The sequence below is a fragment of the Caballeronia eucalypticola genome, assembly GCF_047608185.1.
Taxonomy (GTDB): Bacteria; Pseudomonadota; Gammaproteobacteria; order Burkholderiales; family Burkholderiaceae; genus Caballeronia.
In genome coordinates, this window is the sequence record NZ_JBLKRU010000058.1 from 1 (window position 1) to 46834 (window position 46834).

Here is a 46834-nt window from a genome sequence, read left to right on the forward strand (position 1 = left end):
CAAAGCCAAAGTCACTATGAGAAAAGCCTATGGATATCGCACCTTCAAAATGACGGAACTCTCGCTATATCACGTACTTGGCAAACTTCCTGAGCCAGAACTCGCCCATAGATTTTACTGACGGACCTTATTTTTAGACGGTATCTTGGCGGGGTTCTAATCGCTAGCGCGGGAGAGACTGTCACGGCAACATGGTGACGGCGCCGACGGAGCAACCGCCCCGGAAACTCTCAGGCCAAAGGACCGCGCAGCAGGAACATCTGGAGAGCGACGCTTTAATGCGTCCACCGACGGGGATGTCGTGCGTGCAACGCCACGACTGAAACTCTCAGGTACACGGACAGATGGGGCATAGACGCCGGCAGCGCCGGCGATGCCCAACTTTCATCTGGACTTTGTCATGTCACGAATCGCCATCATTGGCGCCGGTATTACCGGCGTCACGACTGCTTACGCCCTTTCCGAACGCGGCCACGACGTCACCGTTTTCGAGCGTCACCGATACGCCGCGATGGAAACATCGTTCGCCAACGGCGGCCAGCTTTCCGCCAGCAACGCCGAGGTCTGGAACAGCGTGGCCACCGTGCTCAAGGGCCTGCGCTGGATGTTCACGCGCGACGCACCGCTGTTGCTCAACCCCGCGCCGAGTTGGCACAAGTATTCGTGGATGGGCGAATTCCTGCGGCAGATCCCGAACTACCGGGCCAATACTGTTGAGACAGTGCGGCTTGCCATTGCCGCGCGCGAGCATCTGTTTGGGATTGCTAAACGTGAAGGGATCGACTTCGATCTCGAGCAACGCGGCATCCTGCATATGTACCAGCACAAGAAGGACTTCGATACCGCCGCGAAGGTGAACCAGCTTTTGCAGACTGGCGGGCTTGATCGGCACGCGGTCACGAACGACGAAATGCGCGCGATCGAGTGTACGTTGCAAGGCGATTTTCACGGTGGATTTTTCACGCCGTCCGACTCGACGGGCGACATCCACAAGTTCACGCGCGGTCTGGCCGAAGCCTGCGAGCGGCGTGGCGTGCGCTTTCATTACGACGCGCAGATCGCGGATATCGTGCAACGTGGCGATAGTCCGTCCGCATTGCGGGTGCTGGAGGGCGGCATCGCGGGTGATAAGCAGCGGTATGAATTCGATCGCGTCGTGGTGTGCGCCGGCGTGGCAAGCCGGCAGATTGCATCGATGCTTGGCGACCACGTGAATATCTATCCGGTGAAGGGTTATTCGATCACCGTGTGCCTGGATGACGCAGCGAGTCGCGAGGGTGCGCCGTGGGTCAGCCTGCTCGACGAGAGCGCGAAGATTGTCACTAGCCGGCTTGGCGCTGACCGTTTTCGCGTTGCAGGTACGGCTGAAATGGCTTTAATCGCGATATTCGATCGGACCGGGTTGCACCGCTCGTGGATTGGACGCGGCGTTATTTCCCCGGCGTGGCGACATCGCGGGTGATTCCTTGGGCGGGGTTAAGGCCCATGCTGCCGAGCATGTTGCCGAAGGTCGGACGCGGTAAGCGGCGGGGGGTGTTCTACAACACCGGGCATGGGCACTTGGGATGGACACTGTCGGCGGCGACTGCGTATAGCATTGCTGAGCAGATATAGGGCGTGGGGGGTTTTCGCTCGCGCCGGTGGACGGGGGTGGGGTTGCTAGGTTCTGGTGTTGGCGGTCGGAGTCTATGCCGGGTTGCTGCTTTTCAGGTCTTCGCGCGTTTTATGTTGGATGTTTTCTTTATCACTATTAGCCACTGCGCGTGGCGGCGCGTCATTTCTTTGTCCAAAGCGACAAAGAAACGAAGCAAAGAAAACGCTTTTAACAGCTCTACCCTAAGTGTCCACAGCGTGCAGTTCCATTTCATGGGTGCCCCAAAAGCACGGTGCTCGCAAGAGCGGAGGATGTGTGAACCCCTCTTTCTCGCGAATCCTGACATTAAAACGCTTCGCCCCGTACGCTCTCGGGCAAGCACCCTTGCCATAGAAACCCGCACCGCCCCACCCGTATTTGCCGCTGTGGTGCTTCGCGGGTTAGCTATCAGTTTGCATTGTTATTTGCCGGGTTAGGCCTTATGTAGATTCATTTCTTGGTGGTTTAAAAAATGGTTCGGCATGCGTACAAATTCGGTGGAAGGTTTTCCGCGGATAGCGCGGGGTGTCCCTTGGGCAGGTTCAGTCGCTAGTGCTAGCCCGAGAGCGTACGGGGCGAAGCGTTTTACTGTCAGGATTCGCGAGAAAGAGGGTTTCACACATCCGTGGCTCTGGCGAGCACCGTGCTTTTGGGGCACCCATGAAATGGAACTGCACGCTGTGGACACTTAGGGTAGAGCGGTGAAAGCGTTTTCTTTGCTTCGTTTCTTTGTCGCTTTGGACAAAGAAATGACGCGCCGCCACGCGCAGTGGCTAATAGTGATAAAGAAATCAGCTAACACAAAACGCGCGAAGACCTGGAAAGCAGCAACCCGGCATTGACTCAGACCGCTAACGCAGAACCCGTGCAACCCGGCATTGACCCAGAACCGCTAACGCAGAACCCGCGCAACCCAACTAACCCCGACCGCTAACCCTGAACCCGCCAAACCCGACCCCCTCCCCGTGCCCCCCTTTCATGCAAACTGCTCCGCACTCGCCCGTAACGGCCGCTCGACCGGCGCATCGAGCACCAGCCTGCCAAACTCCTGCGCGGCGAGCGTCGGCTCCCCCTTCCCCCACAGCAACCTAAACTCCGCCTCCGGCAACGCCGGCAACCCAAACTGCCCATCGACCGCCACAATCCCCGGCTCCAGGTCATCGCGAGTCAACGGCGTAATCCCAAGCCCCGCCATCACAGCAGCACGTATCCCCGACTGACTCGACGATGTAAACGCAACATGCCAATCCACCGGCAAGCCATCAAGCGCCTCGAGCGCCACTCGCCGATTCACACACGGCGCCGGAAAAAACGCGAGCGGCAGCGACGCCCCCGCACGCACTTCAAACGACTCAGCCGCCGCCCAGACAAACCGCGTGCGCCGCAACACCATTCCTTCAGTGCCCTGACCCGCGTCTCCTTGCTCGCACAGCACCACGGCCAAATCCAGCTCTTCCGCGGCAACCATCGCCTGCGAATCAAGACTCATGCCCACGCTCACATCCAGCCGCACATTCGGAAACGCCCGGGAAAACTGCGTCAGCAAAACAGGTAACCGCTCACCCATGAAGATATCCGGCGCTCCAAAACGCACAACACCCGAAGCCGGTGACGATTGAAAACGCTGCGTCACCGCATCCATCGCATTCAGGATTTGCATTGCGTAACGCAGGAAATCGTCGCCATCTTCAGTCAGGGTCAAACTGCGCGTGGTTCGATATAAAAGCGGCCGTCCCACTTCGTCTTCCAGGCGCCGTATTTGGTGACTGATCGCAGATTGCGTCAGGTTCAGCCGTCGCGCTGCCTTGGTAAAACCGCCGGCTTCGGTGACAGCAACAAACGCGCGCAGGAGGGCAAGATCGAGGTTCATGGTCAGACTCAATGATGACGAAGCTTAATCAATGATAGTAAATTAAATCATTTCCATCATAAAGCAAGGACGCCGAGAATAAATCCAACGACTTCTCTCGGTATCCCGCCATGGATGTTTCGCCTCGCGTTTCGCCTGACTTCGCCAATCAACTGGCCGTCACGCTGCTGCTGACCGGCGTGATCGCTGCCACTTACGGGTTCGGCGTATACCTCTTTCCCGTCGTCCTGCCGCAGATGAAGCAGGACATCGGCTTTAACTATGCACAGGCCGGGTACATCACGGCCGCACGGCAAATGGCTAATGTCGCAATGGCTCTGTTATCAGGCATCGCGGCCGCCCGTTTTGGCGCGGCCCGGGTCGTGCTCGTCGCAACCGCGCTGTCAGCGCTCGACCTCACCGGCCTCGCATTCGCCCACAACACATGGATGATGGGCTTCGCCCTGGTCACGCTCAATGCCTGCGCCGCCGCGACTTGGGTCCCGATGATGGCGCTGATCGCGCCGTTGATCGATGAGCGCCATCGGGCGAAAGCCATCGGCGTCATCGGCAGCGGCACGAACTTCGGGGTCTTGCTGAACGGGCTGATGGTGCCGGCGTTGCTTGCATCGTGGGGCTGGCGGTCTGTCTGGCTCGTGACCGCCATGTTGACCACCGTATTGAGCGCGGTGATGGTCCTCATGTTTAAACGGTTTCGCCGGGCATCGGCAACGCCGCCGCGCCAATTCAAAAGCCCGGGACTGCGGCCCATGCTCGCTAAAAAATTCCTGCTGGTGTACGGAATCGCAGTGTTATGCGGTTTTGCCGGTGTCCCGTTCATCACCTACTTCTCTGCTTATTCCCACGACGACCTGCATCTGGGTCTCGATGTAACCGCGCACGCGTGGGCGCTCGTCGGGCTGGTAGGCGTGGTGAGCGGCCTGGTGCTCGGCATGATCGGCGATATGCACGGCAGTCCTGATCGAAATGGCCGCGCGCAGCGAGATGGCATGCGTGCCGCACTGGTCAGTGCGGGAGTGCTGCTCTTGTGCGCGTCGCTGATCGCGGCGTCGCGTCCGGGCGGTTACGCCCTGATGGTCGCGGCAGTCGCATTCGGATTCTCTTTCTTCCCGATCTTCGGTCTGCTGCATGCGTATGTCGGTAAGACGAGCGCCCCAGCGCTGGCAGCGTTGGTGTGCGGAATCTGCGAGGCGGCGTTCGGCGTGGGCGGCGCGTTGGGCAACGTCATGGGAGGACTATGCAAGGCGCTGTTCGGTTCGTTTCAGCCGGTGTACGGGCTGGCATCGGGGGCGTCGGTCATCCTCATCGGATTGTCATTCCTCGTGCCGAGCACACGAAGGGATACGCCGGTTTGCAGAAGCGGTCTCGCCAACTCGCAGTGATGGCTTAGCACGCTCACCGCTGTTCTTCCACCGCGCGGCGCAATGACAATGCAATACCTAGCGCCGCTCGCTTCACTTCATCGAGTGAGGGAAAGGTCGGTGCAACGCGCAGATGCCGGTCGCGTGGATCGAGACCATGAGGGAACGCAGCGCCTGCCGGCGTCATTGCAATACCGGCGTCGGCAGCCAGCGCGACCGTGCGTTTCGCGAGGCCATCGGGGCTATAGAGGCTGATGAAATAGCCTCCTTGCGGCACGGTCCAGGACACGTCCGGCAGATCGGCAAGGATCTCGGCGAACGTCGTTGTCATCGCGTCGAACTTGGGTCGCAACAGTGCCCGATGCCGCTCCATCAAACTCTCCAAAGTCTGCCGGTCCCGCAAAAATCGTACGTGCCGAAGCTGATTGAGCTTGTCCGGACCAATGGTCCTGATAGACGAACAACGCTGCCACCAGTCGATGTTACGTCGCGACGATGCAACGAACGCCAACGCAGCGCCCGCGATCGTGATCTTGGACAGTGACGCGAACACCAGCGCACGATCCGGATGCCCCGCCGCCGCGCAGGCATCGATCATGTTCACCGTGGTGTGCTTCTGCTCAGTCAGATGATGGAAGCGATACGCGTCGTCCCAGAACAGGCGAAAATCGGGCGCGGCTGTTGGCATCGAAGCGAGACGGCGAATGGTTTCGGCTGAGTAGATTTCGCCGGTTGGATTGCTATAGAGCGGTACGCACCAGATGCCCTTGATGGACGGATCGGCGGCGACCTGTGCTTCGACAAAATCCATATCGGGGCCATTGCCGGTCAGCGGCACGGGGATCATGCGCACGCCAAGCGCCGCGCAGATCGCGAAATGGCGGTCGTATCCCGGCACGGGGCAAAGGAACGCGATATCGCTCTCATTGCGCCACGGCTTGCCGTCAGTCATGCCATGCAGGATGGCAAACGCGATGGCATCGTGCATCAACTCAAGACTTGAATTGCCCGCAGCCACCACCTGCTCCACAGCAGTCCCAAGCAGATCGGCGCCGAGTTCACGTGCTTCGGGCAAACCCAGCGCATGACCATAGTTGCGGCAATCGATGCCATCGCGCGACATGAACTCACCCGCTTTCAGGGCGTTGGCCAGGGCATCCGATGAGAGATCAAGTTGTTCCGAAGACGGCTTTCCGCGCGTCATATCGATCTTTATTCCGAGCTTCCTGAAGTCATCGTAGGTCATCGACATCGTTTCTTTTCCGGCGTTTTCACGTTGAGGGACGCCAGTATGCAAGGCCTGCCGGATTCAGGAAAGCGAGTTATATTGAAGACTTGGTTCAGTTTTTCTGATGACTTCACACCCCTTCAACACCCATGAAAACATTCGATCTCGACGCGCTCTCCATGTTCGTTGCCGTTGCCGACACAGGCAGCTTCCTGCGCGGCGCAGCACTCGTGCATCGTTCGCAATCCGCCGTCAGCATGCAGATCAAGGCGCTGGAGGCGTCGCTGGGGAAATCCTTGCTCTTGCGCAAACCGCGCAACCTCACGCTGACGCAAGACGGCCATGTGCTGCTCGCCTATGCGCGCCGGTTGCTTGCCTTGCGCGATGAAGCCTGGGCCTCCATCGTCCGCCCGGACGTCAGGGGGCGAGTGGCCATTGGAGTGCCGGACGACTACGCGTCGTCTCTCCTGCCCTCGGTGCTGAGAAAATTTTCCGCGACTTACCCCAAGGTCGAGATCCAGGTAATCGGCATGCCGAGCAATGCGCTGGCGCCGCTCATCAAGGAGGGCAAGATCGATCTTGCCTGCATGACGCGGATGAAGGGATTGAGCGGTGATTTCATCCGTCTAGAACCCATGGTCTGGGCCGGTTGCGCGGTCGGCAACGAAGTATGGAAAGAACGGCCGTTGCCTATCGCCGTCTTCGCACCGGGCAGCGTTGCGCGGTCCAAGGCGATCCACGCGCTGGAACGGGCGAAGATCAGCTATCGCACGTCTTATGAAAGCCCCAGTTTGATGGGCCTTTTCAGCATGGTCGAAGCGGGGCTGGCGATTGCCCCGTTGTCCCGATGCAGCATTCCGGAACGATTTCTCCAACTCGGCAGCGCTGACGGCTTGCCCGCCCTGCCCGACCTGGAAATCGTGCTCGCGCGCAGCGCGGGATCGAACCGGCCGCCCTGTGATTTTTTAGCGGAACAGATCCTGACCGACTTGCGAATCTGAATTCACGCCGCCGGGTTAAGCCGAGTTATGCACGCACCGCTTTCGGCTTCGTCCATCCCCTGCACGCAAACTCTTCAAATCCTTCAACGGGCAGGGGCCGGCAAAAATAGAACCCTTGGTAAGCATGACAGCCGGCGCCGGCCAGGAAGTCGCGTTGCTCTTCGGTCTCCACGCCTTCGGCGATAACCCCCAAGCCCAGGCTTTGCGCCAGCGCGACAATCGTCCTGGCAATCGCCGCATCGTTTGGATCGATAAGCACGTCGCGCACGAATGACTGATCGATCTTCAATTGATCCAGCGGCAAGCGCTTCAAATACGAAAGCGACGAATAGCCGATGCCGAAATCATCGAGTGAAAAAACCACGCCCCGGGCCTTGAGTGCGTGCATCTTTTCGATGATGTCCTGCACGTTGTCCACCAGCACGCTCTCGGTCAGTTCCAGCTTCAGCCGGTTTGGGTTGGCGCCCGTCCGGCGGATGACGTTCAACACCTTGGCCACGAAATCAGGCTCGCGGAACTGCTGCGCGCTGACATTGACAGCAATCGTCAAGTGGGACATGTCGGGCCGCATGGCCCACAACGCCAGTTGCGTACACGCGGTTTCGAGCACCCAGTTGCCCAACGCCAGGATCATCCCGGTCTCTTCGGCGAGGTGAATGAAATTGGCTGGCGGCACCATGCCGCGTTCGGGATGCTGCCAGCGCACGAGGGCCTCGGCTCCAACAACCCCTTCGCCATCGAGCACCTGCGCCTGGTAATGCAGCACGAACTGATTGCCCTCTATGGCCTTGCGCAAACCCGCCTCGAGCGCTGCCCGTTCCACTACCACGGTCTGCATGGCCGGGTCGAAGAAACACAGCGCGTTGCGCCCCAGTTCCTTCGACTTGTACATGGCGAGGTCCGCCTGCTTCAGAAGCTCGTCGATCGATGTCTGGTGGCCGCGGAACACGGTTGCACCGATGCTGGCCGTACTGCGGTAATCGACATCATCAAGCTGGTACGACTTGCCCAGGACATCAAGGATGATTTCGCCCATGCCCTCTGTCTGGCTGGCCGCTTCCTGCCAGGTTTCATGGAGGCTTCCGAGCACCACCACGAATTCATCGCCGCCTACTCGCGCGACGGTATCGCCCTCGCGTACGCTAGCGGCCAGGCGCTGCGCCACTTGTTGCAACAGCAGGTCACCTTTGTCGTGGCCCAGGGTGTCGTTGAGCGTCTTGAAGTGATCCAGGTCGATGAACAGCAACGCCCCGCACGCCCCACTTCGTGCGCTCAGCGTGATGGCTTGCGTCAGGCGATCCAGCAGTAATGTGCGGTTGGGCAAACGCGTGAGTGCATCGAAGAAAGCCAACTCCTTGATGCGCTCTTCCGCGATCTTGCGTTCGGTAATATCGTGATGCGTGCCCACGTAGTGACTGACGACGCCGCCCTCGCCCGTCACCGCCGAAATCGTCAGCCATTTCGGATAGACCTCACCATTCTTGCGACGCCCCCAGATCTCGCCCTGCCAGCCCCCGATGTGGTGAATCGTCTCCCACATCTCCCTGAAAAAAGCAGCGTCGTGATGATGCGAGCGAAGCAGTCGAGGTGTCTGACCCACCGCCTCGTCAGTCGTGTAACCGGTGCATTCGGTGAACGCCGAATTGACCCGCAAGATGGTGTTGTTGGCATCGGTGACCATCATGGCTTCGAGCGAGTCGAAGGCAACTGCCGCAATGCGCAATTCGGCTTCGACTTGCTTGCGGTCGGTGATGTCGCGTCCGCTGGTCCGGAACCCCGTCAAGACACCTCTGGCGTCGGTGATTGGAACCCAGGAAACGGACAGCCAGACCAGCGTTCCATCCTTGCGAACGCAGCGGAATTCGAGGTCGTCGCCGCGAGAGCCCTGGAGTCCCCTCAGGAATTCGGGGGCGACGCGGGGCATGTCGTCGGGATGGATCAGCGTGCCGGCGAGATCGGGCATGGCCATGCATTCTTCGACGGTATAGCCGGTGTAGTCCTTAACCGATGGATTGATCCAGCGCGGCTTGCCATCCGTTCCCCACCAGACTTCCCAGTTCACCGTGCAATCCGCGATGGCCCGGAACTTCTCTTCGCTCTCGCGCAACTCGCGGGTCATCTTGGAGGCCAACCGCATCGCACGGCCGCGGCCGGTGGCCATCAACCACGCGAGGAGCGCGAGCAGCAGGCTCAGACCCGTGCCGGCGACGGCGATCAGTACTTCGGCATTACGTCCGAAGCGGCCCTTGAAGTCGTCGAGGGTCCGCATCGAGAGCGTCCAGTTATGCCCGCCCACCACCAGGTATTCGCTGGCTGAAATGAGCGGCGGCTGATGCTGCTCTTCGGCGGAACGGGAGCGATACAGCAAGGCCCCGGTGGACGGCTCGACGCCGTCGTAGATGGCTAACGCGAGGCCGGGCATGGTATCGCCGTACAAGCTTGCGATGACGTCGTGCATGCGAAACGATGCATACACCCAGCCGGCCAGATGCGCCCGACGCTCGGCGACGCTGTCGTGCGGCTGGCCCCGGGTGTAGATCGGCAAGTACAGGATGAAAGCGGGTTTTGCATCCGGTCCGACGTCCACGCCCAGGCGGACTTTCCCGGAAGCCGCCACCATGCCGGAATCGCGGGCCCGCTCCATGGCCTCCCGCCGCACAGGATCGGCCCAGGAATCCACGCCGAGCGGGGCGCGGACGCTGGACGCAGACGGTTCGCGCTGGATGATCGGCGCGTAGTTCTCACGCGGTCCCCGCGGCTGGATGGTATAGCCGGCAAAACCCAGCTGGCGCATCGCGGCAACATGAGCGTCCTTGCGCGCCCCCGGCACCCAGTCGATCACCCCAATAGTCTGGATGCCGGAAAAATTGGCATCGAGATTGAGCGCGCTGACGTAGTCGCGGAATTTGTCGCGGTCCATCGTGCCGGTGGCGGCGAACAGGCCCTGCACACCGCGCAGCATCTGCTCGTAAGTCGACATACGCTGTTCGACGCGGCTGACCACGTCGCCCAGTGAAAAATCGAACTGGGAGAGTAACTCGTGTTGGGAAGCTTGCCGCTCGTGATCCCACACGATCCATGTGACGCCGAGCGCGGCGGACAAGATCAGCAGGGGCAGCAACACCAGGCGAGCCCAGGTCACGGGGGTGCCTGGAAATCGACCATGGATTTAGCCAGATCGGGTTTGAAATACTTCTCGAAAATTCGCAGCACGGTTCCGTCCGCGCGCATCTCGTTCACCAGCGCGCGCCACTTGTCCTGCTCGGCGGGCGACAGCGCTTTCTTCGACATGATCAGGCCATGCGGAATGGCGGGATCGTTGAATTCGATGATCGTGGTGACATCGCGGATCTTTTTTTCGTCCAGCGCGGGGTAATCGAAGGGCTCCATGATCATGCCCTGGATACGCTGGTGGATCAGCGCCTCGTAGAGCGGCGCCAGCCCGCCGGCCTGGCTGACACGGTTCTGGGCCGCGAGGGTGTCGACCAGCTTGTTGGCGGAATCGCTGTAGCGGAAGCTGCGGATTACGCCCAGTTGAAACTGGTCGCTGCGCTCGAAATCGGCCAGCTGATGCATGCCTGCGTCCTTGCGCACCAGCAAATAGTATTTGTCGCTGAAGTACCAGGCGAACGACGCAAAGCGATCGCGCTCGGCGTTGGTGATGCCGGACAAGCTGAAATCGAGCGCACCGGATTCGATCAATTGCCAGATGCGCGCACGCGACATGAGGCTGACCTTAATCTGGCAGCCGCTGCGGCGGATCAGTTCATCGGCGAAGTCTTTATCGATACCAGTGTCGGTATCGGCCGAATAAAGCAGGCCGTGATCGTGCAGCGCAAGCGTCAAGGGCCGTGTGCAAGCGGGACCTGCCGCGACCGCACGGCCGAGGCACAAGATCACCAGTAGCAAGCCGCCCAGGGTGTGTCGGATCACAGCGTCGCCATGGTGGAAGTGACTAAGATACAGCCCTCTTTTTATTAACACCGGTCTCGACGGCCTGTTTAGTGATTTTGGCCCTTCGACAACGGGTTATGCAGGGAGACTTTTGCGCGGCGCCTTTGCTTGCCCTATCCGTCACTTAAAAAAACGACAGAAAATTGCTTATCCAGGCAGTCCCGGCAGGGAACCGGTTTAGTAAAAAATCAGTTCCACCGGCGAATTAATGTTACCGGACGCTTATTAAAACTGCAACTGAAGGGAATCGTTTGCGAACCGCGACCTACCCGTTGATTTGTATCAGACCGACAATTCTGGCAGCGGATTCCGGATTAGCGGAGTCCGGCTCTGACCGCTGGCCGTTGCTGCTCCAAGGCCGCACTGAGCGGCCCAGCGCGTATCTTACTTCGTGTAAGTGACAGGTTTGTGTGTGCTGTCCCCGCCAATGAATTTACTTTGCGCCCGTCAATCCGCTGATTCGGAATCGGCCGTCTTGACGGAAAACATATAGGACGCGTATAGCACGCTTATAGGGTGCGTATAGCAGTATGCAGGGAGGGTTTTCCATTGGAGTGAGATTAAGCGCTCGCTTCATCCATGGATCTATTTGACGGCATTACACGGATGTTACGCAGCCGTGCTATTGCGAAAAAGCAAAAGATATCGCAATAGCACGGGGTACGCGGGTTCGCCTGATTGCATTGAAGCGAATGCGCGTCGTACAGGCTTTAGTTGCCGATTTTCAACAACTCGACTTCAAACGTCAGCGTGCTGTTCGGTGGGATCGGGCCTACGCCGCGTTCGCCGTAGGCTGTTGCCGGCGGGCAGACGAGCTTGGCCTTGCCGCCCACTTTCATTTTCTGAAGGCCTTGCGTCCAGCACGGGACGACCTGACCGAGGGGGAACGATGCCGGCTGCCCACGTTTATACGAGGAGTCGAATTCGGTGCCGTTCGCGAGGGTGCCGCGATAGTTGACGGTCACGGTGTCGGCGGCGGTAGGCTGAGCGCCGGTACCTTCCTTGATCTGCGTTACGGTGACGCCGGAGGGTAGCGTTTCGGTCGCACCCGTGGCGGCATAAACCGATGACGAAGCAATAACAGCAAGAGTAAGCAGCAGCGATACTTTTTTCATAAGCGTCCAGAGCGTCCCGAAAGGGCGTGGTGAGTAAAGTACAAAATCAACGAAGCCAAGCCAAATACAGTAGCACGGACGAGCCACGGCATGGCAGAACCTCGCTTCGAAGCGGTTCTTTACGGGTAAGCTCGGGTGGACTTGGGCGTCTGCCGCTTGCGGGCGTCAAGCCGCTCAGACCTCCGCTATTTCCCTGCTTTTCGCAGTCAACGCCTCTCGCACGGCGCGGGCCGCCAGGATCATGTTGGTCAATGCCGCTTCTGTCTCCGGCCAAGCGCGCGTTTTCAAGCCGCAGTCAGGGTTGACCCACAGATGCTCCGCAGGAACGACCTCGCATGCACGCTCAAGCAGGCGCTGCATTGTTTCCACGCTCGGCACCCGCGCTGCGTGTGAGTTATACACGCCTGGCCCGATTCCGTTCGGATAAGCGAACGCACCGAAGCCGTCCAGCAGTTCCATTGATGAGCGCGATGTCTCGATCGTGATCACGTCGGCATCCAGCGCTGCGATGGAAGGCAGGATGTCATTGAACTCGGAATAGCACATGTGGGTGTGAATCTGCGTTGCATCGGAGACGCCGCTAGCGGCGATCTTGAAAGCGCGGGTTGCCCAGTCAAGGTAAGCGGGCCACTCGGCCTGACGTAATGGCAAGCCTTCGCGGAACGCCGGTTCATCGATCTGGATGATGCGGATACCCGCCTTTTCAAGGTCCATTACCTCGTCGCGGATAGCCAACGCAAGCTGCAGCGCCGTTGTTTCGCGGGGTTGATCGTCACGGACAAAAGACCACTGGAGCATGGTCACCGGGCCCGTAAGAATGCCCTTCATCACGCGGTCGGTCAGCGATTGCGCATGGCACATGTTGTCCACCGTCATGGGCTCCGGACGATAGATATCGCCGTAGATAATCGGCGGCTTGACGCAGCGCGAGCCGTAGTTCTGAACCCAGCCGTGCTCCGTCAGCGCACATCCCCATAGCTTCTCCGCGAAAAACTCGACCATGTCGCTGCGTTCCGCTTCGCCATGCACGAGGACGTCGAGCCCGAGTTCTTCCTGCTTGCGCACGGCGGTCGTTATCTCCGCGCGCATGCGTTCCAGGTAATCCAGTGCGCCCAGTTCTCCGCGCCGGTACGCTGCGCGAGCTTGCCGGATCGCGGTTGTCTGGGGGAACGAACCAATGGTCGTGGTCGGCAGGAGCGGAAGCCTGAGCGTATGCCGCTGCACTCGCTTGCGGATGGCATAAGGACTTTTACGGCTCGCCATCGCTTGAGTGATGGCAGCAGTTCTTCGCTGCACAAGGGTATTGATGACCGCGTCCGAATTGCGTCGCGTATCGAGCGCTGTGTTCGACGCGGCGAGTGCAGATTCGGCCTCCGTTGGATTTTTTAACGCGAGCGCAATAGCAGCAACTTCATCAAGCTTCTCAGTCGCGAAGGCAAGCCACGACGTCAAACGGTTATCGAGCTTCTTCTCAGAGGCAAGCGTGACCGGTACATGCAGCAACGAACAGGACGGTGAAATCCATAAGTTATCCGAACGTTCCACACTTAAACTCCGAAGCGAGTCGACAATTTTACTCAGGTCCGCCCGCCAGATATTCCGGCCATCGATCACACCCACCGAGAGCACTTTGTCCTCTGGCAGTGCCGCGCGCCATGCGTCCAGTTGTTCAGGCGCCCTGATCAGGTCGATATGAACACCCTGCACAGGAAGTGTCGCGACAAGCGGCGCGTGCTGAGCGGTTGTGTCGAAATACGTGCCCAGCATGACCTTGCTGCCTGACGCGCCAAGCACATCGTAGGCCGCATGAAACGCCTCGAGCCATTCATCATCCAGATCCAGGCACAGTGCCGGTTCGTCCAGTTGACACCATTCAATCCCGCGTTCTTTCAACTGGTCGAGAATGCGCATATAGCGAATCACGAGCTTCGGCAGAAGTGAAAGCCGGTCAAAGGCGGGAACGGGACTCTTGGATAGCCATAGGTACGTAATCGGGCCGATAAGCACCGGCTTGATCGAGTGATCCAGTGCTAGTGCTTCATCGATTTCATCGAAGAACCAATCCACGCCGCCATTAAATGTGGTGTCCGGGCTCAGCTCCGGCACAAGGTAATGATAGTTGGTGTCGAACCACTTGGTCATCTCCATGGCGGGCTGCGCCTGGTTGCCTCGCGCCAGTTCATAATATTGGGCGAGCGAGAGCGCCGACGGGCCAAATTTGAACCGCTCCGGCAATGCGCCCAGTAACGCAGTCACGTTCAGCATCTGGTCGTAGTAGGCGAAATCGCCAACTGCTACAAAATCCAGCTTGGCCGAGCGTTGCAACGCCCAATGGCGCGCACGCAAAACCGCTGCGACGTTACGCACATGAGCTTCGTCGCACTCCCCGCGCCAGAAAGCCTCTTGCGCGAACTTGAGTTCGCGTTGCGCGCCGATGCGCGGAAAACCGTGTAGATGAGTGCGAGCCATAATGCGTCCTTAACCGAGTGGCCCACAGTCTGAATGCCGCCGTGTTATTCAACAAGGGACATGTTTTCATCGTCCTATTAGTTTCATTCATGTGTGGACAACTTGCGCATCTTCGCGACAACGCCGGCTAGCGTATGGGTCTAGCGGCTAACCTCCAGCTCATCAAAACGCTTGGCGCGATAGATCACGACCGACACGATCCAGCTAAAGACGAAAATGCCGATGATGACAAAGCCCAGCGTGCCGAAATTATCGTTCAGGGTCCCTATTGCATCCCATACCGGACCTTGCAGCTTCAACTGATCTGCAAGCAGCCCAAGCGCTTCTATTCCGCCAATCACAATAGCCACGATCACGGACACCAGCGTGATGGTCATGTTGTAGTAGATCTTCCGGATCGGCTTAAGGTAGGCCCATCCGTAGGCACCGAGCATCAGGTGACCGTCCAGCGTGTCGATCAAAGACATGCCGGCGCTGAACAGTACCGGGAACACCATGATCGCCCAGGGAGACAGCCCTTGCGACGCCTGGGTGGCCGCTATGCCGAGCAAGCCAATTTCGGTCGCGGTATCGAATCCAAGACCGAACAGGAAACCTAGCGGATACATTTGCCAGCTTCGCGTGATCATGCGAAACAGCGGGCGAAAGAGGCGGGCCAGAAATCCGCGATCAGCCAGAAGCAGATCGAAATCGTCATCGACATACGCGCCGCCATTCCGGATGTTGCGCCACGCTTTATAGATCGACCTGAGGATAATCAGGTTCATCAGCGCGATCGCAAACAGGAATAACGCCGACACCAACGTGCCGACCACTCCGCCAATTTCCTTGTAGTGATCGAATCGCCCTTGCATGGCCGACGTTGCAACAGCCACCCCGACAGACGCGAGCACGACGACGGTCGAGTGCCCAAGGGAAAAGAAGAAGCCGACCGTAACCGGCCGTTTTTTCTCCTGCATGAGCTTGCGGGTGACATTGTCAATAGCTGCAATGTGGTCGGCATCCACCGCATGACGCAGTCCGAATCCGTAGGCCAGCAAGGCAGTTCCAAGGAGCACCGGATGATGGCGGAACGCCACGAGCGCCCAAACCCAGGCGAGGACATTGATCGCAATCAGTAAGCCGTAAATGCCGAAAAGCTTGCTCCGTACCTTGGCGCCCGAGTCGTTGAAGATCTGTACCAGTCGAGTAATCAATGGAAACCCTTTGGGAATGCGCGTCCCGCTTGAAGTAGTTTTTAACTTCATACACAAGAGTTGTGCCAATGGCAAGGATGCCTTGGCCGTTGGGTGACGAAAGGTCTTTAGCCGCGATTGGCGGGGCGACCGGCGGCGCAGGGACGCCCTACGGGATGCCCTAAAGTGGCGCTGAGCGAGCGGTGATTGGGCGGGTTCGCACCGGTAGCAGGCTAAGCCACAAGTCGCCGAGTATTACCCCAGCCGATCAGCACCATAACCAATACCGATTGTTGTTGATCTGCAATTTTCTCGTTCCTAAGATGAATCAGCCGAAAAAAGAGCGATAACACGGAGACTGAATATGGATGCGCAAGCGAAGCCCGAACGGGCAATCAAGACGGTGGAAGATGCGATTCGTCTGGTGGAGGCAAGCAGGCTGACGCATATCAAAGTGGGCCTGTCCGATATCGACGGCATCTTGCGCGGAAAATATCTGCGCAAGGACAAATTCCTCGGGGCGCTGCGTTCGGGATTCGCCTTCTGCAATGTCGTACTGGGCTGGGACGCCGACGACCAAATGTACGACAACACGAAATACACCGGCTGGCACACGGCCTATCCGGACGCCATGGTGCGCATCGTGCCGGAGAGCTGCCGCCGGTTGCCGCTGGAACAGGGCGACGGCGAAGACATGCTGTTCTTCCTCGCTGAATTTGTTGGGGATGCCGAAGCAATTTGCCCGCGAGGTTTATTGCAGCGCGTATTGAAGCGCGCAAGCGACATGGGATTCGATGTCTCCGCCGCGCTTGAATATGAATTCTTCATGTTCGAAGAAACGCCGCATTCGGTGCGCGAAAAAAACTATCGCGGCTTGAAGAACTGGACGCCGGGCAATTTCGGCTACTCGGTGCTGCGCAGTACCGTCGAAGGCGATTTCTATCGGCAATTGCTAGATATGTGCGAGCAGATGGACATGCCGATCGAGGGCTTGCATACCGAAACCGGTCCCGGCGTGCTGGAGGCTGCGCTCGCGGTTGACGGCGCGGCGGCGATGGGCGACAAGGCCATATTGTTCAAGACCTTTACCAAGGCGCTGGCTCAGAAAAATAATCTGATGGCGACCTTCATGGCGAAATGGTCGCATGACCACCCGGGACAGAGCGGTCATATCCACTTGTCGTTGCGTGAGGCGAGCACCGGCAAGTCGGCGTTTTACGACGAAAGCCGTCCCTACAACATGAGCGCCAAGCAAGCCAGTTTCATGGCGGGTGTGCAACGCTATCTGCCGGAATTCATGTCGATGTTCGCGCAGACCGTCAATAGCTATTCACGTCTGGTGCCGGGCTATTGGGCGCCGCTGGATGCAACATGGGGCGTCGAAAATCGAACGACGGCCTTGCGCCTGATCCCGGGTTCGGAAAAATCCCAGCGTGTTGAAGTTCGCATTGGTTCGGCCGATGCAAATCCCTACATTGCGTTGGCAGCCGCGCTGGGCGCCGGCTTGCATGGCATTGAACAAGGCCTGGATCCGGGGCAGATTGTCGAGGGAAACGCCTATACGCAGGAATTCCCCGCTCATCTGAAATTGCCTTGCACCCTGTGGGAGTCCGCGCAGCGGCTGCGCCATTCGGAAGCCGCGAAGACCTTGTTTGGCGAGGCGTTCGTCGAACATTATGTCGCGACCCGCGAATGGGAAGAGCGGCAGTTCCGCCGCCATGTCACCGATTGGGAACTCGCCCGCTACTTCGAGATTATCTAAGTCAAAACATCCGAGCCCACTATGAAAGAAGACCTGATTACCATTAGCCCGATTGACGGCAGCGAATTCGTGCGCCGGCCTTATGCGAGCGAATCGCAGATCCAGCAAACACTACAGCACGCGAAAACTGCGCAGAAGGCGTGGGCTGCACGACCGCTGTCGGAGCGGCTGGCACTGGTTGGCCGGGCCGTTGAACTCTTCATCGAAAACAAGGCGGCCGTTGGCGAGGCAATTACGCGTCAGATGGGACGCCCGTTGCGCTATACCGCCGGCGAAGTGGACGGCTTTGCCTCACGGGCACGCCACATGATGGCGATTGCCGAAGATGCGTTGAAGCTCGTGCAAGTGGCGCCGCAGGAAGGCTTTACGCGGTTTATATCGCGTGAACCGGTTGGCGTTGTGCTCACTATCGCGCCATGGAATTACCCGTTGCTGACGGCAGTCAACAGCATTGTCCCGGCATTGCTCGCAGGCAATGCCGTTATTCTCAAACACTCCGACCAGACACCCTTGTGTGCCGAGCTCATTCATCAGGCTTTTGTCCAGGCCGGATTGCCCGAGGGCGTGTTCCAGTATCTGCATGCGGATCATGAACGTGTGCGCCGATTGATACGCGCGAGCGAGATCGGCTTTGTCTGTTTCACCGGTTCGGTGGGCGGCGGACGCATTGTCGAGGAATCGGCGGCCGGGCGGTTTATCGGCGTTGGGCTGGAATTGGGCGGCAACGATCCGGCCTACGTACGAAGCGATGCCAATCTCGACTACGCCGTGGAGACACTGGTCGATGGCGCCTTCTTCAACTCAGGGCAGTCATGCTGCGGCATCCAGAGAATCTATGTGGCGCAGCCTCTGTACAAGGATTTTATCGAGCGCGCGGTGGCGCTGACGAATCAGTATGTGCTGGGCAATCCGCTTGATGCGCAAACCACGTTGGGGCCGGTAGTCCGTACCGCAGCCGCCGATGGAGTGCGGACCGTCATTGCCGAGGCGCTCGCCAAAGGCGCAAAAAATCTGATCGATGAAACTCGCTTCGACATGTCGCGCGCCGGCACGCCCTATGTGGCGCCGGGCCTGTTCGTGGACGTCGATCACGGCATGACGCTGATGAACGATGAGTGTTTCGGTCCAGTGGTCGGCATCATGCCGGTGACCGGAGATGAGCAAGCCATCGAGCTGATGAACGACAGCCCCTACGGTTTGACGGCGAGTGTATTTACGAGCGACGAAGAAGCTGCGTTATCGATCGGACGCCGTGTGGAAACCGGCACGTTCTTTATGAACCGCTGCGACTATCTCGACCCTGCGCTCGCCTGGACCGGCGTGAAGAATACCGGCCGAGGTGTGACCTTGTCGGCAATCGGATACGAGCACCTGACGCGAGCCAAATCTTTTCATCTGAAAACCCGTCTTTGAACGGATCATCGAAGGAATTTCGTATGTCACAGCCGTCACTTCCCTCCGCAAACTGGAATTACCCGACCGCAGTCAAGGTCGGCGCAGGCCGGATCCGCGAATTGCCGCAATGGTGTCAAAGCCTCGGCATGCGCCGGCCGCTATTGATTACCGACCCGGGTCTGGCCGCATTGCCACTGATCAGCGGCGTCCTCGATCACTGCCGGTCCGCCGGACTGGAGAGCGGGCTATTTCACGAGATCAAGGGCAATCCGACCGGCAAGAATGTCGACGATGGCGTCGCCATATTCAAAGCCGGCGGCCACGACGGCGTGATTGCCTTCGGTGGCGGCTCAGCGCTTGACGCAGCCAAGGCCGTGGCGCTGATGGTCGGGCAGGATCGTCCGTTGTGGGATTTCGAAGATGTTGGCGACAACTATCTGCGCGTCAATGTGGCCGGCATGGCGCCCGTTGTTGCCGTACCCACTACGGCCGGGACGGGCTCGGAAGTCGGGCGCGCGTCAGTGATCACCGACGATCACGCTCATGTTAAACGCATCATTTTCCATGCAAACATGCTGCCCTCGGTTGTCATTCTCGACCCCGAGTTGACGGTCGGCTTGCCGGCGAGGCTGACAGCAGCAACCGGCATGGATGCCCTCTCGCATAACCTCGAAGCTTATTGTTCGCCCTTCTATCATCCGATGGCGACGGGCATCGCGGTCGAAGGCATTCGCCTGATCAAGCAGTATCTGCCGCGTGCCGTCAAGGACGGCCAGGACCTCGATGCACGCCTGCAGATGCTGGTGGCATCGAGCATGGGCGCCACCGCATTTCAGCGCGGCCTGGGCGCGATGCATGCGCTGGCGCATCCCTTGGGCGCGCTGTATGACGCCCACCACGGCATGCTCAACGCCATCCTGATGCCGTATGTGCTCAAGGCCAACGAATCGGTCATCTCGGACCGGATCGAACTGCTGGCGCGTTATCTGGAACTGGCGCAGCCGTCGTTCACATCGTTCCTCGACTGGGTCCTGATGATGCGCGACACGCTCGGCATTCCTCATACGCTGAACGAGATCGGTATCAATGGCAACGATGCCGCAAAGGTCGGCGAAATGGCCGTGGTGGATGGATCCGCCGGAACCAACCCGATTCCGTTTAGCAGCGCCGAGTACAGCTGCATTTTCGTAACGGCCGTCGAGGGCTTGTTGTAAAGCCCATGTTGATTTGAGGGGATGGTGTGGCAAGAATCGGGATCGCTGGCTTTCTACATGAGACGAATACCTTTGCTGCCAGCCGGGCGAGTTTTGCTACTTTCGTCGAAGCGGACGCGTGGCCGGGCTTGCTCGTTGGCGAAGAGATGTTCGGCGCGGTCGCGGGCGTCAATCTGGCAATAGATGGCTTCATTCAAGCTGCGCGCACATCGCATCAACTGGTGCCGTTATTGTGGGCGTCGGCCAATCCTAGCGGTCCGGTAACGCAGGATGCATTCGAAGCAATTGCCTTCATGCTTGACCGGATGATCCGCGATGCAGGCCCGCTGGACGCGCTGTTTCTCGACCTGCATGGCGCGATGGTCAGCGAGCATCTGGAAGACGGTGAAGGAGAGTTGCTGCGACGCCTTCGTCAACGCGTCGGCAGCACGATGCCGATAGTCGCGGCGCTCGATTTTCACGCCAATATCACGCCGGCCATGATCGACCATGCGAGCGGTTTGGTGACGTATCGCAGCTATCCGCATGTCGACATGGCGCAGACCGGGCAGCGTGCGCATGTGCTGCTCGACCGGTTGCTGGCAGGCGAGGTGTTGCACAAGGGCTATCGTCAGATACCTTTTCTGATTCCGATGCCTTGGCAAAGCACCTTGAGCGAACCGATGCGTGGTTTGATGGCGCTTGGTGAATCGCTCGCGTCGGAACAGGTTTTTGCCGCCGATTTCGTGCCGGGTTTTCCGCTTGCCGATATCCACCATAGCGGTCCCAGCGTCATTGCTTACGGCGCAAATCAGATTGCGGTGGCCTCTGCAGTTGAGTCTTTGACGCAGGCTGTTCTAGACAGACGGGCTGACTTCGGCGGGCGTCTCTACGCGCCGGCCGAGGCGGTCGCGCACGCGCTTGAGCGAGCGATGCAATCAGACGGCGGCACAGTCATCCTCGCCGATACCCAGGATAATCCGGGCGGCGGCGGCAACGGCGACACCACCGATATCCTGCACGAACTGCTGCAGCAAAAAGCGCAACGGGTGTGCGCCGGGGTCGTGTGCGATGCGGCATTTGTCGAAGCAGCAACGAACGCGGGAATTGGCGCCGTTATCTATGCCCCGCTCGGCGCGGCTGACGGTTTGGGCGCGGGGCCGGTGCAGGCGCCGTTCGAAGTTCTGGCGCTGGGAAGCGGCCGCTTCACCGGCACAGGGCCCTTCTACCACGGCTGCCACATGGATCTGGGGGCGATGGCCCGGGTGCGCTGCGGCGGCCCGCGTGGGATTGAAATCGTGGTGTCGAGCAAAAAACAGCAAGCGGCTGATCAAGCGATGTTCCGCCATGTCGGCGCCGATCCAGCCGAATACCGCACGCTGGTTCTAAAGAGTTCGGTACATTTCCGAGCCGACTTTGCATCGTTGGCAGACGAGATTTTGGTGGTGGCGGCACCCGGTATCAATGTCGCGGATTTGCGCCAACTGCGTTATGAAAAACTGAGGGCGGGCGTCACGCTGCTTTGAAGTTAGCCCAACATAATAGATGGCAACACCCATGGCGCATTCGCCTCGATGACCGGCAGGAAGCGCTTCTTCAGCAACTCCACGCTGTCCTGCGCGAGTTGCTGCGGCAGCAAGCCGAGATCGTCCTGACGGGCGACCATGGTCAGTTCTCGAAAGAACTCTTCGCCGGGAATCGGGGACAAGCGAAATGCTTGGGAAAATTTATTGTCCAGCGTCAGCCCCGACTGCAACAGGCATAGCGGCGTGGTGATGGTCCAGCCTGCGTTGGCCATCACGAGGGACATGATGGCGAACGTATTGTCGAGTTGCAGTCGCAGCGGCGGTTGAATTCCCCACTTCTCCAACTGGGTTTCGATGCTGCGGCCAATGACGGTTGTATTGCTATAGCGAATGAAGTCGCCTCTGACGAGCAGGTTGCGCAAAGAGGGAACGGGTCCTTTGACGTCGCCGGGTAAAACCAGCACAAAGGGTTCGCGCAAGATACGCTGGCGGTATAGCAAAGGATTTTTTGCCACGACGTCATCGGAGATGATGATGTCCACTCGTCGGGACAACAACGCTTCGGCATGTTGATGCGATTGCCCGGTCACCATCGACCAGTTCGCGGTGCGCTGCCGTATTGCAACCAGCAGGTCGGCGCCAATGCTGGTCGCCATGGAATCCACCAGTGCAATCCGAATATGCTTGAGCGGTTCACCGAGCGGCTTGCGAAACTCCTGGCTCAAATGCCTGGCGTCATCGAGCAGCGTACAGGCGCGGTTGTAGAACTGGCGTCCGACGGGTGTCAGCATCGGCGGCCGCTGCGAGCGATCCAATAATTGCAGATTGAGTGTTTGTTCGAGATTCGACAGCGTTTGAGAGACTGACGATTGCGTGATGCTCAGGCGTTGGCCGGCCGCCGTCATGCCGCCGGATTCGACGACAAGCACGAAGACTTCAAGCGCCTTCAGATCGAAAGAAATGCCATTTTGCATAGGACTGGGCGGGGGGAGCCGCAGCGGGAATTGGGCGGGGATTTGTGGCTCGCGCCGTGTTTTGGTGGCTCGCGCCGTTTGTCGAGGTAGTGTAACCGCTATTGGTTTTCGTTCGCACTCGGGGTTTGAGGGGATGGGGCGTGGGGGTATGCCGGGGGGTGGGTTCTGGCGTTAGCGGTCGGGGTTAGTGTTGGGTTGTGCGGGTTCTTGCGTTAGCGGTCGAGGTCTATGCCGGGTTGCTGCTTTTTAGGTCTTCGCAAGTTTAGTGTTGGCTGATCTTTTTCGCTCTATTAGCCACTGCGCGTGGCGGCGCGTCATTTCTTTGTCCAAAGCGACAAAGAAACGAAGCAAAGAAAACGCTTTCAACTCTCTAAAAATTAAGTGTCCACAGCGTGCGGTTTTTATTCATTGGTACCCCAAAAGCACGGTGCTCGCCAGAGCCACGGATGTGTGAACCCCTCCTTCTCGCGAATCCTGACAGTAAAACGCTTCGCCCCGTACGCTCTCGGGCAAGCACTAGCGACTGAACCTGCCCAAGGAGCACCCCGCGCTATCCGCGGAGAACCAACCTCAAAATTTGTATGCATGCCGAACCACTTCGCCAACCCACCAAGAAATAAGGGAGCAGATTGGGTGAGGCCCAACCCCCGAAAATGACAGCGCAAACCGAGCAGCTAACCCGCGAAGAACCGCACCCATAAGAGTGCGTGAGGCCGTGCGGGTTTGTGGGGCACCGGTGCTAGCCCGAGAGCGTACGGGGCGAAGCGTTTTACTGTCAGGATTCGCGAGAAGGAGGGTTTCACACATCCTAAGCTCTGGCGAGCACCGTGCTTTTGGGGCACCCATGAATAGAAACTGCACGCTGTGGACACTTAGGGTAGAGCGGTGAAAGCGTTTTCTTTGCTTCGTTTCTTTGTCGCTTTGGACAAAGAAATGACGCGCCGCCACGCGCAGTGGCTAATAGTGATAAAGAAATCAGCTAACACTAAACGCGCGAAGACCTGGAAAGCAGCAACCCGGCATTGAACCCGACCGTTAACGCAAGAACCTACCCCCGCCCCCCCGAACAGTGCGAACGATATCCCCTCAACAATGCGCCAGCGCATCCGACAAATCGGCAATCAGATCATCCGGATGTTCGAGCCCGACCGACACGCGAATCAACCCCTCCGATACCCCCGCCGCAGCGCGAGCCTCAACAGGTACGCCCGAATGCGTCGTCGATGCCGGATGACAAATCAACGATTCCGTCCCACCCAGACTAACCGCCGACTTGAACAACTCCAGACCATTGATCAACCTGAAAGCCTGTTCGCGTCCGCCATCGAGTACAAACGCGAACGTAGACCCCGGTCCAGTACATTGACGCCGATACACAGCCTGATACACAGGGTCATCGTTCAGTTCAGGATGCAGAACCTTCACCGGCCGATGCGGATTGCTCGCCAGCCATTGCGCAACGGCAGTGCCGCTTCGGGCAGCCTGCTCCATGCGCAAGACCAATGTTTCCATCGAGCGTGTAATCATCCACGATGAATGCGGATCGAGTTGCGAGCCAAGCGCACTCCGGATTGAACGCACCTTGGTAACAAGGCTACGGCTGCCTGTCACGCCACCCGCAACCAGATCACTATGTCCGCCAACGTATTTCGTCAGGGAATACACGCAGAGATCGATACCTTGCTTAACCGGCTTCTGATACAACGGCCCAAGCAGCGTGTTGTCGCACACCGATAGCGGACGATAACCATGCCGCGTCTCGAACGCATCAATCTCCTGGCGCAGCCCTTCAAGATCAAACAACGCATTCGTTGGATTAGCCGGCGTCTCGATGTAGCACATCCGCACCTTGCCTTTTTGCGCGGCGGCTTCGAGCGCATCGCGAATAGCCTTAGGTGAAAGACCATCGTCGATGACTTGCGATGTGATGCCCCACTCCGGCAGAAACTTTGCGATCAGCGTTTCCGTCCCGCCGTACAGCGGCGCGGATTGCACGACGCAATCTCCCGGCCGCAGGAACGCCAGCAACACCGCTGCAATGGCAGACATGCCGCTCGATGTCACAACGGCCGATTCAGAGTCGTCCAGAAGCGCGAGCCGATCCTCCACGATCTCCAGGTTCGGATGATTGAAACGGCTATAAACCAGTCCCGCACTTTCGCCCTCCGGTGAAGGTTTGCGGCCTGAGACCATATCGAAGAAATCGGCGCCATCTTCTGCTGTACGAAAGGCAAACGTCGATGTCAGGAACACGGGCGGCTTGACCGATCCTTCCGAGAGGAAAGGATCGTAGCCGTAGGACATCATCTGTGTCTGGGGATGCAATTCGCGGTCGCCAATCTTGCGCTTATGGTAGTTGCGATAGGCCATGGTTGCTCCAAATGAGGTTTTACCGGCAGTCGAACGTTGCACGCAGTCTTGGCGTATTAGCCCGCGGCAAGGCGAGACCATGCTACTCCAAGGTAGTCGTTAGCTGGTACAAGCAAAGCGCGCGCCGCCTGAAAAAAAACGGCCGCCCGAAGGCGGCCGTCGTCACATTCATGCTTCTAAGAGGCGTATTAATCACACACCCGCGCGCAACGTCTTAGCGGCGGCGACCATGTTCTTGAGCGCGGGGATCACTTCATCCCATTGTCGCGTCTTCAACCCGCAATCCGGATTGACCCACAACCGCTCCGCCGGAATCCGCTCCGCCGCTTTACGCATCAATTGAACAATGTGCTCCTGGCTAGGAATATTCGGCGAGTGGATGTCGTACACGCCCGGTCCAATCTCGTTAGGGTAGTTGAAGTTATCGAAGGCATCGAGCAACTCCATGTCGGAACGCGATGTCTCGATCGTGATCACGTCAGCATCCATAGCGGCAATCGACGCGATGATGTCGTTGAACTCCGAATAGCACATATGCGTATGGATCTGCGTTTCATCCTGCACGCCATTCGCCGTGATGCGGAACGATTCAACAGCCCACTGCAAGTATTCGTTCCATTGCGACTTGCGCAACGGCAAGCCTTCACGCAACGCTGCTTCGTCGATCTGAATCACGCGCACGCCGGCCTTTTCCAGATCAAGCACTTCTTCGCGAATAGCCAGCGCCAACTGATGGCACGACACCGAACGCGGCTGGTCGTCGCGCACGAACGACCAGTTCAGGATAGTCACCGGCCCGGTCAGCATGCCCTTCATCGGCTTGGCGGTTTGCGATTGAGCGTACTTGATCCATTCCACGGTCATCGCCTTCGGACGGCTGATGTCGCCGAACAGAATAGGCGGCTTCACACAGCGCGAACCGTAGGACTGCACCCAGCCAAACTGACTGAATGCGTAGCCATCGAGCTGCTCGCCGAAGTACTCGACCATGTCATTGCGCTCGGCTTCGCCATGAACGAGCACATCGAGTCCCAACGCTTCCTGTTCACGCACGCTGCGCGTGATCTCGCTGTGCATGACGGCCTTGTAACCGGCGTCATCCAGTTCGCCGCTTTTGAACTGGCTGCGAGCCTGGCGAATCTCAGCCGTCTGCGGGAACGAGCCAATCGTCGTTGTCGGATACGCCGGCAGCTTCAACAACGCCGACTGCTTCGTGGCGCGTTGCGGGTAAGCGCTTGTACGACGGCCCAGTGCTGCATCAATTTTCGCAACCGCTGCCTTGACAGCCGGGTTGTGCACGCGCGGCGACGAACGGCGGTCCTGAATCGCGGCCCCGTTCTCAGCAAGCGCCGCTTGCACCGATTGACGTCCGCCGTTTAGCGCTTGGGCCAGCACCTTCAGTTCGTCGAGCTTTTGCAACGCAAATGCGAGCCACGATTGAATCTCTTTATCTAGCTTTTGCTCGCTCGTCAGATCAACCGGAACGTGGAGCAACGAGCACGACGGCGCAATCCACAAACGGTCCTGCAATTCCTTATGAATCGGTTCTACCCAATCCAGCACCGCGCTCAGATCGCTCCTCCAAATGTTCCGGCCATTGATAACACCCAGCGACAACACCTTGTCCGAAGGCAATTGCGCGAGCACCTTATCGACTTCGGCACGTGCGTTGATTGCATCGATATGCAAACCTTGAACCGGCAGCTTGCGCACAATTTCCAGGTTGTTCTGTAGCTGTCCGAAGTAGGTCGTTAGCAGAAGCTTGACCCTCGAACCTTTCAATGCGTCGTACGCGGTGATGAACGCTTGCTGCCATGTTGCGTCGAGTTCCGTGACGAGAGCCGGCTCGTCGATCTGCACCCACTCCACACCTTGCGCCGCGAGTTGTTCGAGCAACGCGGCATAGACCGGCAGCAGACGCGGCAACAATGCGAGCTTGTCCGAATCATCCTTGGCCTTGCCGAGCCACAAATACGTCACCGGGCCAATGATCACCGGCTTGGCCTTCACACCGAGCTTACGAGCTTGAGCCAACTGATCAAGCAGACGCGATGCGTCGAGTGAAAACTCAGTCGATGCGCTGAATTCCGGCACGATGTAATGATAGTTAGTATCGAACCATTTCGTCATCTCACCAGCTTGCACGCCGCAACTGCATGCCGACTCATGCGCGGAACGGCCACGTGCAACGCGGAAGTAGTTGTCGAGCGGATCACCGTCAAAACCGCGAACGCGTTCCGGGACGTTGCCGAGTGTGAAGCTCGTATCAAGCACTTGGTCGTAGAACGAGAAATCGCCGACGGGCACATGGTCGAGACCGGCCTGGTTTTCCCAATGCCGCTCGCGCAACTGCGCGCCCAAGCCGATCAATTCGTCACGTGACGACTGGCCTTTCCAATAACTTTCCTGCGCGAACTTCAGTTCGCGTTTTGCGCCGATGCGGGGGAAACCCAAATTGTGCGTCGTGACCATTGCTGTGCCGCTCCTGAAATGAACGGCTCGATCATAGGTTGCGTGGCCTATGAAATATAATGGTCTTTTCTCATTGATCGATTAGTTCCTTTCATGGACGCCGCATGCTTGAACGAACTCATCTGGCCATTATTCGGGAAGTGGACCGTCACGGTTCGCTGACTGCCGCCGCGAACGTGCTGTGTCTGACGCAGTCCGCGCTGAGCCATACCGTCAAGAAGATGGAACAGCAACTCGGGACCGCCGTGTGGAGCCGTGACGGGCGCAATTTGCGCCTGACCCAGGCGGGGCAGTATCTGCTGGCGCTCGCCAACCGCGTGCTGCCGCAGATGGAACATGCGGAAGAGCGCATGCGGCAATTTGCGCTGGGACAGCGTGGAACGCTGCGGATTGGCATGGAATGCCATCCTTGCTACCAGTGGCTGCTCAAGGTGGTGTCGCCCTATCTCGCGCGCTGGCCCGACGTGGATGTCGATGTCAAACAGAAGTTCCAGTTCGGCGGCATTGGCGCGCTATTCGGCTATGACATCGACATATTGGTCACGCCGGACCCGCTGAGAAAACCCGGCTTGCGCTTCGAACCGGTGTTTGATTATGAGCAGGTGCTGGTGGTGGGCCGGCAGCATCGGCTAGCGCAGAAGTCTTTCATCTTGCCCGATGAACTCGCCGACGAAGTCCTGATTACATATCCGGTCGAGATCGATCGGCTCGATATCTACAACCAGTTCCTCATGCCCGCGAACGTCATGCCGAAGCGGCACAAGGTCATAGAAACCACCGACATCATGTTGCAGATGGTCGCGAGCGGCCGGGGCGTCGCGGCATTGCCTCGCTGGCTCGTTGAAGAGTATGCGGAAAAGGTCGCGGTGAGTGCGGTCCGGCTGGGCAAGCAAGGTATCGCCAAGCAGATCTTTCTGGGCGTACGTGACACGGATACGACCACCGATTATCTGAGCGCCTTTGTTGAGCTTGCGCGCGGCTCCGACTGGAACGCGGCGGTGGAAATAGAGCAGACGTAGTTCATATTAAACGCCGTAGCGCCTTATCGATTCAATCGATCCTGCATGAAATCCACGAACGCTCGCAGCTTGCGCGGAACGTGAACGCGACCGGGGTAATAGAGATAATGGCTTGTGCGCACGGTTTTTGCGGATCGCGGCGCAAGTCAAAAACTCATTTGATCAACGGGAAAGTCAGGACGAATCGCGTTCCCTGCGGTTCGCTTTCCGCATGCACCTTGCCGCCGTGCAACTCCATGATCGTGCGCACTATCGCTAGCCCCAGACCCGTCGATCCGCTCGCCGACGCACCGCTCGTCCTCGACGGATCCGCGCGATAAAACCGGTCGAAGACACGCTCAAGCAGGCTCTCGTCCAGTGGAACGCCTTCGTTCATCACTTCTACGCGCACCGCGCCGTCGCGTTCGGCAACGGACAACATAATCTCGCCGTCACGCGGCGTAAAGCGCACCGCATTTGCAAGCAGGTTGCTGACGGCGCGCCGGAAAAGTTCGAGATCCGCCTTCAACCGCGCATGCCCCGTCACGCGAATTCGAACGCCAGCGTCTTCCGCAATTCCCTCAAAATAATCAGCTATCCTGAGAAGCTCTTCGTCGACCTCAAACTCATACAAGTGCCGGGAAAAATGAGGATGCTCCGCACGGGCGAGAAAGAGGACATTTTCGATCATCCTTGAAAGGCGGTCGCACTCTTCTAGATTCGATGCCAACAGCGTCTGATATTCCTCACTGGAACGTGGCCGGGCAAGCGCGACCTCGGTCGAGCCACGCAGGTTGGCCAAGGGCGTGCGCATGTCATGGGCCAGGTCTGCTGTAAATCGGGAGAGCCGGTTGAAACCCTCTTCGAAACCGGAAAACATGCGATTAAGCGAGGCAATCAGCGCCTCCAGTTCTCTTGGCACTTTGCGCACCACAATTCGCGCACTAAGATTGTCAGTCGTAAAGCCCGCCGCGCTATGCGCGATATCATGCAAGGGCTTGAGTGACTGACGAACCAGCAGGAAGCTCATCAGGAATGCCAGCAATGCACCCGCGCCGCTTGCCAGGGAAAGTCGATCGCGATACTTCCGTAGCAAAAGTCGCCGGTCGGCCACGTTGCGCATCAGGACGATCTTCACGTTCGATCCATCGGCTAGTTTTGCCTCGGTGGCAATTCGCCGAAACGGCGTGCCGTCGCTAGCGGTCAAGGCGGTGATTGCTCCCGGCGTTATTCTCGCGGAGGCATCGAGCTTGGCCGGGGGCCAGACGATGCTGAGCGCAGCATTGGACAAGTTATGTTCCAGCAGAACCTGACCGGACGAATCGATTACTTCCGCCGACAAAGCTTCGTTGCCCAACACCTGACTTACCAGCCGTTCCTGATGCTGCGACAGGTCATTCACATTGGCCAACTCCTCCGTCAGGCGACGCATGTGCCGCGCCGCCAGCACAATATCTTGATCGTCTTGCGTGCTGATCTCGTGCGCCAGCGCCACATACACGTAGCTTCCAACCAGGGCGAACACGGCCAGCGTGGTGCCTGCAAAGGCCAGTGCCAGTGTGGCCGTCAGCGACCGGGAGCGCATCAGTCGTCCTCTTTCGTGTCGATGACGTAGCCCACGCCGCGTACTGTCTTGATGAGCTTGACGTCGAAGTCATCGTCAATTTTTGCTCGCAGCCGTCGAATGGCGACTTCGACCACATTGGTGTCGCTATCGAAATTCATGTCCCAGACATACGATGCAATCTGCGTTCGGCTCATCACCTCGCCCTGCTTGCGCGCCAGCAATTGCAGCAGCGCGAACTCGCGCGGAGTCAGCTCTATCCGCTTGCCTGCACGGCGAACCTTGCGGCGGGTCACATCGATTTCCAGATCCGCGAGCGTCAGCAAATCGTGCTCCCGTGGCGGTCCTCTACGCGCCAATGTACGGACTCGCGCGAGCAGTTCGACAAATGCAAACGGCTTGACCAGGTAATCATCGGCGCCTAGTTCAAGCCCATGCACGCGATCGATTACGTCGTCACGAGCGGTCAGAAACAGGACAGGCGTCGCTTTCAAGGTTCGAAGGTTCTTCAGGACACTCCAGCCGTCCATGGTCGGCAACATCACGTCCAGCACAATGACGTCATACGTATCCTCTCGCGCCAGGATCAGGCCTTCCGCGCCGTCAGCCGCCACATCGACAAGAAAGCCGGCCTCTTCAAGACCCTTCTTGATGTAGGCGAGCGCCTTTTGCTCATCCTCAATGACCAGAACCCTCATATCGACGCCTCGCTGCAACATTTTATTTAACCGAAAGAATAGTACGCCACCCCGTTTGATACCGATCGACGGAAAATAACCCCGGGCCTCGCCTACGCGCTCACTAGCGCTTTACTGCTGAGCATGCGTGGCCGCATCTTCGATCACGGCGGCCACTTCCTTTGGACGCGACTCATAAACCGAGTGACTTGCACCCGGGATCACGGTCGTGTGGCTATGCGCACGGGCGTAGTACCAACGTTCGAGATCCGGGTTGATGATCTTGTCGGCTCCGGCGACGATGCCCCAGCTAGGCTTGGTGGTCCAAGCGGCAACGGCCATGGGCGTAGAGAAAACCTTGGCCGCCGTCAGTATCTGCGATTGCGCTTCGAATTGAGCTTGCTTGAGCGGTAAATCAGCTGCGAAGTCCTTCGGGAAATCTGCCGGATTCAGATACGTGTAACCGTCGTCGGTTTTCTTGATTGCGCCCGCCTGCTTCGACGTAAAGCTGGGCATGCCCTTGCCAAGATCGCTCTCATCCTCGCCGACTGCCGGTGCGTGCGCCGCCACATACACCAGCCCGACAACCTTCGGATGCACGCCTGCTTCAGTGATGATGGAACCGCCATAGCTGTGAGCTACAAGAATAGTGGGACCGTACTGCAGATCGAGAACGCGCTTGGTTGTCGCGACGTCGTCTTCGAGCGAGCTCAACGGTTCCTGCACCATGGTGACGTGATAACCGTCCTTGGTCAGGATGTTGTAGACCGGTTTCCAGCCTGAGCCGTCTACCCACGCGCCATGGACCAGGACAATGTTCTTGACCGGGGCGTTCTTGGGCTGAGCATCCTGCGCCATTGCGCCAGTCGATGCAAAGAGGCAAACAGACAATGACAAGGCCGAGGCGACCAAAGGCAAAAGTTTCACGAGAGACTCCGTTAAAAGTTATGTAGAGAGAAGGGATCGAATTGCACGACAAGTTGCGGGCGAAATCAGGTCCTGCGCAAGTCCGTGTCATTCGCATGACTTGCGCAGGTCCTGAACCGCGCCACTTAGCTGCCCGCGTAGATGTTGCAGAAGCTGACCGGACCAACGCAGGTCGAGTGCATGGCCGTGTGCATCGGGGCGCCTGACGACGAAGTGCCGTTCTCGGCCACGCCGCCATAGGATTGCGTCGCCTGTTGCTGGCCGGTTTGCGCCGCGACCTTTGCTTCAGCAGCCTGGATGTCGGCCGGGTAATCGACGTCGCCACCGCGCGACGGGTTGTAGCCCGCCTGTTCAACACGCACCAGGTCTGCACGAACTTCAGCGCGCGTCACAGGAGCATTCGATTGTGCGAAGCTGAGGACCGGAGCGGACAATGCGCTAGCGGCAAGAGCGAGGCAAACAAGAGCTTTTTTCATGATGACCATTCCTTAAATGAGTGCGATTGAATGTGATTAAGTAGCGGGCAAATGCCCAGAAAACGGATGACGCTGTATCTGCCGAAGTGCGATGACGAGCCTTGACGCTGCGGTTCAGTGGCTTTGTCTTCGTTTCGGTATCCTTACTTAGTTGAATCTAATCTGCCGTGTTCATGTAGTGGCAAACACGGCGGCGTTGCGGTTATTCCACGATCGACCAAAAATTCTTGCGGCTTGCTACTGACAGACCTTCGTAAGCCACCGCTAACGGCGTTGAATCTTGCTTACATAAGAGTAGGCTTTGCCATCAACTTCTATCCGTGAGCACTTGATATCGCGGTGACTTGCAAACAGTATGGGCTTTCAAGCTTTGCCTAATACTGACGTCAGCATTACCAAATTGTTATCTTGGGCAGAAGCAGGCAGATTGGGATCCGTAGCTTGAGGGCTCCCGCCCGACGCGTGAGCGGACTTCCAGCCGGTCGCGAGCGGCGGATGATTGAACCGTTCCACAAGCGTTCCTGTTCGCACGGGACCAAAAAAAGCGCGCTGTGACCACAGCGCGCTTTTTGTTTTCTTTAGTAAATGAACTGGCTTAAAGCGTTGCCGTCACGCCGCCATCGACATAAAGAATGTGTCCATTGACAAAGTTCGAGGCCGAACTCGTGAGGAATATTGCCGCGCCCACGAGATCTTCGACATCGCCCCAACGCCGCGACGGCGTACGCCCGATGAGCCATGCGCTAAAGGTTTCGTTATTCACGAGCGCTTCAGTCAATTCTGTCTTGAAGTAGCCCGGTCCGAGCCCGTTCACCTGGATGCCGTGCTTGCCCCAATCGATCGCCATACCCTTGGTCAACATTTTCACGGCGCCCTTCGTCGCAGTGTATGCCGCGATGTCGGGTCGTCCGAGTTCACTTTGAACCGAGCAAATATTGACGATTTTGCCGGCGCCCCGCGTGATCATGAAACGCGCGACCGCCTGCCCCACCAGGAACACGCTGTCCACGTTTGTCCTCATCAACTCTTGCCACTGCTCGTGAGAAAACTGCTCGAGAGGCGCACGACGCTGCATGCCGGCGTTATTGACGAGAATATCGATTGGGCCGTCCTCACGTTCGATTTTTTCGATCGCCGCTGACACGGCCGATGGGGACGTCACGTCGAAACTGAGTGCGTCAACGGTCATTCCTTCATCACGCAAACTTGCCACCGCTTCTTCTAGCCGCGCCTCATTGCGGCCGTTCAGAATAACCTTCGCGCCGGCGCCCGCGAGTCCGCGCGCGAGCGCAAAGCCAATCCCGCTACTCGATCCGGTCACGAGCGCGCGCTTGCCTGACAGATCAAACATCTTGAGCATCTGATTCAAAATATCTCCTGGTGTCGAGTCCTTCATCTTGCCCTGCTGCAGCGCTAAGGGACGCTGACATGCTCAGCGTACTTTTTTCAGCGCGCTGGCTTTGTGAATCGCCGCTTTGCCGCTCTTTGCGCTTTTGACTTCGTATTGCGGATCGCGAGGAGACGCCTTCGCAACGTGGCCGCCCACCTTTGCGGTACCGGTCACTTTTCGCGTGACCGTACCTTCGGTAGGGCCTTGCGATGTTTCCCACTTCACTTTGTCGCCTTTAGATACCGTAGCCATGTCGAACTCCTGAAAAATGCGGCGGTTTCAAGAACATGGTCAGCGTGCTGCAATTTCAGTTCCCGCTTTTCTCCGTCCGAAGGTCAGCGTTCGACCTCCGCACGGATTCACCTCTCAACGATATTAACCAAGGCAACAACAGGCCGACGCTCTACAGCCCTTTTGCCTCCAGCCACGACCGGATTGCTTGAACAAGTTCGCTCTTGCGCTCAAGTGGAAGCCAATGGCCTGCGGGAACGTTCGCTATGGTGAGGTCCTGGCAAGCGCCGCGCATGGGTTCTCCGAGGCGGCTGCGGTTGATGTCGCAGATGATGTCCCAATCGCCGTTCACGAGCAGCACAGGCTGGTGCAACCGGCCGCCATCCGGTGCGGCGTGAGCGTAGGCGATGTTGGCGGCATCGTTCAGGTACCAGGTATTGGCCGGGCGAAAACCCGTGACGTGGAACGCCTCGGTCAAGGCATCGAAGTCCGCGAGCGGCCATAGTGCCGGGTCAGGCTGCGTCGGCGGGGCGCGATGTGCCGCGCCATAACGGCCGCCGTTTCTTGTGATCAAGGCGGACGGAGAAACCAGGCCACCCGATGCGGGGTTTCCCGAGCGATAGAGTGACGCGAGCGCGGCCGGGATATCTGCCTCGAAGTCGCTAACCGTCTGTTCAAAGTGCGTTAGATAGAAGCGGTAGTAGTCCCACTGCCCATCCGGATATTCGTAGGATGGATACAACTGACGGTCGATCAGGCGCACGAGATTTGGCAGCGCAAAGCCTTCGGGGAAGTAAGGCAACGAGACCAGCACCACGCCGCGACTCCGGTGCCCGTGGTGCGCGGCCAGCGCAGCGGCTACCGGACTTCCCCAGTCGTGCCCAACCCAGATTGCAGGGCGCGCTCCCAGATGATCGTGAAGCTCCACCATGTCGTGAACGATCTCGCTCAAGACATAGTCGCCGGACGAAGCCGGCACCGATGAACCGCCGTAGCCGCGCATGTCTGGCGCGACGCAACGCCATCCTTCGGCTGCGAATGCTTCGATCTGCGCGCGCCACATGAGGCCAATTTCGGGCCAGCCATGGACGAAGATCATCAGCGGGCCGTTGTCTGGCCCGCACTCCCAGTAACGTGTCGTGTGACGGGGTGAGCTAAAGATGCGCGAGGTCAGCTTGGTCATGGTGGGAATCGGGCCGTGTCAGGCCGTGGTTACAGTGCGTAAGAACTGCACGAGTTGGTCGTTGACCACGTCAGGGGCTTCGTGTTGTACCCAGTGGCCCACATTATCGAGTTCAAGCCCCCCTTCGAGACCGGGAAGACCCGCGCGCATCTGGTCGATCGAAAGAGGATAAAGCTCTTTCAATCCATCCGCTTTTCCCCAAATGAAAAAAGAAGGCTGGGTGATCTTCGCGCCCTTCCATGGCGCAGACAAATAGAAATACGGTTCGGCGGCACGATAGTAGTTCAGGGCGCCGTGAAAACCGGTGCGCTGGAATTCCGCGATGTTATGAGCCACGTAGTCGGGTTTCGCCCACGACGGCAAGGGTCCGGGAGCCGCGCGATGAAGGCTTCGTCCGGGATCCATAGGACTCCATCGCGTGTCTGCCGGAGCGGAACCTGATGCCCAATACAGAATGCCTGGAATGGTCACTGAGGCGTCGGCCCAAATTTTATCGGCGTCTGGCCGGATCTGTTCGAACATGTAGAAATCGTTTTGATGACCAGCCTTCCGCATGCGTTCAAAGACACTCACGTCCCCGCGTGGAACGTAGGGTACGCTCAGGCAGAACACCGCCTTGAAACGGTCGGGACGCATCATCGCGGCATTCCATGCATGAGTCGCGCCCCAGTCATGGCCCACTAAAATAGCGCTGGATATCTTTAGCGTATCGAGCAGTCCAATCAGGTCGCCCGCCGTGTGCAGCGGCGTGTATAAGGCGGCGTCTGCTGGCGCCGAGCTGCGGCCATAGCCGCGCATGTCCGGAGCAATGGCGCGGTATCCGGCCGACGACACCGCTTCCATTTGTCGACGCCACGTATAGGACGTATCCGGAAACCCGTGGCAAAAAAGGACCGCTGGTCCGTCTCCTTGCTCAGTCACGTGCATGGAGATGCCATTGGTGCTGATGTCGTATTCTTTCATAGCGAAGCTCCCACCGCTTTTAGAAATTTGCGCCTTCGGTCAACCGCCTCAGGCGATTCGTCGCAATTCGCGTGACCATGCGAACGGTTGATGTAGCTGTTTCTCTGCTCACTGGCTTAATGTGCTCTTCCGCTAAGCTTACGATGATTGAAGCGTTTATCCCCCGGCTCGCTTCGCGTTGTGGCCATTTTTCTTGAGCGCTTCGATAACCCGCTCGCAATGGTCGCCTTGCACTTCAATTACGCCGTCTTTCACCGTTCCGCCGGAACCGCAGGCTGTGCGTAACTGTTTGCCTAGCGACGCCAACGCGATGGGATCGAGGGTCAGGCCTTTAACGATTGTCACGCTTTTGCCGCCCCGGCCTTTGGTCTCGCGAGACACTCGCACCACGCCATCACCGGCCGGTTGTGTCTTGGCCTTCTTGCAGGCACATTCCGCGAGTGGCTGTCTGCATTCAGGGCACATTCGTCCGGCATCGGTGGAATAGACAAGACCACCATTTGCTCTGCTTTTTTCACTGGTCTTCATCGTGGGTTGGTTAGTGGTGGGTTGCACGGGTTCTGGGGTTAGCGGTCGGGGTCAATGCCGGGTTGGTGCTTTCGGTGTTAGTGGTCTGCGTGAGTCGAGTTTTCTCTTTATCACTATTAGCCACTGTGCGTGGCGGCACGTCATTTCTTTGTCCAAAGCGACAAAGAAACGAAGCAAAGAAAACGCTTTCACCTCTCTAAAAATTAAGTGTCCACAGCGTGCAGTTTTATTTCATTGGTACCCGAAAAGCACGGTGCTCGCCAGAGCCACGGATGTGTGAAACCCTCCTTCTCGCGAATCCTGACATTAACACGCTTCGCCCCGTACGCTCTCGGGCTAGCACCCGTGTTCCACGGACCCACACGGCCTCACGCGTATTTGCCGATGTGGTGCTTCGCGGGTTAGCTATGAGTTTGCATTGTTATTTGCCGGGTCAGGCTTTATGCATTCTGCAGATCCATTTCTGGGTGGTTTAAAAAATGGTTCTGCATGCGTACAAATTCGGTGGAAGGTTTTCAGCGGATAGCGCGGGGTGCTCCTTAGGCGGGTTCAGTCATTGGTGCTTGCCCGAGAGCGTACGGGGCGAAGCGTTTTACTGTCAGGATTCGCGAGAAGGAGGGTTTCACACATCCTAAGCTCTGGCGAGCACCGTGCTTTTGGGGCACCCATGAATCAAAACTGCACGCTGTGGACACTTAGGGTAGAGCGGTGAAAGCGTTTTCTTTGCTTCGTTTCTTTGTCGCTTTGGACAAAGAAATGACGCGCCGCCACGCGCAGTGGCTAATAGTGATAAAGAAATCCGCTAACACCGAACCCGCAAAGACCTGAAAAGCAGCAACCCGGCATTGACTTCCACCGCAAACGCCAGAACCCGTGCAACCCGGCATTGAACCAGACCACTAACCCCAGAACCCAGCACGAACCCCAACCCTCAACCCCAAAGTGCGAACGAAACGATCAGACCGATATTGCGTTCGCCCCCAAAATGCCCATCAACTTCAGCGCATTCTTCTGCCCCTGGTCTTCATAGTTGGTATTAAAAACCACATGCGTCAATTCAACCGCCTTCGAAATTTCGATAATGTGACTAGCGAGCGAATCAAGTTCATCGTCGTTGTACTCATAGTTAAATCTCGACGATGATGCAACCGCGCCCTTGATATTCCACGTATCCTGATTGCGTCCGTGCATGCGAATCAACGCCAGCCGCGGATGCGTTGTTTCCCAAATAGCAGGGATGCTGTTACTCGACCCTTGCGGTTCATCCACCACCACATTCACCAGCCCGCGCTCACGTTCCATAGCCAATGTGGAATCGCGGCGTTTTGCGTCGAACCAAGTCTGGTTGCGAAACTCAACTGCCATGGTGTAGCCGTCCATTGCGCTCATGACGTCTGCGCAGTGCTCGACATGCCTGATGCCATGGGGATTGCAGATCACCCACGGCGCGAACTGAAAATGCACGGCGCCGAGCTTACCGGCCGCACGAAGCGGCTCAACGGCTTCAAAGTACCGGCACCATAATTCCTGCTGCAACTCATCCGGCAAATCCTTGTAATACAGGCTCGTCTTGCCGTTCTGCGGCAGGTGCGGCTGCATGTCCGGCGGAAACATGTCGCGTGCGGTCTGATGCCCCGTGAACAAGCGGAACGCCTTGATGTTGAACACGAACTCCGGCGGTGTCCGCTCAGCCCACAACACCGAATTCGCGGCGTTCGGCATGGCGTAATAGCTGGAATCGACCTCCACCAAAGGGAAAACGGACGCGTAATAACGCAACCGCGCCTCCGCGCTCGAACAGCCGGGCGGATAAAAACGCTTGCACTTGATCAGCGTGGGGTCCGTCCACGAAGCCGTGCCAACCATGATGGTCACCGTGCATTCTCCCTACCATTTTTGCCGCATCTTTTGCCACATTCACAGGTCATATTTCCCTCCCCGTTTTTCTCCCTGCCTTTTAAAAGGGGCAGTTCAGGCTCAACCGAATTCAAGGTAAAGTACTGTACATCCATACAGGTAAATTTGCCATGTCAGCCTTGCTCCAGAACGTCGAAGACATCCACCCCGCCTTGTGGCGCGGGTCGCAGCTCGCGCGCTCGCATGGGCAAACGGTCGACACGGGCTACGCCATGCTGTCGGCCGAGCTGCCGGGCGGCGGCTGGCCGCTGGGCACCCTGATCGAGTTGCTGGTGCAGCAGCCGGGCGTGGGCGAAGTCAGGCTGTTACGCCCGGCGCTCGCCGCAGTGAGCCGCCGCCCTATCGCCTTGGTGCAACCACCTCATAGTCCAAATTCTCTCGCTTTTGCATACCTGGGTGTGCCGCTCGAAAAGCTGCTCCAGGTGCGTGCATCGAAACTGGCTGACGCATTGTGGTCAGCCGAGCAAATCCTCAAGACCGGCAGCTGCGGCGCGCTCATCTTCTGGCAGCAATACGCGCGCACGGAGTCGCTGCGGCGCCTCCACATGGCCGCGCAATCCTCTGAAACGCTATTCCTGATGGTGCGGCCGCTCGCGAGCGCGGCGGACTCGTCACCGGCCACGCTGAGGCTGTGCGTGCGGCCGGCCGGCGACGGTATTGCTGTCGACATCATCAAGCGCAAAGGCCCGATCCGCGCCGAAAGGCTGTCCGTCACCCTGCAACCCTCTCCCGTTCTAATGAGTCCCCATGCCCGTGTACGTCGGCATACATCTACCCCGGTTGTCGCTGGAAGTGTTCCGTCCACGCTGGTCGCGTAGGCCCGAACATGGCTGCGTCGTCCTCGACCGAGACACGGTCTTTATCGGAGACCAAGGCGCTCGCGAGGCCGGCGTGTGCGTAGGCATGAAACGCGGCGGCGTCCTCACGCTCTCGCCCGACACCCTCATGTTCGAGCGCGAGCTGAGTAAAGAAAATGACTTGATGCGCGAGGTAGCTTTTTCGTCGATGAAATTCTCACCCATGGTCGCGCTTTGCGATGAGGAAACCATTGTTATCGACGTCACGGCGAGCCTGCGGCTCTTCGGCGGCATCGTGCGGCTATGTCATCAGATACGAGACATTGTCGATGCCATCGGCGTGACGGCACGCCTTAGCACGGCGCCGACCGGCCAGGGCGCGTGGCTGCTGGCCAAAAGCACCCGGAACGCGAATCTCGGCAAGCGGCGCGTGCTGAAAATGGCGTCGCTTGAACGCAAGCTCGGAACGCTGCCGTTCCAGGCCGCGCCGGAAGTGCGTGCGTTCGCGGACTGGTTCAACGGGCTGGGTTGCAAGACACTGAATGACATCCGCCGCCTGCCGCGTGCGGGGCTTAAAAAGCGTTGCGGCGTCGCGCTGCTGGATTCGCTCGATCGCGCTTATGGACTCGCGCCCGAGCTATACGAATGGCTGGCTGTGCCGCCGGCTTTCAGCGCGCGCATCGAGTTGCCCGATCGCATTGAGCACGCTGAAGCCATGCTGTTTTCCGCGCGCCGGTTGATCGTGCAATTGTGCGGCTGGCTTAGCGCGCAGCAACTGGCGCTCACGCACGCCACGCTCACGCTGGAACACGAGCGCGGCCGCGATGCTATCGACCCCACCGTTATCCAGATCGCGCTCGCCGAACCCACCTGGCACGAAGAACATCTGGTGCGCTTGTTCAAGGAGCGGCTTGGCCGCACGGAACTCGTGGCGCCGGTGATCGCGCTGCGTCTGAGCGCCGCAAAAATACAGCCCGCCGAGCCGCCTACCGAGACGCTTTTTCCCGAACCCGGCGGCTCGCCTGAAGACCACAACCGTTTGCTGGAATTGCTGGTTGCGCGGCTGGGCGCCGACAACGTACTGCGTGCGGCGCCTTCATCGGATTACCGGCCTGAACAGGCTAATCGATGGATCTCCGTCGCCGATACCACCCGTCCTCAAAAGCTGGAAGCCGTGCCGTCCGATCTGCCGCGTCCAGCTTGGCTGCTTGAAAAGCCCCTGCAATTGATGATGAAAAATCATCGGCCGTTTTATGGGTCGTCGCTGAAACTGGTGTCGCCGGCGGAGCGCATCGAAGCGGGATGGTTCGACAGTAATTTGATGAGCCGCGATTATTTCGTCGCGCAAGCCAGCGATCAAAGTTGCTACTGGATTTATCGCGAGCGGCCTGGCAGTGCTGACGCCGAAGATCCGCGCTGGTTTCTCCACGGCCTGTTTGGATGATGCGCCGTGGATACCACCTTCTCCATGCTGCCCGCGTATGCGGAGCTTTTCGCGTTTTCCAACTTCACGTTCCTGCACGGGGCATCGCGTGGAGAGGAGCTGGTCGCGCGCGCGGCGCAACTCGGTTATGCCGGTCTGGCAATCACCGATGAATGCTCGCTCGCCGGTGTCGTGCGCGCACATGTGGAGGCGAAGACCCTGAATTTTCCGCTGATGATTGGCTCGTATTTCAAGCTCGTCAACGCGGATCTTTCGCCCGCCTTCGGGCTCATTTTGCTGGCAACGAACCGCAATGGGTACGGCAATTTGTCCGAGCTCATCACCATTGCCCGCATGCGCTCGAAAAAAGGCGCGTACTTGCTCACGCCTAACGATCTGGCACGGCCCGATAAAGACTTCGCGCATCTGCGCGGCATGCCCGATTGCCTCGCGATCCTGGTGCCCGATTTCCCCGCGAAGCAGGCCGCGCTCGATGCCCAGATAGAATGGCTCGACACGACGTTTCCTCAACGCGCGTGGGTTGGATTGACGCTGCATCAGCGCGCACTCGATGACATCCACCGGGGGATTGTCGAGCACGTGGCTGCGTTTCATAAGGTGCCCGTGGTGGCAACCGGCAACGTGGTCATGCACGTGCGTTCGCGCAAACCGTTGCAGGACACCATGACGGCCATTCGCATTGGCAAGCCGGTGTCCGAATGTGGTTACGATCTCGCGCCGAACGCCGAACAGCATTTGCGCTCCAGGTTGCGGCTCGCGAATCTCTATCCGGAATACACGCTTGGCGAAACGCTCAACGTGCTCAAGCACTGCACGTTTTCACTCGATGATTTGCGTTACGACTATCCCGACGAGATTGTGCCGGCCGGTTATACCCACGCCGCGTATTTGCGGCAGGAAACCTATATTGGCGCGAATCGGCGTTTTCCGCTCGGCGTTCCACACAAGGTTCAAGCGCAGATAGAACATGAACTCGAGTTGATCGAGCATATGAAATACGAGGCGTATTTTCTCACCGTCTATGACCTCGTCCGCTTTGCGCGCGCTGAAAATATCCTTTGCCAAGGGCGTGGTTCCGCAGCGAATTCCGCTGTGTGTTATTGCCTCGGTGTGACTGAAGTGGACCCGGCCCGCAGCAATATGTTGTTCGAGCGGTTTATCAGTAAAGAACGCGGTGAACCGCCGGATATTGATGTCGACTTCGAGCATCAGCGGCGTGAGGAAGTCATCCAGTACATCTATCGTAAATATGGGCGTGATCGGACGGCGATTGCGGCGGCGGTGTCCACGTATCGGCCGCGCGGCGCATTGCGTGAAACGGGTAAGGCGCTAGGCGTTGATCCGCAGATTGTGGATCGCGTCGCGAAGTCGCATCAGTGGTTCGATACCAGTCATGACCTGCTGCAACGCTTCACAGAATCCGGGCTTGATCCGGAGAATACGTTGATTCAATCGTGGGCTTCGCTGGCCGCGCAGTTACTGAATTTCCCACGGCATTTATCGCAGCATTCAGGCGGTTTTGTGATCAGCCGGGAGAAACTGACGCGACTGGTTCCCATCGAAAACGCGGCTATGGTGGATCGCAGCGTGATTCAGTGGGACAAGGACGATCTGGAAGCGCTGGGGCTTTTAAAAGTCGATGTACTCGCGCTCGGCATGCTCTCGGCCATTCGACGCACGCTCGATATTGTCTCGGAGAAACGCGGCGAGCGCTTCGAGATGCAGGACATTCCGCCCGACGATAAACCGACTTACGACATGATCTCGCAGGCGGACACTATTGGCGTGTTTCAGATTGAGTCGCGTGCGCAAATGTCGATGTTGCCGCGACTGCGGCCGCAGGAGTTTTACGATCTGGTGATCGAGGTGGCGATCGTACGGCCCGGTCCAATTCAGGGTGGTGCCGTGCATCCGTATTTGCGGCGGCGTCAGGGGTTGGAGGAAGTTAATTATCCTAGCGAGGGGTTAAAGGTCGCGCTCGAAAGAACCTTGGGTGTGCCGATATTTCAGGAACAGGTCATGCAGATCGCGATGATCGCAGCGGGGTTCACGGCCGGTGAAGCCGATGCATTGCGGCGGGCAATGGCAGCATGGAAACGCAAAGGAGGTCTGGAAAAATATTATGACCGGATTGTGAACGGCATGGTCGAGCGCGGTTATAAAAAGGAATTCGCAGAAGCTATTTTTGAGCAGATCAAGGGCTTTGGTGAATATGGTTTTCCTGAAAGCCATGCGGCGAGTTTTGCGTTGCTTGTGTATGTCAGCAGTTGGTTGAAGCGACACGAACCAGCAGCATTTCTCGCCGCCATGCTGAACTCGCAACCGATGGGTTTCTACTCCCCTTCGCAACTCGTGCAGGACGCCAAGCGGCATGGCGTAGTTGTGTTTTCCGCCGACGTGACAGTGAGCGGTTGGGATTCGGTGCTTGAGTATCCAGATGAATGCCGTGGCGATGACAGCAGGCCTGCAGTGCGGCTGGGGTTATCGCTGCTTCGCGGGATGCGTGATGGTGCGGCTGAGCGGATTGAAACGGCGCGTTGTGTGCGTCAGTTCGAGAGCGTGGGGGACCTCGCGCAACGGGCGCAACTTGACCGGCATGACTTGCAGGCGCTGGCTGCGGCCAACGCGTTGACTTCACTTGCTGGTAATCGACGGGAAGCGTTATGGCAGTCCGTGGCCGCGGTGCCCGACAAGGACCTGCTCAACGATGCACGCGTGGAAGATGTCACGCCGCTGCTCGGCGCGCCTTCGGAAGCCGACGATATTGTCAGCGACTACAAGGCTACGGGTCTGTCTCTCGGGCGTCATCCGCTTGAACTATTGCGGCCGGCGTTGCTTGAGCTTCGGTTGATGTCGGCGGCTACGTTGCGTGATTACAGGAATGGGCAATTAGCACGCGGGTGCGGACTCGTGACGGTGCGTCAACGGCCTGGAACCGCGAAGGGCGTGATGTTCGTTACGATTGAAGATGAGACCGGTAATGTGAACGTTATTGTGTGGCCTAGTCTGCTCGAGAAGCAGCGGCGCGAGGCGCTCGGTTCGACGTTGCTGGCCGTGTATGGTACGTGGCAATGCGAGGGCGAGGTTCGACATCTTGTTGCACAACGGTTGGTGGATATGTCGCATCTGCTGGGTGGATTGACGAGTGTTAGCCGCGACTTTCACTGATATTTTTGTCATTTTTTATTATCAGCACTCCATTTAAATTGGTTTATCGCAAGTCGGGGATGTTCTTGTTCAATGTCTTGCGCGAAACGCACTATATTAGAGGCTGGTATTTGTCACTCAAGGAGTCCGAGTATGAAAGTCCGTATGTATCGCCGCACTGTTGCAGGCATCGCAATTGCAATGTTGTTACCCTTTTCAGCCGCTCACGCGCAGCTCGGCAATTTGCTGAAGGGAGGCGGAAGCTCCGATGGTTCATCGTCTACGGGGCTCAGCAGCCTGGGGAGCATGAGCGGTATGACTGGCGGGTTGACCGGGTCATCGCTGACATCGGGTAGTACGAGCAATGTGGCCGGTGTGCTGCAGTTCTGTATCAAGAACAACTATCTCAGTGGGAACGGGGCGTCGTCGGTCAAGGACTCGTTGATGAGCAAGCTGGGCGGGACGTCGGCTGCGTCGTCGGATAGTGGGTATACCGCCGGGGCTGCGGGGCTGTTGAAAAGTGGCGATGGGAAGTCGGTGGATCTGAGCGGCGGTGGGTTGAAGCAGCAGGTTACAAAGCAGGTTTGTGACAAGATTCTTTCGCAAGGGAAGTCGCTGGTGGGTGGGGGGTAGGGGTTGGGTTGTTTGAATGGTTGGTTGATTGTTTGATACTGCTCGGGCAACTTGATGAGTTGTTTGGGTTGACTGTTTTTTGCTGTTTTTAATCTCGGTGGGTCCTGCGATTTTTGTAGGGCCTGTCGGGGGTTAGCTTGATGTATCGCCCTCCTCTTTGGTTCCGATTTTAATTTCAACTCCAGTTCCGATGAGCGACGCTCTGCCCACGTTTGAGACTGATCGTCTGCTAATCCGCCCTCGTATCATGACGGACTACGAAGCATGTCTGGCGATGGATCTTGATCCGCTGGTCACTCAGTTTATCGATGGGCCTTGGCACGATGCTGAAGCGCATGAGCGGTTTTTGAAGCATCGTCTTCGGACATCGTTCGGTGATGGGTTGGGGTATTGGTCTATTTTCCGCAAAGACTCTCCGATGCGGTTCTTAGGATGGGTGCTTTTAATTCCCCGCGATGCGATTGGCCCGGAGATTGAGATTGGGTGGCGACTTTGTCGCGATGCTTGCGGTTATGGGTATGCGGTGGAGGCTGCGCGGGTGATTGTTGAGCACGCGTTTCGCTCGCTCGAATTGCAAAGAATTGTCGCGGATATTCGTCCGGGTAACGTTGCTTCGATGAAGGTGGCCGAGAGCATTGGGATGAGGTTCACCGATATCGACGGGCATGGCGACAGTCCGCGCACGTCTTACACGATGGTCCCCAAGGTTTTTTGGGGGAGCGGTGAACGGTCCGAGGTAGGTGCGAGAACAGTTGCTGGGAGATTGTGGCCACCGGGACGCCGTCTACTACAATTGCCTATATTCCGTACTCTTACTGATCGGCTATCCCTTGCAACGAACCTCATTTACGAAAACGTTGGGCAGGCCAACATCCGCATTGCTGATCGAGACTTTTCGAGATTCGTCATTGTCGCTCAAAATGGCGTGATGACGACGTGGCCGTAAGCCACTAAGGTCGAACATACTTTGCCGGTCGAAGTCAGATTGATTGTCTGTGTTCCTTCGCAAAACTCAACGGCTGCTCCCTTCTTTGGCGTAACTCTATTCATGCCTGATCAACCAGCGCTTGTGGGCGACCCCGCCCGCGCCCCATCAATGCGCCATTTTCGCGACAATATGGTGGAAAGCAGCGATGATCACGATTCGGTTTTCACTATTTGAAGAAGCTACGGCATGTCGGGAACTGTCAGTATTTTTGTGTGCAAGGCGTTAAAGGCCCGCTTCGCAGCGGACCAGACTCAAACCTTATGAGCTCGGCCGGGTGAATCGATCTTCATAGAGAATGGCAAATTGATTCATCGCCGCTTTCCAGTCATGAGCCGCGTGGCCCCAGTTTGCGGTGATGTTTTGCAGAGCCAGCCAGATCAGCTTGGTCGCGGCTTCGTCGCTGGGGAAGTGACCGCGAGTCTTCACAATCTTGCGTAACCGCGCGTTAATACTCTCAATGGCGTTAGTCGTGTAAATCACCTTGCGCACTGCTGGCGGAAACGCGAAGAACGGAATCACCCGGTCCCAGGCGCGTCGCCATGCCGCCACGACGGTTGGAAATTTCTGACCCCAGGCGCCTTGTTCGAACGCATTAAGTTCAGCCTGTGCCGCGTCGGCGCTTGCCGCCGAATAAATTGGCTTGAGCGCTGATGCTAGCTCTCGCCGGTCCTTCCAGCTCGCAAAGTCCAGACTGTTGCGAATTAAATGCACGATGCACGTCTGCAGCGTAGTGGCCGGAAACACTGCGGCGAGTGCCTCGGGCATGCCTTTCAAGCCATCGGTGACTGCGATCAGGATGTCCTGTACGCCTCGCGTCTGCAGGTCGGCAAACACCTTCATCCAGAACTTGGCACCTTCCGTGTTCTCGATCCACAGCCCCAGTATGTCGCGTGTGCCATCCGGCAGCATGCCCAAAGCCAGGTAGATGGCCTTGTTGCGCACCACGCCTTCGTCTCGGATTTTTACGCGCAGGGCATCGAAGAACACGACGGGATACATCGGCTCGAGCGGTCGGGACTGCCAGACGGCGATCTCGTCCATGACGGCATCGGTGACCGAGCTGATGAACTCCGGCGATACGTCGGTGCCGTACTGGTCAATCAGAAAGCCCTGGATTTCGCGCACCGTCATGCCTCGGGCGTACATGGCGATGATCTTGTCGTCAAAGCCGGTAAAGCGGCGCTCGTGCTTGGGAATGAGGATGGGTGCAAAGCTGCCGTCGCGATCCCGCGGGATCTCTAGACGCAGCGGACCGTCGTCGGTCAGTACCGTCTTGGCGCTCTTGCCGTTACGGTGATTGGTGAGCTCCTCAGGCCGTTCAGCGCCCACCGGATATCCAAGGTGATGGCCCAGTTCAGCGCCCAGCGCCCGTTCGATTAACGCCTTCTTGAAGGCCATCGACGCCGACTGGATCGCCTCGGCACTCATTGGACCCTTGACGAACTCATCGATCAGTTCTTTAGGAATTGATGG

Annotated in this window: 35 protein-coding genes and 1 riboswitch; of the genes, 14 read left to right on the top strand and 21 right to left on the bottom strand. The window is 58.1% G+C overall.

Features of this window, described 5'->3' with window-relative positions; genetic code table 11:
* Positions 1 to 159 precede the first annotated feature (159 nt).
* Positions 160 to 256, top strand: a riboswitch (glycine riboswitch).
* A gap of 144 nt (positions 257 to 400) precedes the next feature.
* Both ACMX25_RS36020 and ACMX25_RS36025 read left to right on the top strand, forming a co-directional pair.
* Positions 401 to 1462 (top strand): D-amino acid dehydrogenase, encoded by a 1062-nt coding sequence (locus ACMX25_RS36020; RefSeq protein WP_414954648.1) that lies wholly within the window; start codon positions 401 to 403, stop codon positions 1460 to 1462.
* Positions 1414 to 1614: an FAD-dependent oxidoreductase gene (locus ACMX25_RS36025; protein WP_414954649.1), complete on the top strand. Its 201-nt coding sequence runs from the start codon at positions 1414 to 1416 to the stop codon at positions 1612 to 1614. Before ACMX25_RS36020 ends, ACMX25_RS36025 begins: the two co-directional genes overlap by 49 nt.
* A gap of 995 nt (positions 1615 to 2609) precedes the next feature.
* Here the strand turns inward: ACMX25_RS36025 and ACMX25_RS36030 are convergent.
* Positions 2610 to 3503: a LysR substrate-binding domain-containing protein gene (locus ACMX25_RS36030; protein WP_414954650.1), complete on the bottom strand. Its 894-nt coding sequence runs from the start codon at positions 3501 to 3503 to the stop codon at positions 2610 to 2612.
* A 110-nt stretch (positions 3504 to 3613) separates the two neighbouring features.
* On the opposite strand from ACMX25_RS36030, the gene ACMX25_RS36035 reads away from it, so the two are divergent.
* Positions 3614 to 4885, top strand: a complete 1272-nt coding sequence (locus tag ACMX25_RS36035; protein ID WP_414954651.1) for an MFS transporter — start codon at positions 3614 to 3616, stop codon at positions 4883 to 4885.
* 13 nt (positions 4886 to 4898) lie between these two features.
* Here ACMX25_RS36035 and ACMX25_RS36040 read toward each other — a convergent pair whose 3' ends face one another.
* The gene (locus tag ACMX25_RS36040; RefSeq protein ID WP_414954652.1) at positions 4899 to 6116 is read right to left on the bottom strand and encodes an aminotransferase class I/II-fold pyridoxal phosphate-dependent enzyme; all 1218 of its coding nucleotides are present in this window, start codon (positions 6114 to 6116) and stop codon (positions 4899 to 4901) included.
* Between the two features lie 125 nt (positions 6117 to 6241).
* Between ACMX25_RS36040 and ACMX25_RS36045 the strand changes: the two genes are divergently transcribed.
* Positions 6242 to 7093, top strand: coding sequence for a LysR substrate-binding domain-containing protein (locus ACMX25_RS36045; RefSeq protein WP_414954653.1), 852 nt, complete (start codon positions 6242 to 6244; stop codon positions 7091 to 7093).
* A 25-nt stretch (positions 7094 to 7118) separates the two neighbouring features.
* Here the strand turns inward: ACMX25_RS36045 and ACMX25_RS36050 are convergent, their stop codons facing one another.
* The 5 genes from ACMX25_RS36050 to ACMX25_RS36070 form a co-directional block, all read right to left on the bottom strand.
* Positions 7119 to 10235, bottom strand: a complete 3117-nt coding sequence (locus ACMX25_RS36050; RefSeq protein ID WP_414954654.1) for a bifunctional diguanylate cyclase/phosphodiesterase — start codon at positions 10233 to 10235, stop codon at positions 7119 to 7121.
* Entirely contained in the window at positions 10232 to 11026 is a 795-nt protein-coding gene (locus tag ACMX25_RS36055) for a substrate-binding periplasmic protein (protein WP_414954655.1), read from the bottom strand. Before ACMX25_RS36055 ends, ACMX25_RS36050 begins: the two co-directional genes overlap by 4 nt.
* A 731-nt stretch (positions 11027 to 11757) precedes the next feature.
* On the bottom strand, positions 11758 to 12162 hold the full coding sequence (locus ACMX25_RS36060; RefSeq protein WP_414954656.1) for an FKBP-type peptidyl-prolyl cis-trans isomerase: 405 nt from the start codon (positions 12160 to 12162) through the stop codon (positions 11758 to 11760).
* Positions 12163 to 12336: 174 nt separating this feature from the next.
* Positions 12337 to 14631 carry a 5-methyltetrahydropteroyltriglutamate--homocysteine S-methyltransferase gene (metE, locus tag ACMX25_RS36065; RefSeq protein ID WP_414954657.1) on the bottom strand — a complete coding sequence of 765 codons (2295 nt, stop codon included), beginning with the start codon at positions 14629 to 14631 and terminating at the stop codon, positions 12337 to 12339.
* 140 nt (positions 14632 to 14771) lie between these two features.
* Entirely contained in the window at positions 14772 to 15827 is a 1056-nt protein-coding gene (locus tag ACMX25_RS36070; protein ID WP_414954658.1) for a HoxN/HupN/NixA family nickel/cobalt transporter, read from the bottom strand.
* A 343-nt stretch (positions 15828 to 16170) separates the two neighbouring features.
* Here ACMX25_RS36070 and ACMX25_RS36075 point away from each other — a divergent pair, with 343 nt between their 5' ends.
* Genes ACMX25_RS36075 through ACMX25_RS36090 form a run of 4 tightly spaced genes read left to right on the top strand, consistent with a single transcriptional unit; the run spans position 16171 to position 21682 of the window.
* Positions 16171 to 17568, top strand: a complete 1398-nt coding sequence (locus tag ACMX25_RS36075) for a glutamine synthetase family protein (RefSeq protein ID WP_414954659.1) — start codon at positions 16171 to 16173, stop codon at positions 17566 to 17568.
* A gap of 21 nt (positions 17569 to 17589) precedes the next feature.
* Complete coding sequence (locus ACMX25_RS36080) at positions 17590 to 18981, top strand: aldehyde dehydrogenase family protein (RefSeq protein ID WP_414954660.1); 1392 nt, start codon at positions 17590 to 17592, stop codon at positions 18979 to 18981.
* Between the two features lie 23 nt (positions 18982 to 19004).
* Complete coding sequence (locus ACMX25_RS36085) at positions 19005 to 20177, top strand: iron-containing alcohol dehydrogenase (protein ID WP_414954661.1); 1173 nt, start codon at positions 19005 to 19007, stop codon at positions 20175 to 20177.
* 26 nt (positions 20178 to 20203) lie between these two features.
* Positions 20204 to 21682 (top strand): M81 family metallopeptidase, encoded by a 1479-nt coding sequence (locus tag ACMX25_RS36090; RefSeq protein WP_414954662.1) that lies wholly within the window; start codon positions 20204 to 20206, stop codon positions 21680 to 21682.
* A gap of 2 nt (positions 21683 to 21684) precedes the next feature.
* On the opposite strand, the gene ACMX25_RS36095 is transcribed toward ACMX25_RS36090, so the two are convergent.
* The 3 genes from ACMX25_RS36095 to metE (ACMX25_RS36105) all read right to left on the bottom strand — a co-directional run bounded on the left by ACMX25_RS36095 (position 21685) and on the right by metE (ACMX25_RS36105) (position 27498).
* Positions 21685 to 22656: a LysR family transcriptional regulator gene (locus ACMX25_RS36095; RefSeq protein WP_414954663.1), complete on the bottom strand. Its 972-nt coding sequence runs from the start codon at positions 22654 to 22656 to the stop codon at positions 21685 to 21687.
* 1086 nt (positions 22657 to 23742) lie between these two features.
* Positions 23743 to 25026: a cystathionine gamma-synthase family protein gene (locus ACMX25_RS36100; RefSeq protein ID WP_414954664.1), complete on the bottom strand. Its 1284-nt coding sequence runs from the start codon at positions 25024 to 25026 to the stop codon at positions 23743 to 23745.
* 192 nt (positions 25027 to 25218) lie between these two features.
* Positions 25219 to 27498 (bottom strand): 5-methyltetrahydropteroyltriglutamate--homocysteine S-methyltransferase, encoded by a 2280-nt coding sequence (metE, locus tag ACMX25_RS36105; RefSeq protein ID WP_414954665.1) that lies wholly within the window; start codon positions 27496 to 27498, stop codon positions 25219 to 25221.
* Between the two features lie 104 nt (positions 27499 to 27602).
* On the opposite strand from metE (ACMX25_RS36105), the gene ACMX25_RS36110 reads away from it, so the two are divergent.
* On the top strand, positions 27603 to 28517 hold the full coding sequence (locus tag ACMX25_RS36110; protein WP_414954666.1) for a LysR family transcriptional regulator: 915 nt from the start codon (positions 27603 to 27605) through the stop codon (positions 28515 to 28517).
* A gap of 154 nt (positions 28518 to 28671) precedes the next feature.
* Here the strand turns inward: ACMX25_RS36110 and ACMX25_RS36115 are convergent, their stop codons facing one another.
* From ACMX25_RS36115 to ACMX25_RS36160, 10 genes are all read right to left on the bottom strand, one after another.
* Positions 28672 to 30081 (bottom strand): heavy metal sensor histidine kinase, encoded by a 1410-nt coding sequence (locus ACMX25_RS36115; RefSeq protein ID WP_414954667.1) that lies wholly within the window; start codon positions 30079 to 30081, stop codon positions 28672 to 28674.
* Complete coding sequence (locus ACMX25_RS36120) at positions 30081 to 30758, bottom strand: heavy metal response regulator transcription factor (protein WP_414954668.1); 678 nt, start codon at positions 30756 to 30758, stop codon at positions 30081 to 30083. The genes ACMX25_RS36115 and ACMX25_RS36120 overlap by 1 nt, the downstream gene beginning before the upstream one ends.
* 111 nt (positions 30759 to 30869) lie before the next feature.
* The gene (locus tag ACMX25_RS36125; RefSeq protein WP_414954681.1) at positions 30870 to 31595 is read right to left on the bottom strand and encodes an alpha/beta hydrolase; all 726 of its coding nucleotides are present in this window, start codon (positions 31593 to 31595) and stop codon (positions 30870 to 30872) included.
* Between the two features lie 194 nt (positions 31596 to 31789).
* On the bottom strand, positions 31790 to 32140 hold the full coding sequence (locus tag ACMX25_RS36130) for a DUF4148 domain-containing protein (protein WP_414954669.1): 351 nt from the start codon (positions 32138 to 32140) through the stop codon (positions 31790 to 31792).
* A 595-nt stretch (positions 32141 to 32735) separates the two neighbouring features.
* Positions 32736 to 33500, bottom strand: a complete 765-nt coding sequence (locus ACMX25_RS36135; RefSeq protein WP_414954670.1) for an SDR family NAD(P)-dependent oxidoreductase — start codon at positions 33498 to 33500, stop codon at positions 32736 to 32738.
* Positions 33501 to 33572: 72 nt separating this feature from the next.
* A complete protein-coding gene (locus ACMX25_RS36140) occupies positions 33573 to 33782 on the bottom strand; it encodes a hypervirulence associated TUDOR domain-containing protein (RefSeq protein ID WP_414954671.1) in 210 nt (69 codons plus the stop codon).
* A 151-nt stretch (positions 33783 to 33933) separates the two neighbouring features.
* Positions 33934 to 34944 (bottom strand): alpha/beta fold hydrolase, encoded by a 1011-nt coding sequence (locus ACMX25_RS36145; protein WP_414954672.1) that lies wholly within the window; start codon positions 34942 to 34944, stop codon positions 33934 to 33936.
* Between the two features lie 18 nt (positions 34945 to 34962).
* Entirely contained in the window at positions 34963 to 35907 is a 945-nt protein-coding gene (locus ACMX25_RS36150; protein WP_414954673.1) for an alpha/beta fold hydrolase, read from the bottom strand.
* Between the two features lie 156 nt (positions 35908 to 36063).
* Positions 36064 to 36435: a translation initiation factor Sui1 gene (locus ACMX25_RS36155; protein WP_414954674.1), complete on the bottom strand. Its 372-nt coding sequence runs from the start codon at positions 36433 to 36435 to the stop codon at positions 36064 to 36066.
* 957 nt (positions 36436 to 37392) lie between these two features.
* On the bottom strand, positions 37393 to 38310 hold the full coding sequence (locus ACMX25_RS36160) for a DUF72 domain-containing protein (protein ID WP_414954675.1): 918 nt from the start codon (positions 38308 to 38310) through the stop codon (positions 37393 to 37395).
* Positions 38311 to 38462: 152 nt separating this feature from the next.
* Between ACMX25_RS36160 and imuA the strand changes: the two genes are divergently transcribed.
* The 5 genes from imuA to ACMX25_RS36185 all read left to right on the top strand — a co-directional run bounded on the left by imuA (position 38463) and on the right by ACMX25_RS36185 (position 45319).
* The gene (imuA, locus tag ACMX25_RS36165; protein ID WP_414954676.1) at positions 38463 to 39170 is read left to right on the top strand and encodes a translesion DNA synthesis-associated protein ImuA; all 708 of its coding nucleotides are present in this window, start codon (positions 38463 to 38465) and stop codon (positions 39168 to 39170) included.
* Positions 39100 to 40593: a Y-family DNA polymerase gene (locus ACMX25_RS36170; protein WP_414954677.1), complete on the top strand. Its 1494-nt coding sequence runs from the start codon at positions 39100 to 39102 to the stop codon at positions 40591 to 40593. The genes imuA and ACMX25_RS36170 overlap by 71 nt, the downstream gene beginning before the upstream one ends.
* Before the next feature lie 6 nt (positions 40594 to 40599).
* Complete coding sequence (locus tag ACMX25_RS36175; protein WP_414954678.1) at positions 40600 to 43761, top strand: error-prone DNA polymerase; 3162 nt, start codon at positions 40600 to 40602, stop codon at positions 43759 to 43761.
* Between the two features lie 132 nt (positions 43762 to 43893).
* Positions 43894 to 44373 carry a YjjA family protein gene (locus ACMX25_RS36180; protein WP_414954679.1) on the top strand — a complete coding sequence of 160 codons (480 nt, stop codon included), beginning with the start codon at positions 43894 to 43896 and terminating at the stop codon, positions 44371 to 44373.
* A gap of 190 nt (positions 44374 to 44563) precedes the next feature.
* Positions 44564 to 45319: a GNAT family N-acetyltransferase gene (locus tag ACMX25_RS36185; protein ID WP_414954680.1), complete on the top strand. Its 756-nt coding sequence runs from the start codon at positions 44564 to 44566 to the stop codon at positions 45317 to 45319.
* 300 nt (positions 45320 to 45619) lie between these two features.
* Here ACMX25_RS36185 and ACMX25_RS36190 read toward each other — a convergent pair.
* A partial coding sequence (locus ACMX25_RS36190) for an IS256 family transposase (RefSeq protein ID WP_414952933.1) occupies positions 45620 to 46834 on the bottom strand: 1215 nt, incomplete at its 5' end.

Coding starts and splice junctions, on each gene's coding strand:
- ACMX25_RS36135 (WP_414954670.1), bottom strand. CDS start 33,500: ATGCTCAAGATGTTTGATCTGTCAGGCAAGCGCGCGCTCGTGACCGGA.
- ACMX25_RS36100 (WP_414954664.1), bottom strand. CDS start 25,026: ATGGCCTATCGCAACTACCATAAGCGCAAGATTGGCGACCGCGAATTG.
- ACMX25_RS36185 (WP_414954680.1), top strand. CDS start 44,564: ATGAGCGACGCTCTGCCCACGTTTGAGACTGATCGTCTGCTAATCCGC.
- ACMX25_RS36085 (WP_414954661.1), top strand. CDS start 19,005: ATGTCACAGCCGTCACTTCCCTCCGCAAACTGGAATTACCCGACCGCA.
- ACMX25_RS36060 (WP_414954656.1), bottom strand. CDS start 12,162: ATGAAAAAAGTATCGCTGCTGCTTACTCTTGCTGTTATTGCTTCGTCA.
- ACMX25_RS36125 (WP_414954681.1), bottom strand. CDS start 31,595: ATGGCGCAGGATGCTCAGCCCAAGAACGCCCCGGTCAAGAACATTGTC.
- ACMX25_RS36035 (WP_414954651.1), top strand. CDS start 3,614: ATGGATGTTTCGCCTCGCGTTTCGCCTGACTTCGCCAATCAACTGGCC.
- ACMX25_RS36020 (WP_414954648.1), top strand. CDS start 401: ATGTCACGAATCGCCATCATTGGCGCCGGTATTACCGGCGTCACGACT.
- ACMX25_RS36180 (WP_414954679.1), top strand. CDS start 43,894: ATGAAAGTCCGTATGTATCGCCGCACTGTTGCAGGCATCGCAATTGCA.
- ACMX25_RS36045 (WP_414954653.1), top strand. CDS start 6,242: ATGAAAACATTCGATCTCGACGCGCTCTCCATGTTCGTTGCCGTTGCC.
- ACMX25_RS36145 (WP_414954672.1), bottom strand. CDS start 34,944: ATGACCAAGCTGACCTCGCGCATCTTTAGCTCACCCCGTCACACGACA.
- ACMX25_RS36155 (WP_414954674.1), bottom strand. CDS start 36,435: ATGAAGACCAGTGAAAAAAGCAGAGCAAATGGTGGTCTTGTCTATTCC.
- ACMX25_RS36115 (WP_414954667.1), bottom strand. CDS start 30,081: ATGCGCTCCCGGTCGCTGACGGCCACACTGGCACTGGCCTTTGCAGGC.
- ACMX25_RS36080 (WP_414954660.1), top strand. CDS start 17,590: ATGAAAGAAGACCTGATTACCATTAGCCCGATTGACGGCAGCGAATTC.
- ACMX25_RS36110 (WP_414954666.1), top strand. CDS start 27,603: ATGCTTGAACGAACTCATCTGGCCATTATTCGGGAAGTGGACCGTCAC.
- ACMX25_RS36150 (WP_414954673.1), bottom strand. CDS start 35,907: ATGAAAGAATACGACATCAGCACCAATGGCATCTCCATGCACGTGACT.
- ACMX25_RS36140 (WP_414954671.1), bottom strand. CDS start 33,782: ATGGCTACGGTATCTAAAGGCGACAAAGTGAAGTGGGAAACATCGCAA.
- metE (WP_414954657.1), bottom strand. CDS start 14,631: ATGGCTCGCACTCATCTACACGGTTTTCCGCGCATCGGCGCGCAACGC.
- ACMX25_RS36075 (WP_414954659.1), top strand. CDS start 16,171: ATGGATGCGCAAGCGAAGCCCGAACGGGCAATCAAGACGGTGGAAGAT.
- ACMX25_RS36040 (WP_414954652.1), bottom strand. CDS start 6,116: ATGTCGATGACCTACGATGACTTCAGGAAGCTCGGAATAAAGATCGAT.
- imuA (WP_414954676.1), top strand. CDS start 38,463: ATGTCAGCCTTGCTCCAGAACGTCGAAGACATCCACCCCGCCTTGTGG.
- ACMX25_RS36170 (WP_414954677.1), top strand. CDS start 39,100: ATGCCCGTGTACGTCGGCATACATCTACCCCGGTTGTCGCTGGAAGTG.
- ACMX25_RS36095 (WP_414954663.1), bottom strand. CDS start 22,656: ATGCAAAATGGCATTTCTTTCGATCTGAAGGCGCTTGAAGTCTTCGTG.
- ACMX25_RS36130 (WP_414954669.1), bottom strand. CDS start 32,140: ATGAAAAAAGCTCTTGTTTGCCTCGCTCTTGCCGCTAGCGCATTGTCC.
- metE (WP_414954665.1), bottom strand. CDS start 27,498: ATGGTCACGACGCACAATTTGGGTTTCCCCCGCATCGGCGCAAAACGC.
- ACMX25_RS36030 (WP_414954650.1), bottom strand. CDS start 3,503: ATGAACCTCGATCTTGCCCTCCTGCGCGCGTTTGTTGCTGTCACCGAA.
- ACMX25_RS36120 (WP_414954668.1), bottom strand. CDS start 30,758: ATGAGGGTTCTGGTCATTGAGGATGAGCAAAAGGCGCTCGCCTACATC.